The sequence below is a fragment of the Mesorhizobium sp. M0698 genome, from assembly GCF_040320455.1.
Classification (GTDB): Bacteria; Pseudomonadota; Alphaproteobacteria; order Rhizobiales; family Rhizobiaceae; genus Mesorhizobium.
Genome location: NZ_JAMYPQ010000013.1, coordinates 53,930 through 108,912 on the forward strand (window position 1 = coordinate 53,930; position 54,983 = coordinate 108,912).

General features: G+C 62.4%; 57 protein-coding genes, 1 tRNA gene and 4 pseudogenes (2 of these 62 running past the window's edge). 29 read left to right on the forward strand and 33 right to left on the reverse strand.

The features are described 5' to 3' along the window. The 3 genes in view from NKI16_RS23135 to NKI16_RS23145 are tightly spaced (at most 32 nt apart) and all read left to right on the forward strand, a layout consistent with a single transcriptional unit that may run on beyond the window. A protein-coding gene (locus NKI16_RS23135; protein ID WP_352590717.1) for an XdhC family protein crosses the window boundary here: on the forward strand, positions 1-44 show its end. Its footprint begins 661 nt before the window's first position; only the last 44 of its 705 coding nucleotides appear in the window; its start codon lies beyond the left edge, outside the window; its stop codon occupies positions 42-44. Next, the gene (locus NKI16_RS23140; protein WP_352623632.1) at positions 41-1,651 is read left to right on the forward strand and encodes an NTP transferase domain-containing protein; all 1,611 of its coding nucleotides are present in this window, start codon (positions 41-43) and stop codon (positions 1,649-1,651) included. The genes NKI16_RS23135 and NKI16_RS23140 overlap by 4 nt, the downstream gene beginning before the upstream one ends. 32 nt (positions 1,652-1,683) lie before the next feature. After that, positions 1,684-2,601, forward strand: coding sequence for an alpha/beta hydrolase (locus NKI16_RS23145; protein WP_352590723.1), 918 nt, complete (start codon positions 1,684-1,686; stop codon positions 2,599-2,601). Here the strand turns inward: NKI16_RS23145 and NKI16_RS23150 are convergent. After that, on the reverse strand, positions 2,598-3,647 hold the full coding sequence (locus tag NKI16_RS23150) for a DUF1176 domain-containing protein (protein ID WP_352570859.1): 1,050 nt from the start codon (positions 3,645-3,647) through the stop codon (positions 2,598-2,600). The two genes, NKI16_RS23145 and NKI16_RS23150, sit on opposite strands and share 4 nt — an antisense overlap. A gap of 123 nt (positions 3,648-3,770) precedes the next feature. Here NKI16_RS23150 and NKI16_RS23155 point away from each other — a divergent pair, with 123 nt between their 5' ends. Then, a complete protein-coding gene (locus NKI16_RS23155) occupies positions 3,771-4,277 on the forward strand; it encodes a DUF1993 domain-containing protein (protein WP_352623630.1) in 507 nt (168 codons plus the stop codon). A 51-nt stretch (positions 4,278-4,328) separates the two neighbouring features. On the opposite strand, the gene NKI16_RS23160 is transcribed toward NKI16_RS23155, so the two are convergent. Continuing rightward, complete coding sequence (locus NKI16_RS23160) at positions 4,329-4,493, reverse strand: hypothetical protein (RefSeq protein WP_352623628.1); 165 nt, start codon at positions 4,491-4,493, stop codon at positions 4,329-4,331. Between the two features lie 385 nt (positions 4,494-4,878). Between NKI16_RS23160 and NKI16_RS23165 the strand changes: the two genes are divergently transcribed. Beyond that, the gene (locus NKI16_RS23165) at positions 4,879-5,946 is read left to right on the forward strand and encodes an aldo/keto reductase (RefSeq protein WP_352623626.1); all 1,068 of its coding nucleotides are present in this window, start codon (positions 4,879-4,881) and stop codon (positions 5,944-5,946) included. A gap of 48 nt (positions 5,947-5,994) precedes the next feature. Continuing rightward, on the forward strand, positions 5,995-7,260 hold the full coding sequence (locus NKI16_RS23170; RefSeq protein WP_352623624.1) for a cysteine desulfurase-like protein: 1,266 nt from the start codon (positions 5,995-5,997) through the stop codon (positions 7,258-7,260). Positions 7,261-7,278: 18 nt separating this feature from the next. Here NKI16_RS23170 and NKI16_RS23175 read toward each other — a convergent pair whose 3' ends face one another. The 5 genes from NKI16_RS23175 to NKI16_RS23195 form a co-directional block, all read right to left on the reverse strand. Further along, the gene (locus tag NKI16_RS23175; protein ID WP_352623622.1) at positions 7,279-8,310 is read right to left on the reverse strand and encodes a histone deacetylase family protein; all 1,032 of its coding nucleotides are present in this window, start codon (positions 8,308-8,310) and stop codon (positions 7,279-7,281) included. Beyond that, positions 8,307-8,816, reverse strand: a complete 510-nt coding sequence (locus NKI16_RS23180; RefSeq protein ID WP_352623621.1) for a GNAT family N-acetyltransferase — start codon at positions 8,814-8,816, stop codon at positions 8,307-8,309. Before NKI16_RS23180 ends, NKI16_RS23175 begins: the two co-directional genes overlap by 4 nt. Before the next feature lie 238 nt (positions 8,817-9,054). Further along, a complete protein-coding gene (kce, locus tag NKI16_RS23185; protein ID WP_352923720.1) occupies positions 9,055-9,984 on the reverse strand; it encodes a 3,5-dioxohexanoate:acetyl-CoA acetone transferase in 930 nt (309 codons plus the stop codon). 7 nt (positions 9,985-9,991) lie between these two features. Beyond that, complete coding sequence (locus tag NKI16_RS23190) at positions 9,992-11,359, reverse strand: aminotransferase family protein (protein ID WP_352457762.1); 1,368 nt, start codon at positions 11,357-11,359, stop codon at positions 9,992-9,994. 1 nt (position 11,360) lies between these two features. Next, complete coding sequence (locus NKI16_RS23195) at positions 11,361-13,001, reverse strand: N,N-dimethylformamidase beta subunit family domain-containing protein (protein WP_352467287.1); 1,641 nt, start codon at positions 12,999-13,001, stop codon at positions 11,361-11,363. Positions 13,002-13,157: 156 nt separating this feature from the next. Here NKI16_RS23195 and NKI16_RS23200 point away from each other — a divergent pair, with 156 nt between their 5' ends. The 5 genes from NKI16_RS23200 to NKI16_RS23220 all read left to right on the forward strand — a co-directional run bounded on the left by NKI16_RS23200 (position 13,158) and on the right by NKI16_RS23220 (position 15,921). Next, positions 13,158-13,406, forward strand: a complete 249-nt coding sequence (locus NKI16_RS23200; protein WP_023674751.1) for a ParB N-terminal domain-containing protein — start codon at positions 13,158-13,160, stop codon at positions 13,404-13,406. A 121-nt stretch (positions 13,407-13,527) separates the two neighbouring features. Beyond that, entirely contained in the window at positions 13,528-14,013 is a 486-nt protein-coding gene (locus tag NKI16_RS23205) for an SRPBCC family protein (RefSeq protein ID WP_352467288.1), read from the forward strand. 24 nt (positions 14,014-14,037) lie between these two features. Next, positions 14,038-14,994 carry an alpha/beta fold hydrolase gene (locus NKI16_RS23210; protein ID WP_352467289.1) on the forward strand — a complete coding sequence of 319 codons (957 nt, stop codon included), beginning with the start codon at positions 14,038-14,040 and terminating at the stop codon, positions 14,992-14,994. 196 nt (positions 14,995-15,190) lie between these two features. Further along, entirely contained in the window at positions 15,191-15,589 is a 399-nt protein-coding gene (locus NKI16_RS23215) for a GFA family protein (RefSeq protein ID WP_352457758.1), read from the forward strand. A 119-nt stretch (positions 15,590-15,708) separates the two neighbouring features. Beyond that, the gene (locus tag NKI16_RS23220; RefSeq protein ID WP_023674755.1) at positions 15,709-15,921 is read left to right on the forward strand and encodes a hypothetical protein; all 213 of its coding nucleotides are present in this window, start codon (positions 15,709-15,711) and stop codon (positions 15,919-15,921) included. 13 nt (positions 15,922-15,934) lie between these two features. On the opposite strand, the gene NKI16_RS23225 is transcribed toward NKI16_RS23220, so the two are convergent. Further along, on the reverse strand, positions 15,935-16,849 hold the full coding sequence (locus NKI16_RS23225; RefSeq protein ID WP_352467290.1) for a hypothetical protein: 915 nt from the start codon (positions 16,847-16,849) through the stop codon (positions 15,935-15,937). Positions 16,850-17,101: 252 nt separating this feature from the next. Here NKI16_RS23225 and NKI16_RS23230 point away from each other — a divergent pair, with 252 nt between their 5' ends. Then, positions 17,102-18,121 (forward strand): GH25 family lysozyme, encoded by a 1,020-nt coding sequence (locus NKI16_RS23230; RefSeq protein WP_352623616.1) that lies wholly within the window; start codon positions 17,102-17,104, stop codon positions 18,119-18,121. A gap of 435 nt (positions 18,122-18,556) precedes the next feature. Here NKI16_RS23230 and NKI16_RS23235 read toward each other — a convergent pair whose 3' ends face one another. The 8 genes from NKI16_RS23235 to NKI16_RS23270 all read right to left on the reverse strand — a co-directional run bounded on the left by NKI16_RS23235 (position 18,557) and on the right by NKI16_RS23270 (position 27,378). After that, the gene (locus NKI16_RS23235) at positions 18,557-18,937 is read right to left on the reverse strand and encodes a VOC family protein (RefSeq protein ID WP_352623614.1); all 381 of its coding nucleotides are present in this window, start codon (positions 18,935-18,937) and stop codon (positions 18,557-18,559) included. A 72-nt stretch (positions 18,938-19,009) separates the two neighbouring features. Beyond that, the gene (locus tag NKI16_RS23240; protein ID WP_352623613.1) at positions 19,010-19,216 is read right to left on the reverse strand and encodes a type II toxin-antitoxin system HicB family antitoxin; all 207 of its coding nucleotides are present in this window, start codon (positions 19,214-19,216) and stop codon (positions 19,010-19,012) included. A 111-nt stretch (positions 19,217-19,327) separates the two neighbouring features. Next, positions 19,328-19,951 carry a hypothetical protein gene (locus NKI16_RS23245; RefSeq protein ID WP_352623611.1) on the reverse strand — a complete coding sequence of 208 codons (624 nt, stop codon included), beginning with the start codon at positions 19,949-19,951 and terminating at the stop codon, positions 19,328-19,330. Positions 19,952-19,966: 15 nt separating this feature from the next. Then, positions 19,967-23,731 (reverse strand): vitamin B12-dependent ribonucleotide reductase, encoded by a 3,765-nt coding sequence (locus tag NKI16_RS23250; protein WP_352623610.1) that lies wholly within the window; start codon positions 23,729-23,731, stop codon positions 19,967-19,969. 647 nt (positions 23,732-24,378) lie between these two features. Further along, positions 24,379-24,867 (reverse strand): NUDIX hydrolase, encoded by a 489-nt coding sequence (locus NKI16_RS23255; RefSeq protein ID WP_352458592.1) that lies wholly within the window; start codon positions 24,865-24,867, stop codon positions 24,379-24,381. A 221-nt stretch (positions 24,868-25,088) separates the two neighbouring features. Beyond that, on the reverse strand, positions 25,089-25,589 hold the full coding sequence (gene gpt / locus NKI16_RS23260; RefSeq protein WP_023674762.1) for a xanthine phosphoribosyltransferase: 501 nt from the start codon (positions 25,587-25,589) through the stop codon (positions 25,089-25,091). Between the two features lie 127 nt (positions 25,590-25,716). Further along, entirely contained in the window at positions 25,717-26,550 is an 834-nt protein-coding gene (locus NKI16_RS23265) for a universal stress protein (protein WP_352623609.1), read from the reverse strand. A gap of 78 nt (positions 26,551-26,628) precedes the next feature. Next, on the reverse strand, positions 26,629-27,378 hold the full coding sequence (locus tag NKI16_RS23270) for a competence/damage-inducible protein A (protein ID WP_352570874.1): 750 nt from the start codon (positions 27,376-27,378) through the stop codon (positions 26,629-26,631). 148 nt (positions 27,379-27,526) lie between these two features. Between NKI16_RS23270 and NKI16_RS23275 the strand changes: the two genes are divergently transcribed. Continuing rightward, positions 27,527-28,513 (forward strand): alpha/beta fold hydrolase, encoded by a 987-nt coding sequence (locus tag NKI16_RS23275; protein WP_352623607.1) that lies wholly within the window; start codon positions 27,527-27,529, stop codon positions 28,511-28,513. 92 nt (positions 28,514-28,605) lie between these two features. Here the strand turns inward: NKI16_RS23275 and NKI16_RS23280 are convergent, their stop codons facing one another. The 8 genes and pseudogenes from NKI16_RS23280 to NKI16_RS23315 form a co-directional block, all read right to left on the reverse strand. Continuing rightward, entirely contained in the window at positions 28,606-29,499 is an 894-nt protein-coding gene (locus NKI16_RS23280) for a carbohydrate ABC transporter permease (RefSeq protein ID WP_023674766.1), read from the reverse strand. A 1-nt stretch (position 29,500) separates the two neighbouring features. Beyond that, entirely contained in the window at positions 29,501-30,352 is an 852-nt protein-coding gene (locus tag NKI16_RS23285) for a carbohydrate ABC transporter permease (RefSeq protein ID WP_502896011.1), read from the reverse strand. Between the two features lie 187 nt (positions 30,353-30,539). Continuing rightward, complete coding sequence (locus NKI16_RS23290; RefSeq protein ID WP_352623605.1) at positions 30,540-31,865, reverse strand: ABC transporter substrate-binding protein; 1,326 nt, start codon at positions 31,863-31,865, stop codon at positions 30,540-30,542. A 33-nt stretch (positions 31,866-31,898) separates the two neighbouring features. Then, positions 31,899-32,984 carry an ABC transporter ATP-binding protein gene (locus NKI16_RS23295; RefSeq protein ID WP_352453485.1) on the reverse strand — a complete coding sequence of 362 codons (1,086 nt, stop codon included), beginning with the start codon at positions 32,982-32,984 and terminating at the stop codon, positions 31,899-31,901. Positions 32,985-33,150: 166 nt separating this feature from the next. After that, positions 33,151-33,390 (reverse strand): DUF2188 domain-containing protein, encoded by a 240-nt coding sequence (locus tag NKI16_RS23300; RefSeq protein ID WP_023674770.1) that lies wholly within the window; start codon positions 33,388-33,390, stop codon positions 33,151-33,153. Positions 33,391-33,418: 28 nt separating this feature from the next. Then, positions 33,419-33,712, reverse strand: coding sequence for a DUF982 domain-containing protein (locus NKI16_RS23305; RefSeq protein ID WP_352623603.1), 294 nt, complete (start codon positions 33,710-33,712; stop codon positions 33,419-33,421). 62 nt (positions 33,713-33,774) lie between these two features. Beyond that, positions 33,775-34,092, reverse strand: a complete 318-nt coding sequence (locus tag NKI16_RS23310; RefSeq protein ID WP_352623601.1) for an SH3 domain-containing protein — start codon at positions 34,090-34,092, stop codon at positions 33,775-33,777. 110 nt (positions 34,093-34,202) lie between these two features. After that, positions 34,203-35,307: pseudogene (locus NKI16_RS23315) on the reverse strand (NADH:flavin oxidoreductase/NADH oxidase). Between the two features lie 152 nt (positions 35,308-35,459). Here NKI16_RS23315 and NKI16_RS23320 point away from each other — a divergent pair. Further along, positions 35,460-36,038 (forward strand): NUDIX domain-containing protein, encoded by a 579-nt coding sequence (locus NKI16_RS23320; protein WP_352623598.1) that lies wholly within the window; start codon positions 35,460-35,462, stop codon positions 36,036-36,038. Between the two features lie 131 nt (positions 36,039-36,169). On the opposite strand, the gene NKI16_RS23325 is transcribed toward NKI16_RS23320, so the two are convergent. Together NKI16_RS23325 and NKI16_RS23330 are read right to left on the reverse strand one after the other, a co-directional pair. Beyond that, positions 36,170-36,256, reverse strand: a tRNA-Leu gene (locus tag NKI16_RS23325). 115 nt (positions 36,257-36,371) lie between these two features. Then, positions 36,372-37,211 (reverse strand): NYN domain-containing protein, encoded by an 840-nt coding sequence (locus NKI16_RS23330; RefSeq protein WP_352623596.1) that lies wholly within the window; start codon positions 37,209-37,211, stop codon positions 36,372-36,374. A 471-nt stretch (positions 37,212-37,682) separates the two neighbouring features. Between NKI16_RS23330 and NKI16_RS23335 the strand changes: the two genes are divergently transcribed. The 3 genes and pseudogenes from NKI16_RS23335 (at position 37,683) to NKI16_RS23345 (ending at position 39,677) form a co-directional block, all read left to right on the forward strand. Continuing rightward, on the forward strand, positions 37,683-37,955 hold the full coding sequence (locus tag NKI16_RS23335) for a colicin immunity domain-containing protein (RefSeq protein ID WP_352623594.1): 273 nt from the start codon (positions 37,683-37,685) through the stop codon (positions 37,953-37,955). A 1,113-nt stretch (positions 37,956-39,068) separates the two neighbouring features. After that, positions 39,069-39,227: pseudogene (locus NKI16_RS23340) on the forward strand (DUF982 domain-containing protein); the annotation flags it as partial. 69 nt (positions 39,228-39,296) lie between these two features. Then, positions 39,297-39,677, forward strand: coding sequence for a hypothetical protein (locus NKI16_RS23345; protein ID WP_352623273.1), 381 nt, complete (start codon positions 39,297-39,299; stop codon positions 39,675-39,677). Positions 39,678-40,004: 327 nt separating this feature from the next. Here the strand turns inward: NKI16_RS23345 and NKI16_RS23350 are convergent, their stop codons facing one another. Beyond that, on the reverse strand, positions 40,005-40,148 hold the full coding sequence (locus NKI16_RS23350) for a hypothetical protein (RefSeq protein ID WP_352623272.1): 144 nt from the start codon (positions 40,146-40,148) through the stop codon (positions 40,005-40,007). Between the two features lie 243 nt (positions 40,149-40,391). Between NKI16_RS23350 and ade the strand changes: the two genes are divergently transcribed. Then, positions 40,392-42,203, forward strand: a complete 1,812-nt coding sequence (gene ade, locus NKI16_RS23355) for an adenine deaminase (RefSeq protein WP_352623271.1) — start codon at positions 40,392-40,394, stop codon at positions 42,201-42,203. A gap of 256 nt (positions 42,204-42,459) precedes the next feature. Here the strand turns inward: ade and NKI16_RS23360 are convergent, their stop codons facing one another. The 3 genes from NKI16_RS23360 to NKI16_RS23370 all read right to left on the reverse strand — a co-directional run bounded on the left by NKI16_RS23360 (position 42,460) and on the right by NKI16_RS23370 (position 46,327). Further along, positions 42,460-43,623 carry an alpha/beta hydrolase gene (locus NKI16_RS23360; RefSeq protein WP_023674782.1) on the reverse strand — a complete coding sequence of 388 codons (1,164 nt, stop codon included), beginning with the start codon at positions 43,621-43,623 and terminating at the stop codon, positions 42,460-42,462. Between the two features lie 132 nt (positions 43,624-43,755). Continuing rightward, on the reverse strand, positions 43,756-44,829 hold the full coding sequence (locus NKI16_RS23365) for an alpha/beta hydrolase (protein WP_352623270.1): 1,074 nt from the start codon (positions 44,827-44,829) through the stop codon (positions 43,756-43,758). Between the two features lie 103 nt (positions 44,830-44,932). Next, positions 44,933-46,327 carry a hypothetical protein gene (locus tag NKI16_RS23370; protein ID WP_352623269.1) on the reverse strand — a complete coding sequence of 465 codons (1,395 nt, stop codon included), beginning with the start codon at positions 46,325-46,327 and terminating at the stop codon, positions 44,933-44,935. Between the two features lie 128 nt (positions 46,328-46,455). On the opposite strand from NKI16_RS23370, the gene ilvA reads away from it, so the two are divergent. Next, the gene (gene ilvA, locus NKI16_RS23375; RefSeq protein WP_023674785.1) at positions 46,456-47,712 is read left to right on the forward strand and encodes a threonine ammonia-lyase IlvA; all 1,257 of its coding nucleotides are present in this window, start codon (positions 46,456-46,458) and stop codon (positions 47,710-47,712) included. Then, positions 47,709-48,281, forward strand: a complete 573-nt coding sequence (locus NKI16_RS23380; protein ID WP_031211246.1) for a DUF1697 domain-containing protein — start codon at positions 47,709-47,711, stop codon at positions 48,279-48,281. Before ilvA ends, NKI16_RS23380 begins: the two co-directional genes overlap by 4 nt. Before the next feature lie 8 nt (positions 48,282-48,289). On the opposite strand, the gene NKI16_RS23385 is transcribed toward NKI16_RS23380, so the two are convergent. Both NKI16_RS23385 and NKI16_RS23390 read right to left on the reverse strand, forming a co-directional pair. Further along, entirely contained in the window at positions 48,290-48,583 is a 294-nt protein-coding gene (locus NKI16_RS23385; RefSeq protein WP_023674787.1) for a DUF2218 domain-containing protein, read from the reverse strand. Between the two features lie 233 nt (positions 48,584-48,816). After that, a complete protein-coding gene (locus tag NKI16_RS23390; RefSeq protein ID WP_352570888.1) occupies positions 48,817-49,710 on the reverse strand; it encodes a LysR family transcriptional regulator in 894 nt (297 codons plus the stop codon). Between the two features lie 96 nt (positions 49,711-49,806). Between NKI16_RS23390 and NKI16_RS23395 the strand changes: the two are divergent. From NKI16_RS23395 to NKI16_RS23420, 6 genes and pseudogenes are all read left to right on the forward strand, one after another. Further along, positions 49,807-49,914, forward strand: a pseudogene (locus NKI16_RS23395) ((R)-mandelonitrile lyase); the annotation flags it as partial. Positions 49,915-49,942: 28 nt separating this feature from the next. Next, positions 49,943-50,275 carry a carboxymuconolactone decarboxylase family protein gene (locus NKI16_RS23400; protein ID WP_023674789.1) on the forward strand — a complete coding sequence of 111 codons (333 nt, stop codon included), beginning with the start codon at positions 49,943-49,945 and terminating at the stop codon, positions 50,273-50,275. Between the two features lie 2 nt (positions 50,276-50,277). Further along, a complete protein-coding gene (locus NKI16_RS23405; RefSeq protein WP_352570889.1) occupies positions 50,278-51,264 on the forward strand; it encodes an aldo/keto reductase in 987 nt (328 codons plus the stop codon). A gap of 42 nt (positions 51,265-51,306) precedes the next feature. Next, positions 51,307-52,071 carry an SDR family NAD(P)-dependent oxidoreductase gene (locus tag NKI16_RS23410; RefSeq protein ID WP_352570890.1) on the forward strand — a complete coding sequence of 255 codons (765 nt, stop codon included), beginning with the start codon at positions 51,307-51,309 and terminating at the stop codon, positions 52,069-52,071. Positions 52,072-52,088: 17 nt separating this feature from the next. Then, positions 52,089-52,289: pseudogene (locus NKI16_RS23415) on the forward strand (alcohol dehydrogenase catalytic domain-containing protein); the annotation flags it as partial. Positions 52,290-52,302: 13 nt separating this feature from the next. Further along, the gene (locus NKI16_RS23420; protein ID WP_352623267.1) at positions 52,303-52,683 is read left to right on the forward strand and encodes a DUF2255 family protein; all 381 of its coding nucleotides are present in this window, start codon (positions 52,303-52,305) and stop codon (positions 52,681-52,683) included. Positions 52,684-52,788: 105 nt separating this feature from the next. On the opposite strand, the gene gloA is transcribed toward NKI16_RS23420, so the two are convergent. Beyond that, a complete protein-coding gene (gene gloA, locus NKI16_RS23425) occupies positions 52,789-53,229 on the reverse strand; it encodes a lactoylglutathione lyase (protein ID WP_023674793.1) in 441 nt (146 codons plus the stop codon). Between the two features lie 215 nt (positions 53,230-53,444). Here gloA and NKI16_RS23430 point away from each other — a divergent pair, with 215 nt between their 5' ends. The 3 genes in view from NKI16_RS23430 to NKI16_RS23440 are tightly spaced (at most 20 nt apart) and all read left to right on the forward strand, a layout consistent with a single transcriptional unit that may run on beyond the window. After that, entirely contained in the window at positions 53,445-54,041 is a 597-nt protein-coding gene (locus NKI16_RS23430; protein ID WP_036238076.1) for a cold-shock protein, read from the forward strand. 19 nt (positions 54,042-54,060) lie between these two features. Beyond that, complete coding sequence (locus NKI16_RS23435; protein ID WP_023674794.1) at positions 54,061-54,624, forward strand: DUF192 domain-containing protein; 564 nt, start codon at positions 54,061-54,063, stop codon at positions 54,622-54,624. A 20-nt stretch (positions 54,625-54,644) separates the two neighbouring features. Continuing rightward, positions 54,645-54,983 carry the 5' portion of an alpha/beta fold hydrolase gene (locus tag NKI16_RS23440; RefSeq protein ID WP_023674795.1) on the forward strand. It continues 429 nt past the right edge of the window, so the window shows 339 of its 768 coding nt (coding positions 1-339); the start codon lies at positions 54,645-54,647; its stop codon lies off the right edge, out of view.

Sequence of the window (54,983 nt, forward strand, 5' to 3'; positions counted from 1 at the left end):
CCTTTCGCTCCCGTGGTCTCGAATCCAAAGGCGCGGTCGCGTGAAATTTGGTCCCGTTGCGATCGATGCGGCCGAAGGGGCAGTGCTGGCGCACGCCACCACAGCCGGAGAGCGCCGCTTCCGCAAGGCGCACAGGCTAAGCGCCGGGGATGTGTCCCTGTTGAAGGCCGCTGGCATTTCCGAGGTCGTAGCGGCGGTGTTGGCGCCCGATGATCTCAGCGAGGACGTCGCTGCCGAAAAGATCGCCGCATCCATGATCCATCGCAACATCGAGGCGAGGCCCGCCGCGACAGGTAGGGTCAACCTCCACGCGCAGGCTGCCGGCATGTTCACCGTCGACGCGGCGATGATCGACGCCATCAACGCCGTCGATCCGACGATCACCATCGCCACGCTGGCGCAGCATGCGCCGGTCGAAAAAGGTCAGATGGTAGCAACGGTGAAGATCATCCCATTTGCGGTCGCCTCCGCTTTGGTCGATGCCGTTGCAAGGATCTGCGCCGGCGGCGAGATATTTGCGGTCAACGCCTATCAGCCGGTGCGCGTCGGCGTCATCCAGACGGTGCTGCCCGGCATCAAACCCAGCGTGCTCGACAAGACGCTGCGCGTCACCGAAGCACGCTTGGCGCGTTCGGGCGGCAGGCTGACGGCGGAGCGTCGAACCCCGCATGAAATTATCCCCGTCGCCGAGGCTGCGGCCTCGCTGATCCGCGACAACGATATGGTGGTTATCTTCGGCGCCTCGGCGATGGCCGATTTCGGCGACGTCGTTCCCGCTGCCATCGAAAAGGCAGGCGGCACTGTCATCCGCGCCGGTATGCCGGTCGATCCCGGCAATCTGCTGGTGCTCGGCACACTCGGCGGCAAGCGCATTATCGGTGCGCCGGGCTGCGCCCGCAGTCCCAAGGAGAACGGCTTCGACTGGGTGCTCGACCGGCTGATCGCCGGTCTCGACGTGACCGCCAGGGATATTGCCGGCATGGGCGTCGGCGGGCTGTTGATGGAAATTCCGACGCGGCCGCAGCCGCGCGAGCCATTGCCGGCCAAAGCCGAACCAAAGGTCGAGATCGTGCTTCTGGCCGCCGGCCGCTCCAGCCGCATGGGCGGGCCGAACAAGCTCTTGGCGCTCTTCGACGGCAAGCCGCTGGTCCGTCGCACTGCCGAACGCGCGGTCGGTTCGAAAGCCGCGGCCACCATCGTCGTCACCGGCCACCAGCGCGAGCGCGTGCGCAGTGCACTGTCTGGCCTCGATGTGACCTTCGCCGACAATCCGGATTTCGCCGAGGGTCTGTCTTCGTCGCTGAAGGCCGGCATCGCCAAGATTTCCGGCGACGCCGCCGGCGCCATGATTGTCCTCGGCGATATGCCCGGCGTCGCCTCGGCCGACCTCGACAGGCTGATCGAGGCGTTCCGCAAGTCCGAAGGGCGATCGGTGGTGCGCGCCGCTCATGATGGCCGGCGCGGCAACCCGGTGCTGCTGCCGCGCTCGCTGTTCGCCGCGATCGCTCACCTCGAAGGCGATACCGGTGCCCGCCATCTGGTCGAGGCCGAAGGGCTCGACGTCATCGATGTCGAGATCGGCGAAGGGGCAGCCGTCGATGTCGACACGCGCGAGGCGCTGGAAAGCGCCGGCGGCGTGCTGCAGGATTGACAAACCGAAGCCGAAAAACGCATGGCTGCGGGATGGCCTTTCGTTCCTGCCTCCGGTTCCGCTTGCCCCCCTCCGGCCTCCCGGCCCTTCTGATCGCGATTCTTTGGTCGCTCTTTTGTGCCACTTACGCCAACGCTCTCGAACTCAAACCCTTCAAGGACGATCTGTTCGCCTATCCGGTCACACTCTCGTCCGAGAGCAACGGCGCCTATACGGTCGTCGATTATCGTGAGCTGCGCGACATCAACGCTCGTGACGAAGTGCCTGAGCGTCGTGTGCACGCGCAATACACCGACACCGGCGTGCGTAAGGTGCAGCAGGATCTATTGCTGCCGACCGATGCAGGCGATGTCCGCCACATTGCCGTCGGCAAGACCGGGGGCGCCAGCATCATCGTGCTTTATCTGCACGGGCAGGGCGGCAGCCGTAAGCAGGGTGCTGACGATTTCACTTTCGGCGGCAATTTCAACCGTATCAAGAACCTGATGGCCGGTAATGGCGGCCTCTATCTGTCGCCGGATTTTTCCGATTTCGGCGACACCGGTGCCGCCCAGATCGCCGCATTGATCGGCCACTATGCCGAACAGTCGCCGCGCGCAAAAATCTTCGTCGCCTGCGGCTCTATGGGCGGCGCGTTGTGCTGGAAGCTGGCAGGCCGCAAGGACTCCGGCGGGCGCATCGACGGGCTGCTGCTGCTCGGCTCGCTGTGGGACGAGAGTTTCTTCTCAAGCTCCGCATTCAAGCGCCGTGTGCCGGTCTTCTTCGGCCAGGGCAGCAAGGACCCGGTGTTTCCAATCGAGAAACAGGAAGCCTTCTTCCGATCGATTCTGGGCAAATCGAAAGCCTACCCGACCCGCTTTGTCCGCTTCGAGACCGGCACACATGGCACGCCGATCCGCATGACCGACTGGCGGGGCACACTCAACTGGATGTTATCGAAGGTCCCTTAGGGCGCGGTGTTGTAGTCGAGCACGGTCTGCGGGTTGATCTCGCCGTCATAAGAGGCATCGACCTCATACTGCACCAGCGAGAAATTGCCGTGGCGAAACAGGTAGGTGCCGGCCGACGAGGCGTCGCCGACGCCGCGCCACTTGTTCAAGGATGAAATCGTTTTGGTGGCCTCGTCATATTCGGAGTTGACCAACTGGTCGTCAGTCTGGAAGCCGATGATGTTGATGCCCTCGACCTTGCCTTCGCTATTGTTGTTCTCATAGCGAATATCGAGTTCCGGTGACGCGAATTGTAATTGCCGGACGCCCGATACGTCGTCGTAGATGTAATAGACTGCGCTCTCATTGTAGGCGGCCATCGAGCAGAAAAAGCGAAACAGCCGTGTCTCGCGTTCGGGCTCGTTTTCGGCCGCCCCCGCATCCTTGTAGCGGAGCGAGTAGGCGTCCGGCTCTCCTCGCGGATCGCCGCCGGGCATGTCCTTGTCGCACTGGTCGCCATAAGTCGCGGCAAACGCCTTGTTGGCCTGCTCAAGCGCTGCGTCCTTCTTCGGCGGCGGCGGTCCTTCGCCGCAGCTTGCCGGCACGGCATCTTCGAAATCGGCCTTTGAGGGTTTCAGCGCACCCTTGTCGATGAAGATTGCGCGAAATGGCGGTTCCTGGATCGAGGCGTTGATCTGGCGCAGCGTATAGCAGCCGGCAAAGACATTCTCGCTGCCGTCCTTGGCCGTCGCCCGGATGGCGACCGGAACGCTGTAGTAGATGCTGCCGGCAGCCCCGTCTTCCGATACGCCACCGGTTTTGACTTCGACCGTGTCCGTGCCGTCATAGCCTTTGACGAAGGAATTGAAATCCTTGGCCGGCTTGGTGTCGCCGAAATAGTCCCAGGCGCGCGCGAATTCGTGCCGGCTGATGGCACTATAAAGCGACCGGATGACCGCTTCGGCATTCGACCTGTCGTCTATGTAAGGCGCGTCGGCGGCGAGCACCGGTTGGCTGGTAGCGGCAAGGGAGAAAAAAGCGGTCGCTGCAAAAAGTGCGCGTCTCATCGGGAACCTCCACTCGATGAAAAATCCTATCATATCGATTGCGGCGGCGTGGTGACGCTTGAACAATCGCCTGCGAAAGCGCTACCTCTCGCCGTGGGCAGTCGGGCCGCGTGGAGATTTCTTGTGACCATATCAATGTATGAAGCATCCGTGCCGGTATTTTCGGCGAGGCTGAAGGCACTAGCCAATGTGCTGAACATTGCCGAGCAAAATGCGGCTGATCGCAAGATCGATCCGCAGGTGTATCTGACGGCGAGGCTGGCGCCGGATATGTTTGCGCTGACCAGGCAGGTGCAGATCGCCACCGATCACGCCAAGGGCGCGCCGTCACGGCTTGCCGGCCGCGAGGTGCCAAAATACGAGGACAATGAGGCGAGCTTCGCCGATCTGCAGGCACGCCTCACCAAGACGCTCGACTATCTCGCGACATTTTCGGCGGCCGAATTCGACGGTTCAGATTACAGGGTGGTCGAACTGAGGCTTGCGGGACGAGAGGTTTCGATGCCGGGGATGCAGTATCTGTTGCACGCCGCCATGCCCAATTTCTATTTCCACCTGACCACCGCCTACGACATCCTGCGCCACAACGGCGTGCCATTGGGCAAGTCGATCTTCCTCGGATTGCGTTGAGATCCGCTCGCGAGATATCCCGCTGCGGCGGGATATCTCACGGCGCGCTGTTTAGCGTAGGGACATTTCCCGGGCGATGCGCGGGAAATCGGCCGGCTTGACGCCGATATCGGTGCGATCGGCATTGCTCATCGAATGGAGTAGCGCCAGTGCCGCGCGATAACGCAGCTGTTCCCGCGGACGCGGACGGGCGAACATTTCAGTTAAGAATCCCATGATTCAAGCCCCTTTATTGAACCTCCACGGCCTCCAATATAGGCAGATCATGACAATTGTGCAGTGCAGCATCCGCATGGCAGCCATGCTGCCCCGATCTTTTTTGACATAATTCGGCTGTTCCGGCGAAACTTCTGTGGCGCTTCGACCGTAGGAGTCAGTGCCGGCACTTGGCCGGTTTTTCCTCGCCATTCCTGGCGAAATTCCGGACTGCATGAAAATGCGGTCCGGCTTTTTATTGGCCGCGGGGATAAACCCCGTTCGCCGGCGTCCTGGGAAAGTCGCCTGGCCTGCCGGCGGTGGGCTTGGAAGCGGGCGGCGCTTTCCTGTATGCTGTTGTTTCCTCCTCGCGCAGCCGCGCAAAAATTCCCACCGGAGAAACTCCATGCACAAACGCCGTCTCGGCCAGACCGATCTTTTCGTGTCGCAAATCTGCCTCGGATCGATGACCTGGGGCCAGCAGAACACCGAGGCGGACGGTCACGCCCAGATGGATCTGGCGTTTGCTCGCGGCGTCAATTTCATCGACACCGCCGAACTCTATCCGATCCCGCCCAAGGCGGAGACACAAGGCCGTACCGAGACAATCATCGGCAATTGGATGAAGGAGAAGCGCAATCGCGACCAGGTGATCATCGCCTCGAAGGTAGTTGGTCGCACCGCCAACAGTTGGTTTCGCGGCGACCGCCCGTCTAAGCTGGTGCGCGCCGATATCTTCGACGCTATCGATAAGTCACTCGCCAGGCTCAACACCGATTACATCGACCTCTATCAGATCCATTGGCCGGAACGCGACGTGCCGTGGGGCGCCAATCCGAACCGCATCGGCGCCGTACCGCGACGCTCCGATGCCGCCGGCGTGCCGGAAGGCGAGACGCCGATCGCCGAGACGCTTGCCGTATTCGATGAACTGGTGAAGGCCGGCAAGATCCGCCATTTCGGCCTGTCGAACGAGAATTCCTGGGGAGTCATGCGTTTCATCGCCGAAGCCGACAAGGGCCTCGGCCCGCGCGTCGCCTCGCTGCAGAACGCCTACAATTTCGTCAATCGCACCTTCGAGGTGAACCTTGCCGAAGTCTGCGAGCGCGAGCAGGTGTCGCTGCTTGCCTATTCGCCGCTGGCGCAAGGCTATTTGACCGGCAAATACGATCATGGCGCGCGGCCGCAGGGCTCGCGCTCGCAGTTGTTCAACCGCGGCCAGCGCTACGAGACTCCCAATGCTGCCGACGTGCAGCTCGAATACAACCGGTTGGCGCGCACCTTCGGCATGGAGCCGGCGCTTTTTGCCAATGCCTATGTCTCGAACCGGCCCTTGGTCACCTCGAACATCATCGGCGCCACCACCATTTCGCAACTCGAAATGGCGCTCTCTTCCGCCGACGTGGTCTGGACCGAGGACATGCAGAAAGCCGTTGATGCGATCCACCAGCGCGTCGGCAATCCGTGCCCTTGATGCGTCGGGACGCGGTTGTCCGATCGTCATAAGGAGAGGGGAACAGCCATGGACTTCCGGATCGACGCGGTGCGCGCGAAATTTCCGGCCTTGTCGCTGACCGACAAGGGCCGCCGGCGCATCTATCTCGACAATCCTGCCGGCACGCAGGTGCCGCAGTCGGTGGGGGACGCAGTATCGCGTTGCTTGCTGACCACGAATGCCAACCTCGGCGGCTTCTTCGAGACCACCGTTGCAGCACAAGACATCGGGGACGAGGCCCATCTGGCGATGGCGGATTTTCTCGGCGCTGCGAGCCCGCAGGAAATTATCATCGGTGCCAACATGACGACATTGACCTACCACATGTCGCGAACGCTCGGCCGCACGATGAAGCCCGGGGACGAGATCATCCTCACCCGCATGGACCATGAGGGCAACGTCTCACCCTGGCTGCAACTGGCCGAAGACCTTGGCCTTGTCGTGCGCTGGCTGCCTTTCGACCAGCAGAGCTGGCAGATCGAGGAGGCGGCGCTCGCCGCGCTGCTTTCCGAGAGGACGCGGCTCGTCGCGCTCAACTACGCCAGCAACCTCACCGGGTCGATCAACCGGGTGAAGGCGTTGACCGGCATCGCCAGGCGGGCTGGTGCGTTGGTCTACGTCGATGCCGTCCAGTTCGCGCCGCATGGCCTGATCGACGTCCAAAACCTCGGCTGCGATTTCCTGATCTGCTCGGCTTACAAGTTCTTCGGCCCGCATATGGGAATTTTGTGGGGCAGGCTGGACGTTATCGATGCGCTTAAGCCGTATAAATGCCGTTGCTCGTCCAATGCCTTGCCGGAGCGCTTCGAGCTCGGCACGCCGCAAATTGAATTGATGGCCGGCCTGTCGGCGGCTGTCGATTATTTTGCCGAGTTGGGCGCGGCAGCCGGCGCGCAAGGATCGCGTCGGCTGAAAATCGCCAAGGCCTTCGAAGTTTCAATCGCTTACGAGAACCCGCTGGCGCAACAGCTGATCGACGGTCTGTCGGATATTGCCGGCCTGACCATCCACGGCATCACCGATCCGAAGCGGATCAATGAGCGTGTGCCGACGGTGTCGTTCACTGTCGAAGGCATCGTGCCGGAGACGATCGTGCGGCAGATGAATGCCGAAAACATCTTCCTGTGGTCCGGCCACAACTACGCCTGGGAGATCGTCCACCAGCTCGGCATTCCGGCCGAGCAGGGGGTGGTGCGCATCGGCATCGCTCATTACAACACTTCAGCCGAAATCGACGAGACGCTGGAGAGCGTGCACCGCGTTGTCGCCATGCTGAGGCAGGAACGATCCTGAGCGGCCCTCGCGGGCGGATCATCGCTTGTGGGCGCCGCCAAAACCGGTGAGGAAGGCGGTGAGATTGTCGCCGAGCTCGTCGCAGAGATAGCCGCCTTCCTGGACGATGACCGTTGGCAGGCCGAGCCCGGCGATCACCTCGCCAATGCGCGAAAAACCAGGCGTGCTCACCGACAGCCCGCCGAACGGATCGCCTTCGAAGGCATCTAGCCCCAGCGCCACCACAAGCGCATCGGGCGAGAAGGCGTTGATGCGCTGGAACGATGCCTCCAGCGCTTCGAGGAACGCTGCATCGCCGGATTTGCGCGGCAGCGGCAGGTTGAGATTGTAGCCGAGGCCGGCGCCTTCGCCGCGCTCGTCGCCATAGCCCCAGAAAAACGGGTAGAAGCGCACCGGGTCGGCATGCAGCGACACGGTGAGCACGTCCGGCCGGGCATAGAAGATGCCTTGCGTGCCGTTGCCGTGGTGCAGGTCGACATCGAGGATCGCCACCCGCGCCGCCTGCTTGCGCAGAACCTGTGCAGCGACCGCCGAATTGTTGATGAAGCAGAAGCCGCCGGCGACATCGGCAAAGGCGTGATGGCCGGGCGGCCGGCACAGCGCATAGGCGGCCGGCGCTCCCGACATCACCGCCTCGGCGGTTTCAACCGCGCTCCAGGCGCTCCAAAGCGCGCTCTGCCACGTCTCGCTGGAGATCGGGCAGGCGGTGTCGGCCATGTGGTAGCCGGCCTGGCCGACCGCCGAGGCCGGATAGGAGCCGTTCCGCGCGATCGGATGAATATTGGGGATGACCTCGGCCGAGGCGCCCTCGATGCGCTGCCAGCGCGCGAAGATATGCTGGAGAAAATCGAGATATTCCGGCGTATGCACCGCCGCAATCGGGCCGAGCTCGTGATCCCGCGGCCGTTCGATCGTGCAGCCGGCAGCCTTGGTGCCGGCTAACAATCGCTCGACCCGTTCCGGCTTTTCCGGATTGGGCTGCGGCGCGCCGCTTGAGAGGAACGCCTTCGGGTCGTGGCGCTTCTGTTCTTCGGCATAGAAGGCTTTCATGTTGGCTCCTCCGGTGCATCGGCAAAGGCGAAAAAGGCGTCGCCGACGATCTTCTGCACCTGCTCGTAGCTCGACCAGCCAATGCCTAACCGTTCGTAAAAAGCCTTGGCGGTCTTGTTGTCGGTGTCGACGGACAGCCTGAGATAGATGCCGCCTGCCTTCCGGCACTGCGCCGCCACCCGGCGCAGCAGGCGCTCGCCGATCCTGCGGCCACGAAAACGGTCCTCGACATAGAGGTCCTGCACATAGACGCCGGGCCGTCCCATCCATGTCGAGAAGATCGGAAAATACAGGCAAAGCCCGGCAAATTCGCCACCGACTTCGGCGATCAAGGTCGAGAAGGCAGGCTTTTCGCCAAAGCCATAGGTGCGGAGATCCTGAGCTGTCGAGGTGATCTCCTGATGTGCGCCGACATGCGCGCCGAGCCGTAGGAGTGCGGCGTGGATGGTTTCGACGTCCTCGACGGTCCCGGGCCGGATGTTGATCTCGGGCAAAGCGACAGTCACTGGAGGTACGATGCCAAGGCACCCCCCTCTGGCCTGCCCTCTTTACGACTACTTGGCATCTCCCCCTCAAGGGGGGAGATCGGATCACCTCCGCGTTCGCCAATCTCCAACGCTGAAAAAGGGGCAGGACGGCGAAGCTGCCAATCTCCCCCCTTGAGGGGGAGATGCCAAGTAGTCGTAAAGAGGGCAGGACAGAGGGGGGTGGGCCGGGAGCCAAACATTTCAGATTGCCTTCCCCTCAGAACGCCACGCGGTCGCCGCCCTTGAGCGCCAGCATCTGCCGTGCCTCGGCCGGCGTTGCGACGTCCAGCGACAGCCCTTCCAGCACGCTGCGGATACGGCGGACGTGGTCGGCATTGGACTTGGCGAGCTGGCGCCCGTCGTAGAGGCTGTCCTCCAGCCCGACGCGGACGTTGCCGCCCATTGCCGCCGCAATCGAGATCATCGGCATCTGGTGGCGTCCGGCGGCCAGCACCGAAAACCGGTAGCTCTCGCCGAACAGTTTGTCGGCGATGCGCTTCATGTGGACCAGGTTTTCTGGATCGGCGCCGATACCACCCAATATGCCGAACACGAATTGGATGAACAATGGTCCCGACACCAGCCCGCGGTCGCGGAAATGCGCAAGCGAATAGAGATGGCCGACATCGTAGCACTCGAATTCGAAACGCGTGCCACAGCCGCGCCCAAGCTTTTCCAGCACCGTCTCCATATCGGCAAAGGTGTTCTTGAAGATCGTGTCACGGGTAGCCTCGAGCAGCTTCGGCTCCCATTCGTGCTGCCATTCTCGCGGCCGCTCGAGCATCGGGAACAGCGCAAAATTCATCGAACCCATATTGAGCGAACACATTTCCGACTCGGCCCTGAGCGGCGCGGCCAGCCGCTGGTCGAGCGTCATCAGCGACGATCCGCCGGTGGTGATGTTGATCACCGCATCGGTCGCCTGCTTGATGCGCGGCAGGAACTGCATGAACACCTCGGGGTCGGCGGTCGGCCGCCCATCCTTGGGGTCGCGGGCATGAAGATGCAGGATCGAAGCGCCGGTCTCGGCGGCGGCGATCGCGTCTGCGGCGATCTGGTCCGGCGTCACGGGCAGATGCGGCGACATCGATGGCGTGTGCACCGACCCGGTGACGGCACAGGTGATAATGACTTTGCGCGGTGCCATGGTCGCCTCAACCTTCGACCGGCAGGTCGAGCTCGCCGGCCAGCACCTCGAGCGAGTCGCCGATGATGGATACGATCTCGCCGATCTGCGCGGCGGTGACGATCATCGGCGGCGCGACCATGAAATTGTCGCCGTCGACACCGCCCTTGACCTTGCGTCCGTAGATGATCAGGCCGCGCTCGTAGGCGAGGTCGAGCAGATGCTGGGTGGCCTTCTTTGCCGGCTCGATCGGCCTCAGCGTTTCTGGGTCGGCGACCATTTCGGCACCGGTGAGCAGGCCCTTGCCGCGGACGTCGGCGATGAACGGAAACCGCTTCGCCAATCCCTTCAGCTCGTCCATCAATAGCTCGCCCATGACAGCCGCGTTGGCGATCAGGCCGAGACGGTCCATCTCGCCGAGCACGGCGAGCCCGGCGGCGCAGGCGAGCGGATTGCCGGCATAGGTATGGCCGTGCTGGAAGCCGCCCGACGCGAGCAATGGCTGCACCAGCCGCATCGGTGCCGCCAGCGCGCCGAGCGGCGCGTAGCCAGAGCCCAGCCCCTTCGACAGCGCGACGATGTCGGGCTTGCAGTTCCAGTGGTCGCCGCCGAGGAATTTTCCGGTGCGGCCGGCACCGCTCATCACTTCGTCATGGATGAGCAGGATGCCGTAGCGATCGCAGATCTCGCGGATGCGCGGATAGTAGCTGTCCGGCGCCACCAGTGCTGCCGTGGCAGCGCCGCCGACTGGCTCCATGATGAAGGCGAGCACGCTCTGCGGTCCCTCGGCGAGGATCTTTTCCTCCAGCATGTCGGCGTAGCGGATGCCGCGCTGTTCCATCGAAAGATTGTCGCGGTCGCGCCAGGCGATGGGCGCCGGCACGGTCGGCATCATCTGCATCATCGGCACAAATGTTTCGGACAGCGCATCGTCGCCGGTGACGGCGAGCGCGCCGAGCGTGCCGCCATGATAGGACGGAAAGCGCGTGATCACCTTCCAGCGGCTGGGCTGACCGGTGGCGACCGCCCACTGCCGCGCCAGCTTGACGCAGGATTCCGTTGCTTCCGAGCCGCCGGAGACGAAAAAGATGCGGTCCAGGCCTTCGGGGAGTTTGGCCGCCAGCTGCCGCGCGAGCTCCTCTGCCGGTTCGTTCTCGAAATGCAGGCGGTAGGCGAAGGTGGCGCGGTCCATCTGCCGTTTCATCGCGTCGAGCACGTTGCGATTGGAGTGGCCGATATTGGCGACCATCGGGCCGCTCGATCCGTCGATGAAGCGGCGGCCATCCTGCGTCCACATGTAGATGCCTTCGGCGCGGTCGATCAGCGGCCGGCGCACGCTGGATAGATAAAACAGATGCGAGGCTTCGCGAGTTTCCGGGGCAGGAGACTTCAACATGTCATGGCTTTCCAAGATAGCGGTCGAGGACATTTCTGGTGACGCGCTCGACCATCGCATCCTGCCTTAGCAGGCCGGCAATCCATTCGCAGCTTCCGGCGTGAAACACCTCGCCTTTGCCGCGCGGGAAATTGACGATCATGCCGTTGCCGCGTTTGACCTTGTCGAGGTTGGCATCGCTTGCCTCGCCGAACAGCGTCTCGGCGGTGAAGCGTCCGTCCTCGTCGCCGAGAAACTGGTCCTCGAACGCAATGTCGGCGCTTTCCTCGACCTGGCTCGCCATGCCGACGGCCAGCACTTGCAGCCCGTCCGGTGCACCGCTGTCGGGCTTGGGGTAGGGCAGGCCGCCGCGGATCTCGAAATCGAGCCCGTCGACCTCGTAGCCATAGACATGGCTGTCGGCGCCGAGCAGATCGCCATAGTAGATGCCGGTGCCGGCAAACGCCCAATGCTCCGGCCGGTAGACCGGAAAGCCGCGCACGCCGCGCGGCGCGCAGCCGCCCCAGCCGGCATAGACGCCTCTTGTCGCGTTAAGCCCGAAGGTCGCCGCACCCGGCCGGCCGATTTCCGGCGCTTCCCAGGAATTGGTGGCGCGCCTCACATCGCCGCCGCGATAGGCCGGGTCTTCGGCGCGGGCGCGGTATTTGTAGCAGACTTGCCGGCGGCCTTCGTCCTCCAGCCTGGTCTGCCACATGAAATTGCCGGCAAAGCGCGCCGCATGACCGCCGCGCTCGACATAGGTGTCGACCGCATCGCGCATTTCCCAGGTCCAATATTCGTCGTGGCCGACCAAGACGACGCAGTCATAGCCGTCGAGAATGTCGGGCGAAAAATGCAGATCGTGCTGGCTGGCGAGATCGACGGCGTAGCCGGCACGCTCGGCGAAGCGGAAGAAATGGCTGTCGTAGCTTGCCCAGCCGGACGAGGCGTATTTCTTCGAATGGCCGGTAGCAAAGGCCCATTCCATATGCGGATAGCGCGGCACGGTTTTCGGCGGCACGGCGACTTCGAGCGGCACGCGCGGCGCGTCCCTGGGCAGCACGACGAAGCCGCGGCACCACGGCCGTTGGGTCGACACCATTCGTGCATATTGGTCCCGGCCTGGCCCGGTGATGCCTTCGTAATGGTTGGAACCGCCCCATGTATTGTAGGCGAGCCAGGTGCCGGTGGCAGCCACCTGCAGCACGCGGCCGGGTTTCTTGCCGGGCTGCGGCGAGACGATGAAAAGGTGATGACAGCGGATCGGCTTGCCGTCGCGACCGTCCGCTTCAAGCGTGACGCGATAGGCGCCGGATGGCCAGTCGTCGCCGATGCGAAACTCGAACGACGCTTGCCAGCCGCAGCCTTCGACCGAACATTGATCCGGCGTATCTTGCCAGCGCGCCGCAATCCCGGTCCTTTCGAACATTGTCGTTTCCGCGCCGCCGTCGCGGATGATTGCGATGCCGAAACCGGCGGCCGTCGAACTGACATGCAGCGCCACCATCTCGCCGGGGCGATAGGAAAAACGGTCGCTGTAGCACCAGATTTCGCCGCGCCTGCCATCCATACCGGGCCATTCCCAGTAATGGCTGCGCACCGCCTGGCGTCGCTGCTCCGGCGTCAGTCCGAAATCGGGAAACTCGGTCGGCGGATGGTTCATGGACACCGCTAAGGTCGAAGGCCGCCATTTCGGCCATCCGCCGGCCAAGCGTCAATTGGAAACGATCGGGCCAGCCATTGCCGGGTTGCTCACTTGGCCTTGCCTGACAAACAGACTATCTCACAAAGGGCGGCGTTGTCCGCCACGGGAGCCGATATGCTGAGAGTGCAAAAGGTCAGGGTCAACGATATCTACGTGCCGACGGCGCGCAAGAAGACGCTGCATCCCGAAACCGTCCGCCATCTGGCCGAGGACATTCTGGAAAACGGCATGAAGATGCCGATCCAGGTGCGCCATGACGGCAAGCGCCATATCCTGGTCGAAGGGTTGCATCGGCTGGAAGCGGCCAAGTGGCTCGGCGAGACCGAGATCGACGCCTACCTCGTCCAAGCCAAGCGCCACTGAAGCCACTTATTTCCGTCGTTCGAATCTCCTGTCCCGCGGATTTTTTCGCGGACCGTGTCGGCTTGCGTCTTGTCGGTTCGTCCTAGACACGGAAGCCAAAACCGACGTGTGAGGAAACATCATGACCACCAAGCTCGACATCGCCCCCAACTCCGATCGCGAGCTGGTTCTCGCCCGCATCATCGATGCGCCGCACGAGAACGTCTATCGCTGCTGGACCGAGCCAAAGCTGTTGACGCAATGGTTCTCGCCGAAGCCGTGGACGACGCCGCACGCCGAAATGGATGTGCGGACCGGTGGCTCCACCCTTGTCGTCATGGCCGATCCCGACGGCAAGGAGTTCCCGAATCCAGGCATCTTCCTCGAAGTCGTACCGGGCAAAAAGCTCGTCTTCACCGATGCCTATACGAAGGCGTGGGAGCCGTCCGAAAAGCCGTTCATGACGGTCATGCTGACCTTCGAGGACGAGGGCGAGGGCAAGACCCGTTACATTGCCCGCGTCGCGCATTGGTCGGTCGCCGACCGCGAACAGCACGAGAAAATGGGTTTTCACGACGGCTGGGGCCAGTGCGCCGAACAGCTCGAGGAGGTCGCACAGCGACTTTGATGCAAACGGGAGAGGGAGACTGACGTGTCCAGATCGGTATTTTTCGCCATTTTCGCCTCGGCCGCCGCGCTGTTTGCCGCGCCGGGCACCATCAACGCAGAGGAGGCCAAGCCCGCCATGACGACCGCAACCGCAACACTGCCGACGCCGGAAAAATCCGGCCTGCTGCCGATCAACGGCCTGAACTATTATTACGCCGTCTACGGCAAGGGCGAGCCGCTGCTTCTGCTGCATGGCGGCCTCGGCACGACCGACATGTTCGCGCCGATCCTGCCAAAACTTGCCGAAGACCGCACCGTCATCGGCGTTGACCTGCAGGGCCATGGCCGCACCGCACTCGGCGACCGGCCGCTCAGCCTGGAGGCGATGGGCGACGACATGGCGGCGATCGTCAAGGCACTCGGCTACGACAAGGTCGACGTCATGGGTTATTCGCTGGGTGGCGGCGTCGCCTTCCGCATGGCCGTCCAGCAGCCTGAAGCGGTGCGCCGCCTGGTGCTGGTCTCGACCGGCTATGCCGCGGACGGCTTCTATGCCGAGATGCGTGGCCAGCAGGCACAGGTCGGCGCGGCGATGGCCGACATGATGAAGGACACGCCGATGTACAAATCCTACGTCGCGGTTGCGCCGCATCCGGAGGATTTTCCGAAACTGCTCGATCAACTTGGCGCCTATATGCGCAAGGACTACGATTATTCCGCCGACGTGCCGAAGCTGAAAATGCCGGTGATGCTGGTGTTCGGCGACAGCGATATGTACCGGCCCGAGCACGAGATCAAATTCTTCCAGATGCTCGGCGGCGGATTGAAGGACGCCGGCTGGATGCGCGAGAACCTGTCGCAGAACCGCCTGGCGATCGTGCCGAACCGCACCCACTACGATGTGTTCTTCGCGCCGGAACTGACAGCTGCCGCGCTGCCGTTCCTCAATGGCCAGACCAAGGTCAAGACCTGGGACGAGGTCGTCAACGAAACGAACTGACGCCCAGTCAATTGTCTGCCGGCCGTCTTCCGCGAGATGGCCGGCATTTCGCCCATGGGGCCTTGGCCCGGCGCATCGGCCAATCGTGTATTGGCCGCATCACAGCTATAGATGGCGCCATCAAAGCTTTTCAATTGACGCTGCCACGCCTATCGATAGGTATGCCGCCTATCCTCACAGGGCAGGGACGCGGGTGATGGCAAGATATCAGGGCGGGTGTTTGTGCGGCGCGGTGCGCTACCGCGCCGAGGCGGCACCGATCAATGAGCGCGTCTGCCATTGCCGGTTGTGCCAGAAGGCGTTGGGTGCCGCCTTCAACGCGCGCGTGCTGTTCCGCATCGATGATGTGACGGTCGACGGACCGCTGGCGACGGTGAATTCCTCGCCCGATCTCAAGCGCGGCTTTTGCCCGCGCTGCGGCACGACGATGTTTTCCCGGCGCGATTCCGCCGGCATTATCGGCATCACCACCGGCTCGCTCGATGATCCCTCGTTGTTCAGGCCTGAGATGCATATCTGGACCGCCTCGAAGCAGCCCTGGGTGCAGATCGACGACGGCCTGCCGCAGTTTGAAGGCGCGCCACCTCCGGCTTGAGGTGGAATCTGGACAAAATTTAATCCGAAGCGACACGAGATAGCCGGCAAAGCGTCATTGGCGGGCCATCATTGCTGCCTATCTATCGGCGTGCGGGCAGGCAGTCGAGGAGGCGACGGATGAACGACAGCATCAACACCCTGGATGAACTCTTGAGCGATCCGATGATCAAGCTGGTAATGGAGCGCGACCGCGTGCAACCGGCACAACTTCGCACGTTGCTCGAAGAAAAGGTCCGCCGGGTAGACGATGATGCGCCGGTCAACGATCGCTTTGTACCGCCGGCCCACCTGATGGCCACGACCTGTCACAAGCTGTGGTTGTGCAGCTAGGGTCTTGAAGCGGTCAGCCGGAATTTGCCGGCAAATAGCTGTAATGGCTGCGGAAATAGGCAAGCTTGAAGCCGAGGCGTGCATAGTTGCGGTAGGCTGGCCCGTCACGTTCGGCTCGCGGCGCCTCGATATCGGCCACGAACAGTTTTGCACCGGCCGCAAGTCCGTCGCGCACCATCGCTTCGCCGAGCATTGCATCGAGGTCGAAGCTCGGCGCCATGATGCCGGGCACCGGCGCGTCGATGCCGCTCCAGGCCATGCCGTCGGCGCCGATGAACATCGAGCGCACCGCCACCACCGCGTCTTCCCGCCGCAGCATGTAATGATGCCAGCCGCGTCGGCCGGCCAGCGCCAGCAACCACGGTGAGGTCGGCAACCGATATTGGCTGTCGATGAACCCAGCCCATTCCCTTGCCGTTGCCGGCGTCACCCGCTCGACCGAGACATCCTCCGTCGGGAAAAGCGGCTCAGCGGGCAATGGCGTGGCGTCGCGAAAGATGCGTTCCCAGCCGCCCTGACGTTGCAGGCCGCGCGCCTCGAGCCAGCAGCTGAGCGTCGCGGGCTCGGTGTGTGGGTTGGTGTAGAACCAGGGCCGCAGAATGCCGGCGTCGCGATAATGCGCCAGAAGCGCGTCGAGCCGGCTCTCGGTGGCCGCGCTCTCGACGCCGAAATTTTTGACACAGTTGAAATGGATGAACGGGATCGTCGTGCAGGTGGTCCAGACGAGATCGCCATCTTCGGCGATGGCAAGGCCTTGCCTTGCGGCAAAGTCTGACGGCGCGGCGCGATAGAGGTCGAGCCACGCATTGACCTCGGCGCGTTCGATGGCGCGACTGAGGTTGCGAGGTATCTCGTCGACGCCGATGGCGGGCGAGCGTGGCTCCGGCGGGATTGCGGGCTGCAATTCCGACAGGGCGGCGGGCTGCATGACTTCCTCCCAAGTATGAACTTACACTGTAAGATTAGTGGAGACTAATCTCATGCCGTGCGTTGTCAAGCCGAGGCAGCGACGTGGGCGAACATTGGAGGGATAGCACACCTCCGCCCGGCCAACGTCTCGCTGCAAAGCCCTAACAATTCGATTCAAACTTTGTTGGTAGTTTCTTGTTAGGAATCCAGCTTGGTTTGTCCGGCGGCGTTGTCCTGCCTTCGGTCTGTTGTGTTTTGCGTACAGGTCCAGATGCGGTTATCAGGCGTCGTCATCTTTTCGATCGCAGCGCTGTGCCTTGCCGGCTGCACATCGACATCCGGCGTCGATGCGCTGCAAGTGCCGTCCAGCGAGACGACCAGCTCGGTTGTGCGGCCGCCCGCGCCGGTGGCATCTGCTGCGAAAACTGATGCTGCGCCCGCCTTCGCGGAACAGGAGCAGGACGAACAGCCGGTCGCCATGGCGGAGCCCGACCAAAGCGTCGAGCCGCCGGCCGAGGTGATCGCGCTGGTATCGCCGCCGAGGCGGCTGACACGCGCAGCGCCAGCAATGCTTGCCGAGCCGGTCACGCGCTATGGTTTTCGCGATGCCAAGCCGATCAATTTCGGCAAGGCATCCTCGCCGAGGCGTCTCGCCGTCCACGGCGTCGACGTCTCGCGCTGGCAGGGCAATGTGAACTGGGGAAAGCTGCGTGCCCAGGGCGCCAATTTCGCCTACATCAAGGCGACTGACGGGGGCGATCATCTCGACCCGATGTTTACCAGGAACTGGCGCAGTGCCGATGCCGCCGGCCTGAAACGCGGCGCCTATCATTTCTTCTACTGGTGCCGGACCGCCGGCGAGCAGGCCGACTGGTTCATCCGCAACGTGCCGAGGGTCGAGGGTGCGCTGCCGCCGGTGATCGACGTCGAGTGGAACGGCGACTCCAGCTGCAAGCGCCGCCCATCGCGGCAAAAGGTGCTGGAGAAGATGCAGGTGTTCATGGACAAGCTCGAGCGCTACTACGGCCAGCGCCCGATCATCTACACCGCGCCTGACTTTTACCGTGACAACCTGCGCGGCGCATTTTTGGATTACCCGTTCTGGCTGCGCGCCGTGGCCGCCCACCCGTCAAAGGTCTATCCCGGGCGCAAATGGCTGTTCTGGCAATATTCCGGCTCCGGCCTGTCGCACGGGGTGAGGGGCCGCATCGACCTCAACGTGTTCCGTGGCGATGAGCGCGCCTGGCGCGACTGGACTGGCGGACGGCAGATGGTGGCCGAGGCGGAATGAGGGCGGTCGCGCCTATTCCAGCTTTGGTGATTTAGCCGAAGCCTCTCCGCGGTCGTCATCCTAGGGCGGAGCAGGAGCGAAGCGACGTCGCGGAGACCCTAGGATCCATGCCGTGATGGTCGCCTAAGAATGCAGCGATGCAGAACGAGTGCCGGTGCCTCCTCTGCTCTGCCGGACATTCGTCGCTCGGAAAGCCAAGCAATGGCTTCCGCTCCTCGCTCCCATCCACGAGATTGGCAGCGCCCTTTCACGACGTCGAAGATTGGCGAAGCCGGTCTCTCTGGGGGAAATGCCCGGCAGGGCGCTGTCCCGCCGGCGTTTCGCACCTTCTGCACTGCCGCGCTGCTCGGAAGGCACGGCATGGATCCTAGGGTCTCCGCGACGTCACTTCGCTCCTGCTCCGCCCTAGGATGACGACGAGAGGATTGCCCCTCGTCATTCCGTCACTGGCTCATTGAGCATGGCTTCAATGTTGTAGCCATCGGGATCAAGTACAAAACAGGCATAGTAATTCTCTGCATATTCCGGACGCGGGCCGGGTACACCATTGTCTGCGCCACCTGCGTCGAGGGCAGCTCGATAGAACGCGTCAACCGCTGCCCTGCCATTTACCCGGAAAGCGACGTGCACACGGGTCAGCGGTGGTTTGCTGTCCGAATGTTGAATCTCGAACAAGCTGCCGCTGCCGACATCAAAAGCCCAAAACACCCCCTGCTTACCAAAGGAAAGGCGATATCCCAAAGGTCCAAAAGCTCTTTCGTAGAAGAGTTTGCTCTTCTGCAGATCGCTCACTGCAACCGTTATGTGATCAATCATTCCGCACCATCGCGGGACTCTGACACTCGAAGCGGGACGCCGCAACCCTGCAGCACCACATTTTGCCCGGCTCTATGCCTCTACATATTCCGCCAGACTAACAGCCTTGGGCACATCCAGCCCATCGGCGCGCAAGCCTTCGATATGAAAGCGTATTGCGTCGCGAATTTCGACCTCAACCTCAGGCACCGTCGCAGCGGTGGCGATGCAGCCGGGCAGATCCGGCACATAAGCGGAAAAATTGTTTCCGGCTTTTTCAATCACCACCGCGTAACGCATGTCATCGCTCCTTTAGGCGGACTGCCGGCCACGGCGACGAAGGGGCTGGCGGCATTGACGCGATAGACGGCAATTGCTGGCAGAAGCAATTGGGCGGCTATCTTGGCGTCGTTAGCTCGGGTAGCGCATCCCATGCCAGGTTTCGCCGGGGTCCTTCGGGATCAGCTTCGGGCGCCACGTTATCGAGGAAGTCGGATCTAGCCCCTTTGAAAGCGTCGCATCTGCTCGTTCTAGAAGGTAGTCTGGTGACTCGCCGATAGACGCCCTGCCTTCCCAAAGAGAGCCGCTCTCGAACTGATGGAATTGGATGCGAAATACCGGCCAACTTTTCTTCTTCGCGCGCATTAGCTGGGTGGCCTGATTGTACTCGCGCGATGCATAGATATGCATACAGTGGTAAAGAATGGTGTCAATCGAGGTGCGTCCTGAGAAGATCGTTATGAATTCGACTCCATTTGTGGAGGTCTTAGATAGGATCCAGCAATTTTTTATTATTGAGTATTGGCGATTAAAGTAGGAACGAAACAGGTAAATTTGATACAAGATAAACTCTTGGCCAGTTGTTCTATCTTGAAAATACTTTTCGATCTCGCGTTCTATTTCTATTTTCGACGCGCCTGAACGGATCGCGTTTGAAATGGCAGTAAGTGCTCGGCGTTCGTCGTTTGGGTGTACGGCGAAAGGGGCGCTGTCAAAGGCAAACGCCCCCTTCAATTGTCTACGCCAGTCGGCCATCGAAGATGTGAGCGCTCAGCTACACCCGCTCGTGGCCCCGCAAGTATCGCACTTCTCGCAAGTCCCGTTCCGCACCATCGTGAAATTGTGGCATTCCGAGCATTCGTTGCCGGTGTAGCCCTGCATCAATGATTGCTGGCGCCGGTTGGCGGCGAGCGCTTTGGCTTCGGCTGCTTCTTTCGCGGCCTCGTCGGTGAACAGCTCCGTCGGGTCGGAGGCTTCCGCGTAGACGATGTCCTCGACCAGTTCCCTGGCGCGCTCCTCGTAGTCGCGCTTGTAGGCGACGGCTTCGTCGCTGGCGGGCTTCAGCGTCAGCACGTTGGAGCCGGAGAAGGCGGTCGGGGCGGTACGGGCTGGAGTTCCGGAACCGGAACCCGCAAAGCCTTTCGGCTCGGCGCCCATGCCCGACACCAGCTTGACCGGCGAGGCGCCGCGGGTCAGGCCCTTGGAGAAGGGCGTTGCCTTGCCTTCGTTGATGCCGCGCCCGAGCGCAGTCTTGTCGAAGTCCGACTGGTCGACATGGGCGAGGTCGTTGCGGCCGAGATAGGAGACGGCGAGTTCGCGGAAGACATAGTCGAGGATCGACGTGGCGTTCTTGATGGCGTCATTGCCTTGCACCATGCCGGCCGGCTCGAATTTGGTGAAGGTGAAGGCCTCGACGAATTCCTCGAGCGGCACGCCATATTGCAGGCCGAGCGAGATGGCGATGGCGAAGTTGTTCATCATCGCCCGGAAGGCGGCACCTTCCTTGTGCATGTCGATGAAGATCTCGCCGAGGCGGCCGTCATCGAATTCGCCGGTCCTGAGATAGACCTTGTGGCCGCCGACGACCGCCTTCTGGGTATAGCCCTTGCGGCGGTTCGGCAGTTTCTCGCGGTCGCGGTAGAGACGCTCGACGACGCGCTCGACGATCTTCTCGGTCACCTGCACCGCGCGCTGCGCGGCCGGTGCCGCGATCAGCTGCTCGATGGCTTCGTCCTCGTCGTCTTCGACGTCGGCAAGCAACGAGGCGTTGAGCGGCTGCGACAGCTTCGAGCCGTCGCGATAGAGCGCGTTGGCCTTCAGCGCCAGCTTCCACGACAGCATGTAGGCGCCTTTGGCGTCTTCCACCGTCGCGTCGTTCGGCATGTTGATGGTCTTGGAAATGGCGCCGGAGATGAAGGGCTGCGCCGCCGCCATCATCATGATATGGCTGTTGATCGACAGCGAACGCTTGCCGATCTTGCCGCACGGGCTGGCGCAGTCGAACACCGGCAGGTGTTCGGGCTTCAGGAACGGTGCGCCTTCCAAGGTCATCGCCCCGCAGACATGGATGTTGGCGGCCTCGATGTCCTTCTTCGAAAAGCCCAGCGCCGGCAGCATCTCGAACGAGAAATCGTTGAGCTGCTCGTCGGTGAAGCCAAACGTCTCCTTCACCCAGTCAGAGCCCAGCGTCCACTGGTTGAAGACGAACTTGATGTCGAAGGCCGACTTCAGCGCCGCATTGAGCGCTGCGATCTTTTCGTCGGCAAAGCCTTTTGCCTTGAGCGAGCCGGGATTGATGCCCGGCGCCTGGTTGAGATTGCCATGGCCGACGGCATAGGCCTCGATCTCGGCGATCTGGCTCTCGGAATAGCCGAGCGTGCGCAGCGCTTCCGGAACGGCGCGGTTGATGATCTTGAAATAGCCGCCGCCGGCCAGCTTCTTGAACTTCACCAGCGCGAAGTCGGGCTCGATGCCGGTGGTATCGCAATCCATCACCAGGCCGATCGTGCCGGTCGGGGCGATCACCGTTGCCTGCGCGTTGCGGTAGCCATGCTCCTCGCCGAGCTCGATGGCGCGGTCCCAGGCGGCCTTGGCATGGTCGGCAAGCTCCTGCTGCCTGAGATCGGAGGCGACCAGCGGCACCGGGTTGACGGCTAGCTTCTCGTAGCCGTCCCTTTCGCCATAGGCCGCGCGGCGGTGGTTGCGCATGACGCGCAGCATGTTCTGCGCGTTGCGGTCGTAGTCGGGGAAGGCGCCGAGCTCGGCGGCCATTTCGGCCGAAGTGGCATAGGCCGTGCCGGTCATGATCGCGGTGAGGGCGGCGCAGATGGCGCGGCCCTCGTCGGAATCATAGGGAATGCCCGAGGTCATCAGCAGGCCGCCGATATTGGCATAGCCGAGGCCGAGCGTGCGGTACTCGTAGGAAAGCTTGGCGATCTCCTTCGACGGGAACTGCGCCATCATGACGGAGATTTCCAGCACCATGGTCCACAGCCGCACCGTGTGCTCGTAGGCTGATATGTCGATCGTGCCGTCGGCATTGCGGTAGGGCAGAAGGTTGATCGAGGCCAGATTGCAGGCGGTGTCGTCGAGGAACATGTATTCCGAGCACGGGTTGGACGCCCGGATCGCACCGGCCGAGGCGCAGGTGTGCCAGTCGTTCATCGTCGTGTTGAAATGCAGGCCCGGATCGGCCGATGCCCAGGCGGCATAGCCGATCTTTTCCCAGAGATCGCGCGCCTTCAGCGTCTTCAGTACCTTGCCGTCCTTGCGGGCGGTGAGATGCCAGTCGCCGTCCTGCTCGACGGCGCGCAGGAAATCGTCCTTCAGCGACACCGAATTGTTGGAATTCTGGCCGGAAACCGTGAGATAGGCGTCCGAATCCCAGTCGGTGTCGTAGGTCTTGAACGACATCGAGGTGTAGCCCTGCTTTGCAAACTGGATGACGCGGTAGATGTAGTTCTCCGGCACCGCGTCCTTCTTGGCCGCCTTGATCTCGCGCTTCAGCGCGGTGTTGACCGCCGGGTCGAAGCAGTCGTCGCCATTGCCTTCGCAGTTGATGCAGGCCTTCATGATCGCTTCGAGATGCTTCTTGACGATCTTCGAGCCGGTGACCAGCGAGGCGACCTTCTGCTCCTCATTGACCTTCCAGTCGATGAATTCCTCGATATCGGGATGATCGGCGTCGACGATGACCATTTTCGCGGCGCGACGCGTCGTGCCGCCCGACTTGATGGCGCCCGCCGCGCGGTCGCCGATCTTGAGGAAGCTCATCAGCCCCGACGAACGACCGCCGCCCGACAGCTTTTCGCCTTCGCCGCGCAGGAACGAGAAGTTGGAGCCGGTGCCGGAGCCGTATTTGAACAGGCGCGCCTCACGCACCCACAGGTCCATGATGCCGCCCTCATTGACGAGGTCGTCCTGCACGCCCTGGATAAAACAGGCATGCGGCTGCGGGTGCTCGTAGGAAGACTTCGACTTGGTCAGCTTGCCGGTGAACGGGTCGACATAGAAGTGGCCCTGGCTCGGACCGTCGATGCCATAGGCCCAGTGCAGGCCGGTGTTGAACCATTGCGGCGAATTCGGCGCGACGCGCTGGGTGGCCAGCATATAGGCGAGCTCGTCGCGGAAGGCGCGCGCGTCTTCCTCCGACTTGAAGTAGCCGCCCTTCCAGCCCCAATAGGTCCAGGTACCGGCAAGCCGGTCGAAGACCTGGCGGGCGTCGGTCTCGGAACCGTAGCGCTCGGCTTCCGGCAGCTTGGCCAATTCAGCCTCGTCGGCGACCGAGCGCCACAGGAAGGAGGGGACTTGCGTCTCTTCGACCTTCTTCAGCCGTGCCGGGACGCCAGCCTTGCGGAAATATTTCTGCGCCAGGATATCGGCGGCAACCTGGGAGAACTGCGCCGGCACGTCGATGTTGTCCAAGCGGAACACCACCGAGCCATCCGGATTCTTGATCTCGGAAAGCGCCTTGCGGAATTCGATCTCCGCGTAAGCTGATTGCCCTGGCTTGGTGAAACGACGCTCGATGCGCATTGGTCCGGTCCCTTTTGTCTACATATAGCGCTTTTCCCAGAGGATTTCTGCCCTCTTGGCGAAACGCGCATGTCCGCCGTCTGCCGGCGTTCGAAACCCGCCGGCTCTCATCATCACAGTCTCCGCCGCCCTGCCGGTCGAACCTCTTGCGAGGCCGCTGTCCAACGCGCTCACGGACCCTGTGGGTCCCTCAAAGCTGAAAACTTTTTGTAACGCCCTCGGTCGAGGGAACTTCACATTATCTAGCGTCGAACCTACCTGCAAACACTAAATATAGTATTAACAGACAATTTATTCAAGTCCGACAATCCTCCCCTCTCGCCCCCCCAAGGCTTCAAAATCCCACGCATTCGCCGGCCTCGTAAACAGGCGGGAACGCGGATCAAAACGCACATATTCCGGGAAAAAGACCGGCCTCGAAACTTTTCCGGTCGCACTCTCAACAAGAGCGCATGGCCTATAAAAGGCGACTCGTTTTGCGACGTCAAGGATTCGTTTGCGTAGCTTTTATGACCCCCACATCTTGTGTGTCACACATGTGGATAACGGGGATAGAAGCGGAGCGCAAGGAAGGGTCGGCTTTGGGTGGAGGCGCTTCGGCAACGACGTTCACAGCACCTGAGCGATAGGCTATGCGCGACTGAGACTCAGGAGAACCGATGCGGATCCGCGCAGAAATGGGCGATGATCTGGCTGAGGTCGGGTTCGTTGACCATGCGCACAGCCTCGGCGGCGCTGACCCACTTGCGGGTGCGTGCCCGCTTTTCCTTCCACCGGTCGGCGACCTTGTCGACCTGCAGTGGGAAGACCAGCACCTCGCACGGCACTTCCTCGCCGGAATCCAGCAGCTTGGCATAGAAATAGCGGCCGGCCTCGTGATGCGAGATCGTGCCGCGCAGCCCGGCCTCCTCGCCGGCTTCGCGCGCCGCCGCCTCGCAAAGCGGCTCCTTTGCTTCCGGCCAGCCCTTGGGAAGCACCCAGCGGCCGGTATCGCGGCTGGTGATCAGCATGATTTCGACGCCGTCGCCGCCATCGCGCCAGGGCAGGGCTGCAACCTGAAGGCGGGACGGCACCGCGCCGAAGAGTCGCCGGACCCTTTCGGCCTTATGGTTGTGCGTCGTTGGCCTCGTCAACATCGGAGAAGCTTGCCCCAGCTTCCAGAATCATTTGCCGTCTCACGAATCTTACGGCTAATTATAAGCAATGAAAGTAAAAAATGTTTCACGGATCGGCCAGATTCCGTCAATCTGCGCCGATCTCAGCCTAATGGCGCGACTGCAGCAGCGTCGCGCCACGCCTTTATCGGTGTGCGGAGGTTCCCTGGGCGGACTCGGTGCATCAAGCGGCGTTGCGCGAATCAGCCGGCGTGGTCATCGGCGATCGGCTTCTGGTAGGTGAAGCCCATGTCCCAGGGAAAATAGATCCAGGTGTCCTGGCTGACCTCGGTGACGAAAGTGTCGACCATCGGCCTGCCTTTCGGCTTGGCATAGACGGTGGCGAAATGCGCCTTGGGCATCATCGCGCGCACGATGCCCGCCGTCTTGCCGGTGTCGGTGAGGTCGTCGATGATCAGCACGCCGGCCCCGTCATCGGCGAGCAGCGCCGGCGTGACCTCCTTCAGCACCTGCAACTGCCCCTGGCTGGTATAATCGTGGTAGGAGGCGACGCAGACCGTCTCGATGATGCGGATGCCAAGCTCGCGCGAAATGATGGCGGCCGGAACCAGGCCGCCGCGCGTGATGCAGACGATCGCCTTCCATTGCCCCTTGTTGGCGCCGGCAAGCCGCCAGGCGAGCGCGCGCGCATCGCGGTGGAACTGGTCCCAGGAGACCGGGAAGGCTTTTTCGGGCAGGGACATCTTTCGCGCACTCCGCAAAGCGCGCATCGCGCGCAGACACTATGGAATGCGCGCGGAATTAACTGGAAAGGCTTGGCTTTGGCAAGGGCGCGGCAAAGCTATTGTCCTGCCAGCTATCCCTGTGAACCTACCGCGACAGAAAGGCCGCCACGGGTGCGGTGCGCAGCACCGTTCGCGTCACCCCGCCGAACAGCAGCTGGCGCAGCCAGGAATGGCTGTAGGCGCCGAGCACGAGCAGGTCCGCACCCGACTCGGCGACCCTGGTCTGGATGATGTCGTCGACCGAGGCGCCGCCGGACCTCAGCACCGAGACACTGACGGTCGCGCCATGCCTGGACAGCGAGGCGGCGATCTCGACGCCGGCTGTTTCCGGCGCCTCGTCGAGCGTATCGGGCGGGTCGATGACGACGATGTCCGTCTTCTCGGCCTCGATGATGAAGGGCAGGGCATCGAAGGCCGCGCGCGCGGCTTCCTTGCTGCCGTTCCAGGCGAGCAGCACGTGCTTGAAGCTGGTGACGAGGGGACCCGAATGCGGCACCACCAGCACCGGCCGGCCGGCATCGTAGACCAGCGTGTCGACGTCGGCGCTCGGATCGCTGCCCGATTCGCGCTGCGCGGCGATGATCAGGTCCGCGGTGCGAACGGTCGAGATGCCGGTCAGCGCACTGTCGCCGGAAAAACTCTCGAGACTGCGCCACTCGAACGACAGGCCGGAATCCTCGATGCGCCTGTGAAAGGCGGCCTGCAACTTCTCGGCGCGCTCCCGGTTCATATCGGCGGAAACCTGCAGGAACTCGGTGTCCGGAAAGCCGGTGGCAGAGGTGTAGGGCACGGGCAGCGCCTCGGCATGGATGCCGATCAGATGGCTCTGGAATCGGCCGGCCAGCGGGATCGCGCAGTCGAGGACGCGCTCGGCATCCTGTTCATTCTGCAATATGGCGACGATGGTCTTGAAGCGCATGGCAGTCCCTCACTTCTTACGGCGATCCCACTCGTGACAAACGTCACTGCGCGATGCTGGTTCCGTCAGGCCGGCCGATCAGCCCACTCGGCTTGCCTTGATCAAGCCCGCCACCATAGCCTCTACGTCGGCGCGTGCGGAGTCCAGCGCCTGCTGGCTGCGGGCGCGCACCACCAGTTCCGTCCAGAACTTGCCGTCGCCATATTTCGGGTAGGAGCCGATGATCGTGTCCGGATGCGCCTTCTGGATGTCGCCCAGCGGCCCGCCGATCAGGCCTTCGCCGAACGGGCATTCCACGGTTGCTGACAGCATTTTGGTGCCGGCCCGCAATGTCGGCACGACATTGTCGAGCATCGCCTGGAAAATCGCCGGCACGCCGGCCATGACATGGACGTTGCCAATGCGAAAGCCCGGCGCAACCGACACTGGATTATCGATGTGGTCTGCCCCGCGCGGCATCCGCGCCATGCGCTTGCGCGCTTCGGTGTATTCGATGCCGCGGGCGGCGTAGCTTGCCTCCAGCAGGGCGTAGGCCTTGGCGTCGTATTCGCATGGCACGCCAAAGGCCTTGGCAACCGAATCGGCGGTGATGTCGTCATGCGTCGGGCCGATGCCGCCGGTGGTGAAGACATAAGTATAGCGGGTGCGCAGCGCATTCACCGCAGCGACGATCTCGTCTTCCTCGTCCGCAACGATGCGCACTTCCTTCAGGTCGATGCCGATCGCCGTCATGATGTCGGCGAGGTGGCCGATGTTCTTGTCCTTGGTGCGGCCGGACAGAATCTCGTCGCCGATGACGAGCATGGCGGCGGTGACGATTTCGGTCATGACTGGCTCCGGCAAACGGGTCGCTTGAGATAGCGCGGCAAACGGCCGGCGGCAATGCCGTCAAACGACGGATCTACCTGTGCCACCTCCCTTGCAGTGCACCCGTCGGCGGGTGATGCTGCGTGCCGGTTTGGAGCCTGAGCAAGACATGCCGGCATCGATTCTGCTATGGCTACCCGGCGCGCTGTTTCTGCTGGCGCTCGTTGTGGCAGCCTATCCGATGCTGGCGACGCTGCGGATCGCGGCGAAGGCCGAAAGGCTGGTGCCGGCCAGTGGCAAATTCATCGAGATCGACGGCAACCGCATCCATTATGTCGAGACGGGCGAGGGGCGGCCGATCGTCTTCCTGCACGGCCTCGGCGCGCAGCTTCATCAATTCGGCCACACGCTGTTCGGGCGGTTCGGCCCGAACTATCGGCTGATCGCGCTCGACCGTCCGGGCTCCGGCTATTCGGTGCGGGCCAGGGGCGCCAGCGGACGGCTGCCCGAGCAGGCCGAGATCGTGCGGCATTTTATCGACGCGCTTGGGCTGGAAAAGCCTCTGGTCGTCGGTCATTCGCTGGGTGGCGCCATCGCGCTGACGCTGGCTATCGAGCATCCAGAGGCGATTTCCGGCATCGCCTTGCTGGCACCGCTGACCCATCTGGAGCCGGACGCGCGCGAGAAGTTCGGCCCGCTGTACATTAAGTCGCCGCTGCGGCGCCGGATCATGGCTCATACGGTGGCGATCCCGGCGGCTCTCAAATATGCGGAAGCGACGCTTGCCTTCATCTTCGCGCCGCAGACGGCGCCGGCCGACTATATGGTCGAGGGCGGCGGCTGGTGCGGGCTGAGGCCAAGCCATTTCTATGCAACGTCGACCGATGTCGTGGCCATCGAGCACGACCTTGGCCGCATCGAGCAACGCTATCGCGAGATCACCATGCCGGCCGGCATTCTGTTTGGTGCTTCCGATCTCGTGCTGGGCATCGATATTCAAGGCTGGCCGGTGATGGAAAAGATCAGGGGGCTGCATTTCGAGCCTGTCGAGGGGCTTGGTCACATGCCGCAATTCGTCGAGCCGGAACGGGTCGTCGCTTTCATAGAACGCATTGCCGACCGCGCATTTGCGCCGAAGTCCGACACCGGCAGCTGACACCCTCCCGGAACGTAGCCTCGGCCGGCAGGATGCCTACCCCAGGCATTCCCGGCCGCCGGGAATACCTCCGAACCCAATCACGATGCTGGCTATTCCTTCACGGCTCCGGTCATCGAGGAAACATAGTGCTCGACAAAGAACGAATAGAGCACCACGACCGGCAGCGAGCCGATCAGCGCTCCCGCCATCAGCGCCCCCCATTCATAGACGTCCGAGCGCACGAGCTCGGTGAGCACGCCGACCGGCACAGTCTTGTTTTCGGACGACTGGATGAAGGTCAAGGCGTAGATAAACTCGTTCCATGACAGGGTGAATGCGAAGATGCCGGCGGAAATCAGGCCCGGCACCGATAGCGGCAGCACGATCTTGGTGAGGATCTGCCAACGGCTCGCCCCGTCGATCAGCGCGCATTCTTCCAGCTCGAACGGGATCGAGCGGAAATAACCCATCAGCAGCCATGTGCAGAACGGGATCAGGAAGGTCGGATAGGTGAGGATGAGCGCGAACGGCGTGTCGTAAAGCCCAAGGTTGAACACCATCACCGACAGCGGAATGAACAGGATCGAAGGCGGCACGAGATAGGCGAGGAACACCGCGAGGCCGACCTGCCGCGCCCCGGAGAACCTCAAGCGTTCGATCGCATAGGCAGCGAACACCGCAGCCAGCAGCGACAGGAACGTGGCGGCGGTCGAGATGATGATCGTGTTGAGCAGCCAGCCCGGATAAGACGTCTCGAAGAGCAGGTAGCGGATATGCTCGAGCGTCGGATGCACCACCCAGAACGGATTGAAATTGGCGTAGTCGGTCATCTCGAGGTTGGGCTTAACCGCCGTGATCGTCATCCAGTAGAACGGAAACAACAGCACGATGACGAAGATCAGCAACGGCAGGTAGACCGTCACCACGCGGCGCGGCAAACTCTGCAGGTAGCCCATGCCGCCTTCGTCGAGTTCCGGGCGTTTGCTCGTTTCGATCGCGGTCATGTCAATCTCCGCCGCCCTGCTGCCATTTGCGACGCTGCAGGCCAAAATAGCTGAACAGGATCGCCGCGAGCAGGAACGGGATCATGGCAACTGCGATCGCGGCGCCTTCGCCAAGCTGGCCTCCGGAAATGCCGCGCTGGAACGACAGCGTCGCCATCAGATGCGTGGCGTTCACCGGCCCGCCGCGCGTCAGCACATAGATCAGCTGGAAATCGGTGAAGGTGAACAGCACCGAAAACGTCATGGTGATGGCGATGATCGGCGTCAGCAGCGGCAGCGTCACATAGCGGAACAATTGCCAGCGGCTGGCGCCGTCGAGCGTGGCGGCCTCGTAGAGCGACTGCGGAATCGTCTGCAGGCCGGCAAGCAGCGTGATCGCTACGAAAGGAATGCCGCGCCAGACATTGGCGGCGATGACCGAAGCCCGCGCATTCTCGGGATCGCCGAGGAAGTTGATGCGATGGTCGATCAGGCCCATTTCCATAAGCGCCCAGGACAGGATCGAGAATTGCGAATCGTAGATCCACCAGAAGGCGATCGCCGACAGCACCGTCGGCACCACCCAGGGCAGCAGGACGATCGCGCGGAAGAACGACTTGAACGGCAGGTTCTGGTTGAGGATAAGCGCCAGCCACAGGCCGAGCGCAAACTTCAGGATCGAGGCGCTGATCGTGTAGAGCAAGGTGTTGAAGACGGAGAGCCAGAAGACCGCGTCATCCCACAGATATTCATAGTTCTCGAAGCCGATGAAGATGCCGGGGCGGCCGATGCGGGCATCGGTGAAGCCGAGCCAGACGCCGAGCCCGAGCGGATAGGTCAGGAAGACCAGCAGCAGCGCCGCCGCCGGCAGCATGAAGCCGAAGCCAAGCGCGTTATGACTTTCGGACACGAACGCTAGAATGCGCGACAGCGTCGACCGGCGTGGCTGAACGGCAGCGGAGGTCACGGCCATGGGTCGGCTCCTCTAAGGTCTCATTGAACGGCCGGGCGGCCATGCGCGATTCGAAGCCGGGCAGCATGGCTGCCCGGCTGAACCTGGCTCAAACGCGATAGTAACGGTTTGCGCGCTTCTCGGCTTCTTCCATCGCTTCTTGCGGCGTCGCCTGGCCTGTCACCGCCTTGGCGAACATGTCGACCAGCACATAGTCGGCCATGGTCGCTGCCGAGGCATAGCCAAGCGGGCCGGCATAGCCGTTGGGCCGCAGCGTCGCCGAGGCCTTGGCGTAGGCGGCATTGTTCGGATCGGCCGTCCACACCGGGTTGTTGTCGAAGGCTTTGAGCGTCTGGCAGCAATAGCCTGCCGACGACGTGATCCACTGCGACATTTGCGGATCCTCGAACATGAACTGCAGGTAGGCCTTGGCGGCGTTGGGGTAGGGCGTGTAGTCGAAGATCACGGCCGTGGTCACCTGGAACAGCTCGACGGATTTTCCGACCGGGCCGATCGGCAGGTTGGTGGTGCGGATGTCCTTGGCTATCTCAGTGAGCTTCGGATCCTTGTCCTTGTTGATCTTGGCGGTGTTGTAGGCGGAAATGCCGTTGGCGATGACGCTCAATTGCCCGGCCAGGAAGGCGCGGTTGTTGTTGACGTCGAGCCAGCTTTCGGTGCCGGGAATGAAGGTCTTGTAGAGTTGCTGCGCGTATTCGATCGCCTTGAGCGTCTCGGGGCTGTTGATCGTCACCTTGCCGCTCTCGTCGACCATCTGACCGCCATGGCTCCATAGCAGCCAGTGAGCGTAGTTGTTGCCGTCGCCGACGCCGTGGCCATGCGTGAAGCCGGCCGGGTGCCCCTTTGCCTGCAATGCCTTGCAAAGCTCGAGCAGGCCCGCCGTGTCCTTCGGAAATTCGGAGAAGCCGGCCTCCTTCACCCAGCTTTCGCGATAGACGATGGCATTGCCGATGGTCGCCAGCGGCAGGCCGAGGAATTTGCCTTGCCGTGTCGCATATTGGTGCGGTCCATCGTGCCAGCCGCCATATTTCGAGCCGAGATATTCGCCCAGTTCCGTCACGTCGTGCAGCTTGTCGGGATATTGGTGCGGGTCGTCGAACCAGACGAACATCAGGTCCGGACCGGAGCCGACATTGGCGGCGACCGCCGCCTTGGGGCGGATGTCCTCCCAGCTTTCCTTGTCGACGCGGACCTCGACACCGGTCGCTTCGGTGAAGCGCTTGGTATTGGCCAGCCATTGATCCTCGTCGCCCTGCACGAAGGGCGACCAGCGCAGCAGCCTGAGCTTGGCGCCGTCCTCGGGCTTGTATTTCAATCCCTCCTGGGCAAAGGCGGGAGAGCCGATGAACCGGGTTCCCAAGGCTCCCGCCGCCACGCCGGCGGTGGTGCGGATCACGTCACGTCTGGTGAATTTCATGCTCGCTTCCTCCTGCTTATTGTCCTTGCCGTCCTACTGCTCGATGGGTGTTTCGAACCGCTGTCCGGTTTTGCCGTGAAAGAGATGGATAAGGCCGGGCTCGGCCGTAAGCCGGATGGTTTCGCCCGGCGTGAAGGAATGGCGTTCCCGGAAATTGGCAACGATCTCCTCGCCGCCGGCGGTGCGGCCGATGAGCTGCACTTCGGACCCTGTCGGCTCGACCACCACGACGGTGACCGGGATGCCCTGATGGTCGGACAGCCGTAAATGCTCGGGCCGTATCCCCAGCACGACCGGCTCGCCATTGCCGATGGAAAGTGCCGAGGCCAACGGGACCGAAATCCCTCCGGCGCCGCGAAATGACGGCGAGCCGTCGCTTACGATCTCGCCCCTGAGCATGTTCATGGCGGGCGAGCCGATGAAGCTGGCGACAAAAAGATTGTTCGGCCGGTCGTACAGCTCGAGCGGCGGCCCGATCTGCTCGACGATGCCGTCATGCATGACGACGATCTTGTCGGCCATGGTCATCGCCTCGATCTGGTCGTGGGTGACGTAGACCGTCGTCGTCTTCAGGCGCTGGTGCAGTTCCTTGATCTCGGCGCGCATCTGCACCCGGAGCTTGGCATCGAGATTGGACAGCGGCTCGTCGAACAGGAAAACCTGCGGATCGCGCACGATCGCCCGGCCCATGGCAACGCGCTGGCGCTGGCCGCCGGAAAGCTGGCGCGGATAGCGGTCGAGCAGCGGCACCAGTCCCAGGATTTCGGCCGCGCGCCGCACGCCGGCATCGCTCTCCGTCTTGGGAACGCCCTTGAGCATCAGCGAGAACGCCATGTTCTCGGCAACCGTCATATGCGGATAGAGCGCATAGTTCTGGAAGACCATGGCGACGTCGCGCTCCTTAGGCGCAACGTTGTTGACGACACGTTTGCCGATCGCGATCTGGCCGCGCGAGATCTTTTCCAGGCCGGCGATCATCCTGAGAAGGGTCGACTTTCCGCAACCCGAAGGACCGACCAGCGTGACGAACTCGCCGTCGTTTATATCGACGCTGACCCCGTGCAGGACCTCGACGGTCCCAAATGATTTGTAGACATCGCCGATTGCGACAGACGCCATCGATCTCCTCCCGATTGATTCCTGCAACGACTTCGAAGGAAACCGCTTTCCTGCCTGGCCCGCGACAGCGCCCAGGCTCCTCCCCGGTCACGCGCGATGTGAGAGACGGTAGCGCTACCAAACCGACCTGTAAAGCACGCCGGCATCACCTGGATATCGACACACCCTAATCCGAAACCTCCGTCTGCGGCCGGTCGCGGCCATCTGCGAGCTCGTCGTGCCATTTGCCGTCGGCGTCCTCGTACTGGATGCCGTCGGTGTTGCCGGCGACCTGCTGTTCGGCGGAAGCGATCTCGGCGGCGCGCAACGCGTCCTGATGGGTGGGGAACGTTTCGGAGAATGTCGAGCCGACCTTGTAGGCCCAGCCTCCGTCGTGCTCGACGATCTTGTAGGTCAGTTTCGCCATGAAACCCTCCGGTTGAAAGCCCGTTGCCTCAATGCAGCCTATCGTCGGCCAGTGTGTCGTCTGGCAGCCTGTCGTCTGTGACCAGCACGTCCGATTCCCTGGCGGCTTCGATCAGTGCCCGGCGCGCATCCGCCGTCGAACGATAACCTTCCAGCACTTTTAGGCAAGTGTCGAGGGCATCACGATGACGCGGCCCGCGATTGAGTGGCCAGACCGTCATCAGGCACTCCGCCGCCTCCTGGGCGCTGCGGATCTGCCGATATTTGCCGACATGGCCGAGTTCGACCACGACCGGCTTTTCAAATGGCTTGCTGTCCATCATCGCCGCCAACGCGGAGCGGCCGATTTGGTTGCAAGTACTATGTTAGCTCAGTCGAATATAGCTCAATAGCCGCAGTCGTTGCGCAGCCAGCGTGCATTCGCCCAGCCGGTGCGGCCGCCGAAATCGACCTTGTACCAGTTCCCGCGACGGTCGAAGATCTCGGTTTGGTCGCCGTTGAACAATTGCCCGATCATGCGCGACGACGAGTTCGGCCGGGCCCGAACGGCGAGAAAGCCGCTTCCCGTCGCCAGATTGTAGTGCCTGGAAAGGCCGTGCACCGTGCCTTCGCAATATTGCGCCCCAGCCGGCGTCGGTGCGGCGAACGACAGCCCGGCCAACACCGCGGCAGCAGCCGCAATGGAATTCCCCCTGAACGGCATGTCTCTGCTCCCCCAACCCGCCGCGCCCAGCCGCGGCCCCGGCCACCCTACACCGGCAGAGGATCAAAGCGAAGCTGTGCTGCCTCGCCCAGCGAGGTGAGAACCCGCCGTCAGGTCGCCGCCTTCATCCAATGCTGCATCGTTGTCACCGAGCGGGCAAGCTGCGGCGCCGGGTGGATTTTTTCGCCGAAGGTGGCCGCAGCGCGCCAGCCCCAGCGCGGATCGGCAAGAAAGGCGCGCGCCAGCGCCACCATGTCGGCGCGGCCGTCGGCGACGATCGCCTCGGCCTGTTTCGGATCGTCGATCAGGCCGACGGCCCGCGTCGGGATGCCGACGGCCTTGCGCACCGCTTCGGCCAGATGCACCTGGTAGCCGGGCCCGGAGGGCAGCTTCTGCAACGGCGAATTGCCGCCGCTCGAGCAGCAGAGATAGGCGACGCCCACCTCCTTCAGCGCTTTTGCCACTTCGATCGCATCCTCGACCTCGAAGCCGCCATCGACCCATTCCTTGATCGACAGACGCGCGCCCAGCATCAGCCTGGGCACCGCCTTCTTCACCGCCTTGGCGATCTCGACGGCGAAACGCATGCGGTTTTCCAGCGAGCCGCCCCAGCGGTCGGTGCGGCGGTTGGACAGCGGCGACAGGAACTGGAAGATCAGATAGCCATGCGCGGCATGCAGCTCGATGAAGTCGAAGCCGGCGCGCTCAGCCCGCCGGGCTGCTTCGGCGAAGCGTTCGATTATTTGCAGGATCTCGTCATCCTCCAGCGCCCGCGGCACCTGCCAGCCGGTGTCGTAGGCGATCGCCGAGGCCGACACGATCGGCCACGGATCCTGGTCGGCATGCAGCGGGCCGCCGCCCTCCCAGGGTTTTCGGTTGGAGGCCTTGCGGCCGGCATGGGCAAGCTGCGTGCCGAATTTCGTGCCCGGTGCGGCGACACGCTTGGCTGCATCCAGCGTGCGTCGCGCGGCCGCCTCGTTGTCCTCGGAATAGAGGCCGAGACAGCCATGCGAGATGCGGCCGCGCCCGTTCGACGTCGGTCATCTCGACGGTGACCATGCCGGCGCCCGACATCGCCAGGTTCATCCAGTGATAGAGGTGCCAATCGCTGGCCGAGCCGTCCTCGGCCGAATACTGGCACATCGGCGCGACCGCGATGCGGTTGGGGAAAGTGAGGCCGTCGAGGGTGATCGGCTGGAAAAGCGATGAGGTCATAAAAAACTCCGGAAAGGGTTGCCGCTATTTATGCAGCCGATTGTGCCAGCGCCAGACACGAGACGGTGAACCGGCCCCTGGACCAATTGGTGGACCGATTGCACGAACGGCCGTTCGCGGCTACGCCTTGCCGCGGCAGCAGGGAGTCCACCATGGAAGATCGCATTCGCATCCGCTCGGAGGAGGTCCTTTCCGACGAATGGGCGGTTTTGAAAAAGACCGTCTTCGACTACCGCCGGCGCGACGGCAAATGGGAAACGCATACCCGCCAGACCTACGATCGCGGCGACGGCGCGGTGATCCTGCCTTTCGATCCGGAGCGTTCGACGGTGCTTCTGGTGCGGCAGTTCCGCTACCCGGCCTACGTCACCGGCCACAGGGAACCGCTGATCGAGGCCTGCGCCGGCCTGCTCGACGAGGACGATCCCGAAACCTGCATCCGCAAGGAGGCCGAGGAGGAACTCGGCTACCGGCTGAAGGACGTGCAGCGGCTGTTTTCGCCCTATATGAGCCCCGGCAGCGTGACCGAGCGGCTCTGGTTCTTCGTCGCCCGCTATTCGCCCGCCGACCGCATTTCCGACGGCGGCGGCGCGCATGACGAAGGCGAAGACATCGAGGTTCTCGAAATGCCGCTCGACGAGGCGCTGGCCGGCATCCACGACGGTCGGATCATCGACGCCAAGACGATTATTTTAATCCAGCACCTGAAGCTGAACCCGATCGGGAGGTGAGGGGGCCAGAACCGGGTCGAGCGCCCTGGTCTCCAGTTACGAAGGATATCAAACGAAGACCAATCTGGTGCGGACGACGGGAATCGAACCCGTACGATCAGAGATCGAGGGATTTTAAGTCCCTTCTGCGGTGGTGCGGGCGACGGGGGTCGAACCCGTAAGTCACTAAGGACGCAGGATTTTAAGTCCTGTGCGGTTACCAGTTTCGCCACGCCCGCAAGTCACCGTGGCATCGGTATGTCACAGCCCATGTCACAAGTTCAAGGTTCTCAGGGTATCTGGCTGCCACTGGGGGCCGAGATGAGGAAAGAAGGCAGGCCCGCTTTGGCAATGCTAGGCTTCGATCCAATCTCCACCTGCGGCCGCGATACCCCAATGGTAGATCAAATCGAACGCGGTTAGCGCTCTCGCCAAGTTGGCATCAGGTGCGAAAAAATTAACGTAGGACCAGCCGATCCCAGGGCCGGGACCGCCTCGCCAGATTTTCAGAGTGCCATTCTGCCATCTGCCCGCGTAGTGATGTTCGCCCATAGTCACAACCTTGGCCAAACCATCGCCCGCGGGTTTCCCACCGGTCCCGGAACTAGCCACTTGGAATGCCGGCTGCTGGCCGTCAACAGTCAAACAGTCGTGATTAGTCTTAAAATCGAACAGTCGCGTGCTGTCCGCCGCACCCTTCAATTCAGCGTTCGCCTGCGGGGGGTGCCAAAGAGTTACATGCAGTCCCTCGCTGACCAGGGACTTAATGAGAGGGACAAAATCGGAATCGGCCGCAAACAATGTAGCCTTCGATATGTTGCCCCGGAAAGCGTGGGTCATCATATCAACCGCTAGTCTAACATCGACGCCTTTTTGTCGCTTGTCGTCCCCTACGATTTGCCCAAGCGCAACGTGGACACGATCTAGCGCCTGAATTTTCGCAAGGCGATCGTAGTCTGGCTGCACACGAGCTTCGTACGCCCCCTGGGCTTCTCCATGCGCCTTGCCTGGAACAGCATCGTAAAAGAAGATTTTGTCGTATGCCCCACTTGCCACTGCTGGGACATACGGTTGGTAGGCGGTCGGATCGCCAAATAAGTCCTGGCATATTTTCCTGACGCTGGCTCGAAGGCAACCGCCGTCGATGTAAAGATATTCTCGCTCCCTTGTTGCTTGGCCGCCACCAAAAATCATTACCGCCCTCATCCCCGCGAGTTGTCCAAATTGATCTGGCAGCGTGCTGTTTTATACAGAAGTCCGCAATGGGCCGCTCAGAGTGATTGAGTTTTGGCGCTAAGACCACGTGCCGACACGATCGCCAACGCTCCAACGATAGAAACCAGCCAGCGCCATCATGCCCGCCAATGCTACAACGAACGACGCGACCCAATCGAAATCCATTCGATGCCCCATATTCATTCGATGCCCCATAGCGGAAACCGCCTGCGCAACCAATAGGCGCGGAGCTAAAGTCCGATGAGCGTGACCCTGCAGACGTCCTGACGGATGCGACGTGGGCAAAAGCACCGATTGTGAGACAAGGGAACAAAAGGAAACCGGCTTGAACGTCATTCGGGATAGTTCAGGAAATCTCCTGTCTGGATGGAAGCTCAGTCCCAAGCAGTTAGAATATGTCTTGACGGCCGGAAAACTGGGAGGCGGACTATGAGCGCCGTATATGGCGAATACCGTGCGTTGGTTGAAACCTTTCTCGCAGGGGAAATAGAGGTTCCTAAGCTTGTAGAAATTTACTTAAAAAAATTCAAGGATGAGACGCGAGCTATCCCGGATCAGGAGTTTGAGGTGCTAGATGAGATCTTTGCTTACATTGACTCCTACACTTCCGATGTCAGATTAATTCGAGAGAATCCTAGATTCTATCTTGACGAAGCACAACTGAGAGTAAAGGTTGCGGAGGCCCTAGACCGGCTCCCATGAGGCTTACGGGCTTTCCAGCCCGGAATGCCCCTTCGATGCCCCTCTAAGCACTCTTCAAAGCCTCTCGCATGGCGCAAAGCGATGCACAATCCCCCTCACGCTAAGGAAATCAATCGGTTAGGCCTATCCTGTGACATAAGCTGTGACATGGGGCAACCCAAACGCGCCGCATTGCGTGGATCAAGAGGGGGCATGGGGGGTCGCCGCGCGAGCCAGTTATCCGATCCCCCGCTCAGAAATTTCTACCAAACATTCCCGACCCGGCCTGATCTCCTATATGCTTTCCCCCAAAGCATGGGGGGAGCAATGCGCTCGCGAACGCCGCCGACCTTAGGCGCAAAGGGTAGATGGATTTATGTCGTTCGAAAGCGACGCGTAAAGAATGGCGTCCACTATACGATGGTGATGGTGTACCGCCAGTTGGCTAAGGCTAAGTCCGGTTCTGGCCACCTCTGTAGGTACGACACAAAGATATTTCGTGTTCACCCCCCGGAAGCGCTGGATAGGCTCCTCATGCGCGCAACCAAGAAAGACTACATTGGGTTCTATGGGAAAGAGCCGCCCCGTCTCGCTTTTGTCAAACGATGGCTCCCTTAATTCCGCCATGGCAACCCATTGGTTCTCCCCTCCGGTGTACGTCAGGTTGTTGGTGTCTTTTATCGGCGTTTACGACGGTTGGAGCGATAACGGTGCCTGGTGCTGGATTTGGAACAGTATACATGCATAGGCTGATAAAGACTTCTTATGCCGTTTCCGTTTTCTATTCGGCGCACTGTTTGTACTCTCTGTCAAGAGGTATTGGTGGTTACTTAGTTGTATCTGGTCGGAATGAGTTATCTGATGACATAGGCACAAGGCGATTGGTTTTGGTGTTACTGATGTTGCTGGCCGCATATGCGTATGTAAATTACGATAAGCACAATGAAAAGCTTAGGCGTATAAGTTACACAAGCGACTTAATTAAGTTATTGAGATTATCTCAGATTACGGTGTTTTTTGTAATGTCATCCATCGCCTGGCTGGTATGGTAAAGCGATCTGCTGCAAGGGGGAATGCTATGCCGTATAGACCGACCGACCTGGGGTCACCTACGGCTGCAACAATGTCGAGGGTGCCGCCGAGGAACTCCTGAAGTGGACCAAGATGGGGCCTAAGTGGCGGAAGGCTGTGCAGCTGTGCATCGACGCCGTCGAGGACCGGGCGACCCCCGAGGAGGTTCGTAAGGCCTTCGAGGCGGCAGCCAGGGAGGAGGGAGTGCTCCGGCCTGGCTAGCAATCCGGCTTGCCACCGTGTCCCACGTCTGATTACCTTCGATTGTATTCAAGCAAGCGGGGCAGATTCATGGTTGACGACCCAAGCTCGTACACAGCCGGGCTGCAGGCGGCTAAGCTGGCCTTCGACACAGTCCGCGGTGCCTTCGGGATGATGAAGGATGTGAAAGATGCGATGCCCAAGGGGGACAACTCATCCGCCGTCACTCTTGCGATTGAAAAGTCAGAGCGGCAGTTTGCCATCGCGGAAGCCGAGTTGGCTAAAGGCCTCGGCTATCAACTCTGCAAGTGCGAGTTTCCTCCGACCATCATGTTGACCGTGGGATACGGCATGGGCGGGAAGACGACGCCAGTTGGTGATGGGCCGGTTCACGAGTGCCCGAAATGCGGGATCACAACGGCGGGGGTACCAGTGCCGACGGCAACGGTCGCGATCGGGGATAGGCGATAAGCTCGACGAGGCGAAAGGCGTCGAACTGACTGCTGGCGGCTTCGGCCTCGCACCGGCCGGAATGAATCACTTCGCCTGGACGACAAGCGATACGATTATCCAGGTTCATGGCGAGGGGCCATTCAAGATCACCTACGTCAACCCGGCAGACGACCCGAGCAAGAAGTGACAGTTCGGGATCGAATTGATTGAACCGGCCGAAGGCTAGAACGATGGAATGCGTCAAACTCCGCGACCGTCGATTCAGTAAGATCCGCTAACGCGGCGAAAGCTGATTGGCCGCAACGGAATCGTATTCCGCTTGGGCCATTTTTGCCATGAACGGCGCTAAAACAAAAAACCCGCCTCGGCGGGCAGGTCGTTGGAGCCAATTAGCACCATAGCCAAATTAGTAGCATAGCTGCCGGCACAAAGCAAGAACAAAGTTGCTGCGGCCGGCACAAAATGCCCTTGACGATTGGCGAAAGCCATGGCGCATCGATCTCCCTCCTTGAGGGGGAGATGGCCGGCAGGCCAGAGGGGGTCGTCGCGCGTCGAGCGCCAGCCTGTTTTGTTCGCGGTAAAGGTTCGCGTCAGGACGTCCCGACCCCCTCTGTCGCCTTCGGCGACATCTCCCCCTCAAGGGGGAGATCTGCAACTTCGCGCTCGGCGTTTACTTCCTCGCTGGTCAAAATCCTCGCGGCTTGGCACAGTCGGGCAAAGAGGAGCCTGTTGATGCCGAAGACCGCCAATGCGACGAAACCAAAACCCTGGGCCGAGATGGCGACGCATCTGGTCGATGTCGCCATGGGCCGCAAACCCGCCGATCTCGTCATCCGCAACGGGCGCTGGGTCAACGTCCATTCGGGCGAGATCATCGCCGGCACCGACATCGCCATCGCCGGCGGCCGTTTTGCCTATTGCGGGCCGAATGCCGGCCATGCCATCGGCCAGGGCACCAAGGTGGTCGATGCCGGCGGCCGCTATCTGGTGCCGGGGCTTTGCGACGCGCATATGCATGTCGAGAGCGGCATGGTGACGGTGACGGAATTCTGCCGCGCCGTGATCCCGCACGGCACCACATCGATGTTCATCGATCCGCATGAGATCGCCAACGTGCTCGGGCTGCCGGGCGTGCGGCTGATGCATGACGAGGCCGTCGCCATGCCGGTCAACGTGCTTGTGCAGATGCCGTCCTGCGTGCCTTCGGCACCGGGGCTGGAGCATGCCGGCGCCGAGCTGACCGTCGCCGACGTTGCCGAGGCGATGACCTGGGAAAACATCATCGGGCTCGGCGAGGTGATGAATTTTCCCGGCGTCGCCGCCAATGACCCGGTGATGTCGGGCGAGATCGCCGCGACGGTGAGGGCCGGCAAGACGGTCGGCGGGCATTATGCCTCGCGCGATCTCGGCCTGCCGTTTCACGGCTACGTAGCCGGCGGCCCCGAGGATGACCACGAAGGCACGCGCGCCGAGGACGCCATCGCGCGCGTCCGCCAGGGCATGAAGGCAATGCTGCGGCTGGGCTCGGCCTGGTATGACGTCGCCTCGCAGATCAAGGCGGTGACGGAGAGCGGGCTCGACCCGCGCAACTTCATCTTGTGCACCGACGATAGCCATTCCGGCACGCTGGTGCACGAAGGCCATATGGACCGGGTCGTGCGCCACGCCATCAGCCAGGGCTTGAAGCCGGTGACGGCGATCCAGATGGCGACGCTCAACACCGCCCAGCATTTCCGGCTGGAGCGCGAGATCGGCTCGATCGCGCCGGGGCGGCTCGCCGATCTTCTGATCGTCTCCGACCTGGCCGAAATGACCATCGACGAGGTCTATGGCCGCGGCGTCAGGCTGGCCAAGGGCGGCAAGCTCGAAATCGACATTCCGGCCTACAACTATCCGAAGACGGCGAAGAACACCGTCAAGCTCGGCAGGAAGCTCAAGGCCGGCGATTTCGACATCGCCGCACCCAAGGGCGCCAACGAGGTGCGGGTCCGCGTCATCGGCGTTATCGAGAACCAGGCGCCGACGCGGGCGCTCGAGGCAGATCTTGCCGTCGAGGACGGGCTTGTCGCCATGGACCGCCGCAACGATGTCTGCCAGATCGCGCTGGTCGAGCGCCACAAGGGCACCGGCGGCGTCACCAACGCCTTCGTCTCCGGCTTCGGCTATATCGGCGACTGCGCCATGGCCTCCAGCGTGGCGCACGATGCCCACCACATCATCGTCGTTGGCACCAACAAGCAGGATATGGCTCTGGCCGTGAACCGGCTGGGCGAGGTCGGCGGCGGCGTCGTGCTGTTCTCCAAGGGCAAGGAGCTGGCGCTGGTCGAGATGCCGATCGCCGGGCTGATGTCGGACGAGCGCGCCGAAATCCTCGCCGCCAAGGCGGACCAACTCAGCGACGCCATGCGCCAGATGGGCTGCTCGCTCAACAACGCCTATATGCAGCACTCGCTGCTGGCGCTGGTCGTCATACCCGAGCTCAGAATTTCCGACGTCGGCCTTATCGACGTGACGACATTCCAGAAGGTCGATCTGTTCGTCTGAAGAATCACTGAACGCTGGAGGGACAGCGCCCCCCTCTGTCCTGCCGGACATCTCCCCCTCAAGGGGGGAGATTGGCAGTTTCGTTGACAGCGCCTTGTTCGTCAAAGATGGAGATTGGCGAAAGCCGAAAGTGGTGGCCAATCTCCCCACTAGAGGGGGAGATGTCCGGCAGGACAGAGGGGGGCGCGAAGGATCGCTGCAGAGCGTTTTTGTTGACAGCTGCCAATCACCGGCGTGATTGGCAGCAGAGGTCGGCTCACCCGCCGGTGGCGATGGTCAGCACTTTGAACGGCGTGGTGATGACGATTTCGGCGACCGAACCGACGGCCTTGCCGAGGCCCTGGCCGAGATTGTCGAGCTGGGCCGGCGCGGTCTCTTCGGAGGCGAGGCCGGCCGGGGCGCGCAGGCGGTCGCCGAGCAGCTGCACCAGGAACGGGTTGTCGGCGAACTTGGCGTGGTTCAGCCGGTCGCCGCCCTTGGTCTTGGTCAGGTCGACCACCGAGACGCCATAGCTGGCGAGGTCGGCCGCGTCGCCATAGTCGCCGACGCGCGGCTTGTCGCCGGAGATCAGGGTCGACAGCCTGAGCGCCCGGTCGTCGCCCGAAAGCAGCACGGCGAACGGTTTGTCTGGCTTGCCGTAGCGGATCATCTGCTTCTTGAACACGTCGACGTCGATGTCGGGAGAGGCCAGGATGACATAGCCGAGCTTGCCGCCGAGGTCGCGGTCGCCGGTGATGGCAAGCTGGCGCAATGCTTCCATGGTCACCCAGGTCCCCATCGAATGGGCAATGATGTCGATGCTCTTGGCGCGGCTCTTGGCGAGCATGCGCAGCGTCGCTTCGAGATCGTCGCGCGCCGCATTGGCGCTTTCCTTGTCGTAGATGTAGCCGGTCGTCTTGCCGCTCGACGCCCACGAAAACAGCACCGGCGTGCCCGGATATTTCGTGTCATGCGCGATCTGCGTCAGCCGGTAGATACCGTCGTCGAAGCCGTTGTTGAAGCCGTGCACGAAAACCAGCGCGCGGTCGCCGCGCATGGCGATGTCGGCACCGACCGCCTTGGCGAATTGCGGGGCGCCTTCGTAGAAGGTGACGCCGGTCGCCGTGAAATCCTTCGCCGGATTGCTGTTGGCCGAGCCCTTGACCCGCTCGATGGCGCCGAGCTGGTGGATTTTGGGCACCGTCACCTCAACGCTGGCAAAGCTGGTGGTCGGCGAACGGTCGCCGTCGAACACCTGCCGGGGCGCTTTCATTGCCTTTTGCCGGGTTGTGGCGACGAAGATCTTGTGCGTCGCGGCAATGTCGGAAGCAGGCACGGTGATTGTCGTCTTGTTGAGCAAGTCGTGCGTGTTCTGGCCGGCGCAGCTTGCCAGCGCGAGCGCGAACGCAACGACGAGAAAGATCTTCGAAGGCACGGTCACGCGGGCTCCCGCAAAGGCGACGTCGAGCCGGAGACGTCTTGGCCTATTCGATAGAGGCAGAGGCCGGCACGGTCCAGTTCAAACTGTTCCGATGGTGCGGCAATGGTCAACAATCACTGCCGCGCAATGCAGCTATTGTCCGACCGAGGCGATGCGGTCGGTCACCTCGCGGTCGCTGGCAAACCCGTCATCCTGGCGCAGCTTCTGGCCGATCAACTGCACCAATTCCGGATTGTCGGCGAATTTGGTGTGGTTGAAGCGGTCGGCTCCCTTGACGCTGGAGAGATCGACGACCGACACGCCATAGCTGGCGAGGTCGGCGGCGTCCTTGTAGTCGCCAACGCGCGGCCGCGCGCCGGCTATCAGGCCGGAGAGCCGCAGCGCCCGGTCGTCGTCGGAGAGCAGCAGGATGAACGGCTTGTCCGGCTTGCCGTAGCGGCGCATCTGGCTCTTGAACACGTCGACGTCGATGTCGGGCGAGGCCAGCACGACGTCGCCGAGCTTGCCGCCGAGATCGCGGTCGCCGGTGATGGCGAGCTGGCGCAGCGCCTCCATGGTGACCCAGGTTCCCAGCGAATGGGCAACGATGTCGATGCGCCGCGCGCCGGTCTGCGCCAGCATTCTCAGCGTCACTTCCAGCTGGTCGCGGGCAACGCTGGCGCTTTCCTTGTCGTAGACATAGTCGGTGGTCTTGGCGCCCGACGCCCAGGAAAACAGCACCGGCGTGCCCGGATAGCCGGAATCATGGGTGATCTGGGTGACGCGGTAGACGGCGTCGTCGAAGCCGGTGTTGTAGCCGTGGACGAAGACCATGACGCGGCCGCCGCGCGCCGCGATGTCGGCGCTGAGCGCGCTGGAGAATTTCGGCTGGGTGTCGTATCCGACGACCTCGGAAGCCATGAAGTATTTGGCCGGATCGTCCGACTTGCCGCGCGAGCGCCGCTCGATCTGGCCTGTCTTGTGGATGCCGGGAACGGTGACGTTGACGCGGGCGTAGTTCAGCGTCGCCGAGCGCTCGCCGTCGAAGACCTTGTCGGGATCGTCGGAGCGCTTGCGTGTGGTGGCGATGAAGATCGAGTGGTTGCCGGCGATTTCCGTCACCGGCACCGCCATCATGGCGCTGCCGAGCAGTTCCTCGGTTTGGCGCCCGCCGCAGCCGGCGAGCAGCGCGGCAATGAGAATGATGCAAATCGTCTTCAAGGGCACTTAAGCAATTCCACTCCGGCCTGACCAAAGGCCCATCCACCTCCGCCGCACCTCCCGGACAGGCCAAGTGCGGCGGAAGTAAGTCGCAGGCGCCGAAATGCGCTCAGCGCCTCGCGACTGCCATCGCACTGTTGCGCGAAAGCCAGAACGGCGGCAGGAACGCCGGAATGTTGGAAAACGGCAGCACTTCCGGCTTCAGCCTTATGCCGAGCACGTCGGTCATGAAGGCGCGGCGCGCCTCGATGCGGCGCCAGGCTTCGGGATCGCGCGCCGCGATCTCTTCGCGCAGCGCCTCGTCGGCCAGCGCGATGCCGTCCTCGATGTTTGTGGTGAAATAGTCGGTGCCGGTCGCCGGGATGATGTCGACCTGCAAGGCCATGCCCGACTTCAATCTGATGTCGGAGCCGGAAAATACCGGCGAATGCATCCATTCGTCGATATGGATGAGATGGCCGGGGTTGAGCGCTACGCCGAAGAACCGATCGCCGATGCGCTCGTGCACCGCTTGCCACAACGCGCCGCCGGGAACGCCGATGCCGACCGTCTCGTACCAGTCGACGACGGCGCAGAAATAGGGCGCGACCAGCTTCTCGACATAGTCCTGGATGCCCCTCGGAAGCTCGGCCGCGTCCTCGACCAGAAAACCGGCGCGGGCATTGAGCGAGCCCTGGATGCCATAGGCCATGGTGATCGGGTCGCCGCGCTTGATGATGTCGAGCCGCGGGCTCGGCAGGCCATAGGCCGCACGCTTGCCGGCCGACAGCATCGGGTGACAGCATTGCGGCAGGCCGTTGATGCCCATCAGCCGCGCCGCCTGCAATTCGGTCATGCCGGGTTCGATGCCTTGCAGGACGTTGCGCAGGCCTTGCGAAGAATAGGTTGCGGCGAATTCGAACGCCGCCAGTTGGTCGGCCTCATTGATGGCGCGCAGGCCGTCGGCGGGATTCATCAAAAGGTTCGCCGCGTTGACGACCGTGCCCCTATCGCCGGCAAGGGTACGCAGCGTGTCGGCGATGAAGGACGGCAGGTCGAGCGTCGTTTCGCCAAAACCCGCATCGCCGGGGCCGAACGGCTTCCAGCCGATGGCGCCGATGCGCTGGCCGGCTTTCAGGCCGCAATCGACGAGGATGTCGGAAAGCGCCTGCGAGCGGTCGCGCGGCTGCGCCGGCAGCGAAAACGTCTGGTAGAGCACGCGCTCGTACGGCCCATCGCAGATCTCGGCATAGCCCCAGCCCTCATTGCCGACCAGCAGTTTCGGCGGCTTGCCGGGAACGATGACCAACAGCGTCTCCTCGAAGCGCGGATCGTAGCCGCAGAGGTAGGCGACATTGGCCGCATGTTCGCGGTCGCCATAGACGACGAAGGCATCGAACCCGCCAAGTGCGACCAGCGCCGCGATACGGGCCTCATAGGTGGCGCGGGGAACCAGCGGCATCACCGTCGGCTCGCCGAACTCCGGCAGCGACACGGTTTTCCGGGCAACCGATGCGACAGGCATGAGCAAACGCCCCCAAATGCTTACGTTGATTCCGGAAATGCCCCTTCGGGGCGGCCGGACAATGGCTTCACGAGGCCGGATATGCAATAGCGGGACCGAACTCGCGTAGCCTGTGGGGTACTCCTGCCATGACCAGTTTCTCCTCTCGCGTCGCTGCCGCCGCTGCGGCGATCCGCGAGATTTTTCCGGAGACGCCGCTGCAGGAAAACGACTATCTGTCGAAGAAGACCGGCGCGCGGGTGCTGCTGAAGCGCGAGGACCTGACGCCGGTGCGCTCCTACAAGATCCGCGGCGCCTTTAACTTCTTCCGCAAGGCGCTCGCTGCCGGTAACAATGCCGAGCTGTTCGTCTGCGCTTCGGCCGGCAATCATGCGCAGGGCTTTGCCTTCGTCTGCCGCCATTTCGGCAAGAAGGGCGTCGTCTTCATGCCGGTGACCACGCCGCAGCAGAAGATCGACAAGACGCGGCTGTTCGGCGGCGCGTTCGTCGAGATCAGGCTGGTCGGCGATTTCTTCGACGACTGCTATCGCGCCGCACTCGAATTCACCGAAACTGCCGGCGCCCACATGGTGCCGCCTTTCGACCACAAGGACATTATCGAAGGGCAGGCGACCGTCGCCTACGAGATATCAGGCCAGATGCCCGGCGCGCGCATGCCCGACATTGTCATGCTGCCGGTCGGCGGCGGCGGCCTGGCCGCCGGCGTCACCCATTATTTCGCCGACCAGCAGCGTGAAACACGCTTCGTCTTTTGCGAGCCGCTCGGCGCGCCGAGCCTGAGCGAGAGCCTCGCCACCGGAAAGCGGGTCAAGCTCGCCAAGGTCGACAATTTCGTCGACGGCGCAGCAGTGGCCGAGATCGGCCGCGAGCCGCTGCGCCACCTCAGGGAGTTTGCCGCCGACACCGTGCGGCTGATCCCGGAAAACCGGCTCTGCGCGACCATGATCGAAATGCTCAATGTCGAAGGCGTCGTGCTCGAGCCGGCCGGCGCGCTGGCGATCGATGCGCTCAAAGATTTTTCCAGGAAGGAAATCAGGGGCAAGACCATCGTTGCCGTGGTGTCGGGCGGCAATTTCGATTTCGAGCGGCTGCCGGATGTGAAGGAACGGGCGCTGCGCTTCGAGGGCTTGAAGAAATACTTCATCATCCGCTTTCCGCAACGGCCCGGCGCGCTGCGCGATTTCCTCGAATTGCTGGGTCCCGACGACGACATCGCCCGCTTCGAATATCTGAAGAAATCAGCGCGCAATTTCGGTTCGGTGCTGATCGGCATCGAAACCAAGGACCGCCGCAATTTCGACCTGCTCAAGGCGAATTTCGACGCCGAGAGCGTCCATTACCAGGACATCACAGACAACGAGACGCTCGCCGGGTTCATCATATGAGCAGCAACGATCTTCCGAACGCTCCGGCGAACGTTTTTATCGCGCTGTTTTCCGGCATCAATGTCGGCGGCAACCGCATCGTCAAGATGGCGGAACTCAGGTCATTTTTCGAGCAGCTCGGCTTCTCCGATGTCGCCACCTATGTGCAGAGCGGCAACGCCGTGTTCCGGTCGCCAGATGGCGATGCGGCGACGCTGACCAAGCGGTTGGAAGCGGAATTCGAGAAGAAATGGGGGTTCCATTCACGCATCATGGTGCGCGATCTCGGCTGGCTCGAGCGGCTGGCGGCGGACAATCCCTATCCGGAAGTGGCCGGCGAGCCGACCAAGCTGCATGCCTATGCGCTGGAGCGCCGGCCGACCGCCGAGGAGGTCGCCCGGCTGGCGGAAAAATGCACCGGGCCAGAACGCTTCGAGATCAAGGGCGACGTGCTCTACCTGCATGCGCCTGACGGGCTCGGCAAATCGGTGTTTGCCAATCTCATTCCGCGCGTTCTGAAGGTGCCGGGCACGGCGCGTAATTGGCGCACCGTGCTGATGCTGCTGGACATGGCCAAGGCCGGCGGTTGACAGGTCGTCTACGCGGCCGGAGCGCGTTTCCAGTCGAATGCCAGCGCTTCACGGAAGGCGAAGCGCTTGATGTGCTCGGCGACGACCGTTTCCAGGCGCTCGAGCGAGCCGGCTTCATCGGTCGTCACCGCAATGTGCAGCGCAGCCGGGTCGGCATCGAGAACCGTGCGGCCGAGCGTCAGATCGATGGTGCCGTGGTTCGGGTCGAATTCGACGGGAAACTTGTGCGCCCAATGTTTGCACAGCTGCTGCAGATAGCGGCTGGCGTGTTCGGTGGCGACGTCGACATGGCTGGTCGGCATAAATGAATTCTCCTGGGGCACGCCCCTGTTGGCGTGATTGGGCGCCAGCCTGGGAGGCGGGCGCGACAATCGGATAGATAGGTGCCGCCTCGCGGATCGGCAAAGGCTGCCGGACGCATCCGTCCCCAGGCGGGGCCAAAACTCGCGACACATCGGCGCCAGACGCGGACCGCGCGAACGAACGTGCTCGCGATCATTAACTCGGGTCGATTGACCGCCGATCTTCTCCCGCGTCAGCCCCGGTATCGCAGGGTCTCCACAACGATGCTGAACGCAGGCGTCGGCTGGCGTCGGCTCGGGTAATAGAGGTGATATCCCGAATAGGGCGGGGTCCAGTCCGAGAGCATTTGGACGAGTTGGCCGCTGTCGAGGTAGGGCTGAACCTGGCCCTGCGGCAAGTAAGTCACGCCGAAACCATCCAGAGCGGCTTGCAACATCGGATTCCCGCTGTTGAACGTCAGTTGTCCGTCGACGCGCACCCGCAGCTCCCGGCCGTTCTTCTCAAATTCCCAGGCATAAAGTCCGCCATAGGTCGGCAGGCGAAGATTGATGCAGTCGTGGCTCGTCAGATCCTGAGGCGTTCGCGGCATTGGGCGTTCGGCGAAGTAGGACGGCGCCGCGACCGCTGCCATGCGCAAAATCGGCCCGATGGGTACGGCGATCATGTCCTTGGCCACCATCCCGCCGAGCCGCACGCCGGCGTCGTATTGCTCCGCGACGATATCGGTCAGGCCGTAGTCGATGACGATCTCCAATTTTATGTCGGGATAGCGCGGAAGCAGCTTGTGAAGCGCGGGCCAGAGCACGGCCCCAACGGCATATTCATCCGTCGTAATACGGATGTTGCCGGCCGGCTTCTCCCGCAATTCGCTGAGCGCCGCGAGTTCGAAGTCGATCTCCGCGAACCGCGGAGCCAAGGTCCGAAGGAGGCGTTCACCCGCCTCTGTCGTCGTCACGCTGCGGGTCGTCCGCGTGAGCAGCCGAACTCCCAGCCGCTCTTCGAGCGTACGCATCCCGTGGCTCAGGGCGGATGGAGAGATGGCGAGCTTGGCGGCGGCCCGAGTGAAACTTCGCTCGCTCGCGACCATGACGAAGGCGGCAAGATCGTTGAGGTTCGCTCGAGCCATTGCTGAATCTCACTCACAAGTACATGCACAAACTAGCACCTAATCGCATGATTGGGCGACCCTTATATTGCTTGCGAGCAGAACAGCCTGCCACACAACTGGCACGGCGCGACGCCCACGACGGCGATGACCCATCTTCCCGTCACCGAAGCCCTCGACGGCAAGGCGGTCGAGTGGACGGAGAAAGTGACGGATGAGGAATATCTCGCCGGCCCACCAAGGAGAGTCTCCGATGAGCGAAAAGCCCAAAGCCTTCTGCAGTCCGTTTGGGGACATCGCTTCCGCGCTCGCGGGGTACACCGATGACGTTCTGTTCGGCGATGTCTGGAAGCGGCCCGGCCTGTCGCCGCGCGACCGCAGCCTGATCTCAGTGGCGACGCTGATCGCCCTCTACCGGACAAACGAGCTGCCGTTCCACCTGAAATTTGCGTTCCAGAACGGCGTCACGCGCGACGAACTGGTCGAGACGATCACCCATCTCGCCTTCTACGCCGGCTGGCCCACCGCCAGCACGGCGGTCGGAATCGCGCGCAAGGTCTTCGAAGAAACCGACGCGGGAGAATGAGAATGCTGAACCGCACGCTCGGTGACAGCGGCCTTGTGGTCTCGGCCATCGGGCTGGGCTGCATGGGCCTGAATTATCACCGTGGCCCGGCTCCAGACCGTCAGGAGACGATCGCGCTCGTCCGGGCGGCGGTCGAGCGCGGTGTCACCTTCTTCGACACCGCCGAGGTATATGGTCCGTTCACCAATGAGGAACTCGTGGGGGAGGCGCTGGAGCCGTTCCGCAAGGACGTCGTCATCGCCACCAAGTTCGGCCACGACTTCAGTCGCTGCAGATCCAGCGGGCTCGATAGCCGCCCCGAACGCATCCGGCAAGCGGCCGAAGGGTCGCTGAAGCGGCTGCGGGTCGATGCGATCGACCTGTTCTATCAGCACCGGGTCGATCCCGACGTCCCGATCGAGGACGTCGCCGGCGCGATGAAGGACCTGATCGCGCAAGGCAAGGTCAAGCAGTTCGGTCTCAGCGAGGCAGGCGCCTCGACCATCCGCCGCGCCCATGCGGTTCAGCCGGTCGCGGCGATCCAGAGCGAATATTCCCTGTGGTGGCGTGAGCCCGAGGCGGAGGTGTTGCCCGCTTGCGAGGAACTGGGGATCGGCTTCGTCCCTTACAGCCCGCTGGGCAGGGGCTTCCTCACCGGCAAGATCGACGAAACCACCAGCTTCGGCGGTAACGACAACCGCGCCAGCTTGCCGCGCTTTACGCCCGAGGCCCGCAAGGCGAACCGCCCCGTGGTCGACCTGCTGGAAAGAATCGGCGCGCAGAAACGCGCGACGCCCGCACAGATCGCGCTCGCCTGGCTGCTGGCGCAAAAGCCCTGGATCGTCCCAATCCCAGGCACCACCAAGCTCAACCGGCTCGAGGAGAACATCGCCGCGGCAGGGATCGAGCTCTCGCCCGACGATCTACGGCACATCGAGGACGCTGCCGCGCAAATCACCGTGCAAGGCGACCGTTACCCTCAGGCGGAGGCGGAGCTCACGCGGCGTTAGCGGCGCACACGCCGAACCGACACATTTACAGGAGATATTTCCATGAACATTGCATTCGAGGGGAGGGTCGCGCTGGTGACAGGCGCGGCGTCCGGACTGGGCCTCGCCACAGCGAAAGCCTTCGCGGAATCGGGGGCATCCGTCGCGCTCGCCGACTGGAACGAAGACGCGGTGCGTGCTGCGGTCGATGAACTGACCGCTCAAGGCCATAAGGTCCTCGCCATTCGTTGCGATGTCGCCGATGACGCACAGGTCGAAGCCATGGTCGCGCATACGGTCGCGGCCTTCGGCCGGCTCGATGCCGCCTACAACAATGCGGGCGTGCAGAATGTCCTCGCGGAAACGGCCGACGCCACCCGGGAAGATTACGACCGAGTCATGGGGATCAATCTCCGCGGCGAATGGAGCTGCATGAAATTCGAACTGCAGCAGATGCGCAACCAGGGTAGCGGCGCGATCGTCAATTGCTCTTCACTCGGGGGACTTGTGGGAGGTGCCGAGCGCGGGATCTACCATGCCGCCAAGCACGGAGTGCTTGGGTTCACCAAGAGCGCGGCTCTCGAATATGCAGCACGCGGCATCCGTATCAACGCCATATGCCCAGGGCTCATTTGGACGCCGATGGCCGACCAGATGGTGGCCGGCGGTCAGGGCGATGCGCTCAGGGCGATGGAAAAGAGCATTCCGATGGGACGGGTTGGCCGCCCCGAGGAAATTGCGAATGCAGTCCTGTGGCTCTGCAGCGACGCTGCGAGCTATGTGACCGGCCAGTCCATCTCGGTGGACGGCGGTTTTGTCATGCGCTGAAGAGGACGAGGAAAACCATGCAAGGAGCAGTTCTATACGGTCCGGGAGACGTGCGTTTCGAGGACCGTGCCGAGCCGAAAATCCTGGCCTCGACCGATGCCATCATCCGGATCGCGGCGACCTGCGTATGCGGGTCGGACCTCTGGCCCTACCGCGGCCTGCAAGCGTCCTCCGGGCCGACACCGATGGGACATGAATATTGCGGACTCGTCGAAGAGGGGAGGCCCAGACATGACGAGATGGTCTGAAGACGAATTGCGCGAGATCGCCGAAGCCGACGACTTGCACATTGCGCCGTTCAGGGAAGATGGCGTGACATATGGCACCCCAACCTGGATCTGGTCCGTGGCAGTCGACGGCGTCCTCTATGCGCGCGGCTACAATGGACAGGACTCACGATGGTACCAAGCCGCCATCCGGCAGAAGGGCGGACGGATCATCGCCGCTCGCATGACGAAGGACGTCGCCTTCGAGCCGGTCGACGGGCCGATCAACGACCGTATCGATGACGCCTATCGGGCGAAGCATCGCGGAAACCCGTACCTTAGCCCGATGATCGGTGCGCGCGCTCGGTCCGCCACCGTCAGGATTGTACCGCTGCTGCCTGAGTAGCAAGCTCACCGAAGGACCACGGCTCACCAGCCAAAGGCTTGCCGAGCGATCCTCCCCATTAGACACAACCCGCCCAGCAATGCCGGCTCAAGATGGCGTGATCGGTTACCAGCTGCCGGTGTTCGGCATCGACGCCCACGGCTCGGCCTTCGGCTTGGCCGGACCTTTCTGCAACAGCTCGATCGAGATGCCGTCCGGCGATTTGACGAACGCCATGTTGCCGTCGCGCGGCGGCCGGTTGATGGTAACGCCATTGTCCATCAGCCGCTGACAGGTGGCGTAGATGTCGTCGACCTCATAGGCGAGATGGCCGAAATTGCGGCCGCCCTTGTAGTCTTCCGGGTCCCAATTGTAGGTCAGCTCGACCAGCGGCGCTTTCTCGCTGATGCCGCTTTGCTCGTCTTCGGGGGCGGCGAGGAAGATCAGCGTGTAGCGGCCCTGCTCGTTTTCATGGCGGCGCACTTCCTTGAGGCCAAGCTTGTTGCAGTAGAAATCGAGCGAAGCATCGATGTCGGCGACGCGGACCATGGTGTGCAGATAGCGCATGATTTCCTCCTTATGTTGCGTTGCGGCGCAACATAGGGGCGGCCCGGCCAAAGGGCAATTGGCCACGTTTGCCGGCGCCGGAAAACGGCAAATCCGCTATTCCTGTATGGAACCGTGAAAAAAGGCACGTCAGGTCTTGCACACACCGGAAGCCGCGGTGTTAATCTGATACCAAGAATCAGTTGCAGTGTTTCTTGAAAAAAGGGGGCGTTCTTATGGGGGAAAAGGCCTCTTTCATGGGGCGGGACGGGGCCGGTAACGATACGTTGAAGCGGGATGAGAGCGCCGATACGGCCGATCTCGTCGAAATCGCCGGCGCCATCAAATGGTTCGACGTGGCCAAGGGCTACGGTTTCATCCTTCCCGATGATGGTACTTCGGGCGACATCCTCCTCCATGTGACATGCCTTCGAAAGGATGGTTTTCAGACCGCCCTGGAAGGCGCCCGTGTCGTCTGCCTGGTCAAGCAGGGCGAGCGCGGGCTGCAGGCCTTCCGCGTGCTCTCGATGGATGTCACCACGGCGGTGCATCCGGCGGAGCTACAGGAGCAGCGCACCCATGTCGCGGTGACGCCGGAAAGCGGCCTCGAACGGGCGCTGGTCAAATGGTTCAACCGTACCAAGGGGTTCGGCTTTCTGACCCGGGGCGAGGGCACCGAGGACATTTTCGTCCACATGGAGACGCTGCGCCGCTACGGCATCACCGAACTCCGGCCGGGCCAGGTGGTGCTGGTCCGCTTCGGACGCGGCGACAAAGGCCTTATGGCTGCCGAAATTCACCCCGATATGGGTACCTTGCCGGTCTCGCATTAGTTCCGGCCGAGGATTTCATATGGCTCACAGGAACCGGGTGACGGCGGGCGCGCTCTGCGCCGGGATTTTCCTCATCGTCGCCACAAGTGCGTTCTTCTATTTTCAACAACCGAGTTCCGCCGACGGCAAGGCGATGATCCTTCCCGTCGACCCGGCGCCGCTGGTCGCGGTGACGAAGGCCGGCGAGCGTTCTTTTTCCGTGGAAATCGCCGACACGCCCGCCGAGCGCGAAGCCGGGCTGATGTTCCGCCGGCACATGGCCGACAATCACGGCATGCTGTTCGTGTTCGGCGCGCCGCAGGATGTGAGTTTCTGGATGAAGAACACGCCGATGCCGCTCGACCTGATCTTCGTCGGCCAGGACGGCCGGATCCGGGCGATCGAGCAAGGCGAGCCGCAGTCGGAGGCGATCATCTCGCCGGACGAACCGGTGCGCTTCGTGCTCGAGCTCAAGGCGGGCACGGCTGCCAAAAAGGGCATTGAGGACGGCGACCTGCTGCGCCATCCGGCCATCGGCACGGCGGCGGGGCCGGCCATGCCGCCGCCCGACAAGGGCGATGCGCCGAGTGTCGATTCCGACTGAGCGGGCAGGATCTTCGGCCGATGCAGTTCTTCTCCCATGACGGTTTCGACCTTGCTTTCCTTGACCGCCAGCCGGCATCGGGGCAGGGCGATCCGGTGCTGATGATCCACGGCTTTGCCTCGAGCCATTACGTCAACTGGGTGTCGCCCGGCTGGTTCAAGACGCTGAACGACGCCGGCTACCGTGCGATCGCCTTCGACAATCGCGGCCATGGCTCGTCGTCGAAGAGCTATGACGAAGCCGACTACACGCCGGCAAAAATGGCGTCGGACGCGGCAGCGCTTTTGAACCATCTCGGCATCGAACGCGCTCATGTCATGGGTTACTCGATGGGCGCGCGCATATCGGCCTTCCTGGCG

Excerpts from the sequence above, each read along its gene's own strand:
- NKI16_RS23145 (WP_352590723.1), top strand. The coding sequence starts at position 1,684 with ATGGCCTTTCGTTCCTGCCTCCGGTTCCGCTTGCCCCCCTCCGGCCTC.
- NKI16_RS23150 (WP_352570859.1), bottom strand. The coding sequence starts at position 3,647 with ATGAGACGCGCACTTTTTGCAGCGACCGCTTTTTTCTCCCTTGCCGCT.
- NKI16_RS23160 (WP_352623628.1), bottom strand. The coding sequence starts at position 4,493 with ATGGGATTCTTAACTGAAATGTTCGCCCGTCCGCGTCCGCGGGAACAG.
- NKI16_RS23165 (WP_352623626.1), top strand. The coding sequence starts at position 4,879 with ATGCACAAACGCCGTCTCGGCCAGACCGATCTTTTCGTGTCGCAAATC.
- NKI16_RS23170 (WP_352623624.1), top strand. The coding sequence starts at position 5,995 with ATGGACTTCCGGATCGACGCGGTGCGCGCGAAATTTCCGGCCTTGTCG.
- NKI16_RS23175 (WP_352623622.1), bottom strand. The coding sequence starts at position 8,310 with ATGAAAGCCTTCTATGCCGAAGAACAGAAGCGCCACGACCCGAAGGCG.
- kce (WP_352923720.1), bottom strand. The coding sequence starts at position 9,984 with ATGGCACCGCGCAAAGTCATTATCACCTGTGCCGTCACCGGGTCGGTG.
- NKI16_RS23190 (WP_352457762.1), bottom strand. The coding sequence starts at position 11,359 with ATGTTGAAGTCTCCTGCCCCGGAAACTCGCGAAGCCTCGCATCTGTTT.
- NKI16_RS23195 (WP_352467287.1), bottom strand. The coding sequence starts at position 13,001 with ATGAACCATCCGCCGACCGAGTTTCCCGATTTCGGACTGACGCCGGAG.
- NKI16_RS23200 (WP_023674751.1), top strand. The coding sequence starts at position 13,158 with ATGCTGAGAGTGCAAAAGGTCAGGGTCAACGATATCTACGTGCCGACG.
- NKI16_RS23205 (WP_352467288.1), top strand. The coding sequence starts at position 13,528 with ATGACCACCAAGCTCGACATCGCCCCCAACTCCGATCGCGAGCTGGTT.
- NKI16_RS23215 (WP_352457758.1), top strand. The coding sequence starts at position 15,191 with ATGGCAAGATATCAGGGCGGGTGTTTGTGCGGCGCGGTGCGCTACCGC.
- NKI16_RS23220 (WP_023674755.1), top strand. The coding sequence starts at position 15,709 with ATGAACGACAGCATCAACACCCTGGATGAACTCTTGAGCGATCCGATG.
- NKI16_RS23225 (WP_352467290.1), bottom strand. The coding sequence starts at position 16,849 with ATGCAGCCCGCCGCCCTGTCGGAATTGCAGCCCGCAATCCCGCCGGAG.
- NKI16_RS23230 (WP_352623616.1), top strand. The coding sequence starts at position 17,102 with ATGCGGTTATCAGGCGTCGTCATCTTTTCGATCGCAGCGCTGTGCCTT.
- NKI16_RS23235 (WP_352623614.1), bottom strand. The coding sequence starts at position 18,937 with ATGATTGATCACATAACGGTTGCAGTGAGCGATCTGCAGAAGAGCAAA.
- NKI16_RS23240 (WP_352623613.1), bottom strand. The coding sequence starts at position 19,216 with ATGCGTTACGCGGTGGTGATTGAAAAAGCCGGAAACAATTTTTCCGCT.
- NKI16_RS23245 (WP_352623611.1), bottom strand. The coding sequence starts at position 19,951 with ATGGCCGACTGGCGTAGACAATTGAAGGGGGCGTTTGCCTTTGACAGC.
- NKI16_RS23250 (WP_352623610.1), bottom strand. The coding sequence starts at position 23,731 with ATGCGCATCGAGCGTCGTTTCACCAAGCCAGGGCAATCAGCTTACGCG.
- NKI16_RS23255 (WP_352458592.1), bottom strand. The coding sequence starts at position 24,867 with ATGTTGACGAGGCCAACGACGCACAACCATAAGGCCGAAAGGGTCCGG.
- gpt (WP_023674762.1), bottom strand. The coding sequence starts at position 25,589 with ATGTCCCTGCCCGAAAAAGCCTTCCCGGTCTCCTGGGACCAGTTCCAC.
- NKI16_RS23265 (WP_352623609.1), bottom strand. The coding sequence starts at position 26,550 with ATGCGCTTCAAGACCATCGTCGCCATATTGCAGAATGAACAGGATGCC.
- NKI16_RS23270 (WP_352570874.1), bottom strand. The coding sequence starts at position 27,378 with ATGACCGAAATCGTCACCGCCGCCATGCTCGTCATCGGCGACGAGATT.
- NKI16_RS23275 (WP_352623607.1), top strand. The coding sequence starts at position 27,527 with ATGCCGGCATCGATTCTGCTATGGCTACCCGGCGCGCTGTTTCTGCTG.
- NKI16_RS23280 (WP_023674766.1), bottom strand. The coding sequence starts at position 29,499 with ATGACCGCGATCGAAACGAGCAAACGCCCGGAACTCGACGAAGGCGGC.
- NKI16_RS23285 (WP_502896011.1), bottom strand. The coding sequence starts at position 30,352 with ATGCTGCCGGCGGCGGCGCTGCTGCTGGTCTTCCTGACCTATCCGCTC.
- NKI16_RS23290 (WP_352623605.1), bottom strand. The coding sequence starts at position 31,865 with ATGAAATTCACCAGACGTGACGTGATCCGCACCACCGCCGGCGTGGCG.
- NKI16_RS23295 (WP_352453485.1), bottom strand. The coding sequence starts at position 32,984 with ATGGCGTCTGTCGCAATCGGCGATGTCTACAAATCATTTGGGACCGTC.
- NKI16_RS23300 (WP_023674770.1), bottom strand. The coding sequence starts at position 33,390 with ATGGCGAAACTGACCTACAAGATCGTCGAGCACGACGGAGGCTGGGCC.
- NKI16_RS23305 (WP_352623603.1), bottom strand. The coding sequence starts at position 33,712 with ATGATGGACAGCAAGCCATTTGAAAAGCCGGTCGTGGTCGAACTCGGC.
- NKI16_RS23310 (WP_352623601.1), bottom strand. The coding sequence starts at position 34,092 with ATGCCGTTCAGGGGGAATTCCATTGCGGCTGCTGCCGCGGTGTTGGCC.
- NKI16_RS23320 (WP_352623598.1), top strand. The coding sequence starts at position 35,460 with ATGGAAGATCGCATTCGCATCCGCTCGGAGGAGGTCCTTTCCGACGAA.
- NKI16_RS23330 (WP_352623596.1), bottom strand. The coding sequence starts at position 37,211 with ATGATTTTTGGTGGCGGCCAAGCAACAAGGGAGCGAGAATATCTTTAC.
- NKI16_RS23335 (WP_352623594.1), top strand. The coding sequence starts at position 37,683 with ATGAGCGCCGTATATGGCGAATACCGTGCGTTGGTTGAAACCTTTCTC.
- NKI16_RS23345 (WP_352623273.1), top strand. The coding sequence starts at position 39,297 with ATGGTTGACGACCCAAGCTCGTACACAGCCGGGCTGCAGGCGGCTAAG.
- NKI16_RS23350 (WP_352623272.1), bottom strand. The coding sequence starts at position 40,148 with ATGGCTTTCGCCAATCGTCAAGGGCATTTTGTGCCGGCCGCAGCAACT.
- ade (WP_352623271.1), top strand. The coding sequence starts at position 40,392 with ATGCCGAAGACCGCCAATGCGACGAAACCAAAACCCTGGGCCGAGATG.
- NKI16_RS23370 (WP_352623269.1), bottom strand. The coding sequence starts at position 46,327 with ATGCCTGTCGCATCGGTTGCCCGGAAAACCGTGTCGCTGCCGGAGTTC.
- ilvA (WP_023674785.1), top strand. The coding sequence starts at position 46,456 with ATGACCAGTTTCTCCTCTCGCGTCGCTGCCGCCGCTGCGGCGATCCGC.
- NKI16_RS23380 (WP_031211246.1), top strand. The coding sequence starts at position 47,709 with ATGAGCAGCAACGATCTTCCGAACGCTCCGGCGAACGTTTTTATCGCG.
- NKI16_RS23385 (WP_023674787.1), bottom strand. The coding sequence starts at position 48,583 with ATGCCGACCAGCCATGTCGACGTCGCCACCGAACACGCCAGCCGCTAT.
- NKI16_RS23390 (WP_352570888.1), bottom strand. The coding sequence starts at position 49,710 with ATGGCTCGAGCGAACCTCAACGATCTTGCCGCCTTCGTCATGGTCGCG.
- NKI16_RS23400 (WP_023674789.1), top strand. The coding sequence starts at position 49,943 with ATGAGCGAAAAGCCCAAAGCCTTCTGCAGTCCGTTTGGGGACATCGCT.
- NKI16_RS23405 (WP_352570889.1), top strand. The coding sequence starts at position 50,278 with ATGCTGAACCGCACGCTCGGTGACAGCGGCCTTGTGGTCTCGGCCATC.
- NKI16_RS23410 (WP_352570890.1), top strand. The coding sequence starts at position 51,307 with ATGAACATTGCATTCGAGGGGAGGGTCGCGCTGGTGACAGGCGCGGCG.
- NKI16_RS23420 (WP_352623267.1), top strand. The coding sequence starts at position 52,303 with ATGACGAGATGGTCTGAAGACGAATTGCGCGAGATCGCCGAAGCCGAC.
- gloA (WP_023674793.1), bottom strand. The coding sequence starts at position 53,229 with ATGCGCTATCTGCACACCATGGTCCGCGTCGCCGACATCGATGCTTCG.
- NKI16_RS23430 (WP_036238076.1), top strand. The coding sequence starts at position 53,445 with ATGGGGGAAAAGGCCTCTTTCATGGGGCGGGACGGGGCCGGTAACGAT.
- NKI16_RS23435 (WP_023674794.1), top strand. The coding sequence starts at position 54,061 with ATGGCTCACAGGAACCGGGTGACGGCGGGCGCGCTCTGCGCCGGGATT.